Origin of the sequence: Collinsella aerofaciens (assembly GCF_015553355.1) — a bacterium.
Taxonomy (GTDB): domain Bacteria; phylum Actinomycetota; class Coriobacteriia; order Coriobacteriales; family Coriobacteriaceae; genus Collinsella; species Collinsella aerofaciens_V.
Genome location: NZ_JADNGN010000011.1, coordinates 1 through 57,671 on the forward strand (window position 1 = coordinate 1; position 57,671 = coordinate 57,671).

Annotated in this window: 48 protein-coding genes and 5 tRNA genes (1 of these 53 running past the window's edge); 21 read left to right on the forward strand and 32 right to left on the reverse strand. The window is 57.7% G+C overall.

Annotation, left to right across the window (positions count from 1 at the left end; translation table 11 throughout):
• Nucleotides 1-782 precede the first annotated feature (782 nt).
• The 15 genes from I2D57_RS04180 to I2D57_RS04250 form a co-directional block, all read right to left on the reverse strand.
• On the reverse strand, nucleotides 783-1,580 hold the full coding sequence (locus I2D57_RS04180) for a TraX family protein (RefSeq protein WP_195361593.1): 798 nt from the start codon (nucleotides 1,578-1,580) through the stop codon (nucleotides 783-785).
• A gap of 199 nt (nucleotides 1,581-1,779) precedes the next feature.
• A tRNA-Lys gene (locus I2D57_RS04185) sits at nucleotides 1,780-1,852 on the reverse strand.
• A 28-nt stretch (nucleotides 1,853-1,880) separates the two neighbouring features.
• Nucleotides 1,881-3,161 (reverse strand): aminopeptidase, encoded by a 1,281-nt coding sequence (locus I2D57_RS04190; RefSeq protein ID WP_195361594.1) that lies wholly within the window; start codon nucleotides 3,159-3,161, stop codon nucleotides 1,881-1,883.
• An 89-nt stretch (nucleotides 3,162-3,250) separates the two neighbouring features.
• Nucleotides 3,251-3,826, reverse strand: a complete 576-nt coding sequence (locus I2D57_RS04195) for an ABC-2 transporter permease (RefSeq protein ID WP_022093792.1) — start codon at nucleotides 3,824-3,826, stop codon at nucleotides 3,251-3,253.
• On the reverse strand, nucleotides 3,827-4,705 hold the full coding sequence (locus I2D57_RS04200) for a phosphoribosylaminoimidazolesuccinocarboxamide synthase (RefSeq protein ID WP_035136481.1): 879 nt from the start codon (nucleotides 4,703-4,705) through the stop codon (nucleotides 3,827-3,829).
• Nucleotides 4,706-4,823: 118 nt separating this feature from the next.
• On the reverse strand, nucleotides 4,824-6,389 hold the full coding sequence (locus tag I2D57_RS04205) for a sensor histidine kinase (protein WP_195361595.1): 1,566 nt from the start codon (nucleotides 6,387-6,389) through the stop codon (nucleotides 4,824-4,826).
• A gap of 11 nt (nucleotides 6,390-6,400) precedes the next feature.
• Nucleotides 6,401-7,123: a response regulator transcription factor gene (locus I2D57_RS04210; RefSeq protein ID WP_006236208.1), complete on the reverse strand. Its 723-nt coding sequence runs from the start codon at nucleotides 7,121-7,123 to the stop codon at nucleotides 6,401-6,403.
• 153 nt (nucleotides 7,124-7,276) lie between these two features.
• Entirely contained in the window at nucleotides 7,277-8,488 is a 1,212-nt protein-coding gene (locus I2D57_RS04215; protein WP_195361596.1) for a twin-arginine translocation signal domain-containing protein, read from the reverse strand.
• Complete coding sequence (locus I2D57_RS04220) at nucleotides 8,488-8,751, reverse strand: TIGR03905 family TSCPD domain-containing protein (RefSeq protein WP_055287275.1); 264 nt, start codon at nucleotides 8,749-8,751, stop codon at nucleotides 8,488-8,490. The genes I2D57_RS04215 and I2D57_RS04220 overlap by 1 nt, the downstream gene beginning before the upstream one ends.
• 113 nt (nucleotides 8,752-8,864) lie before the next feature.
• Nucleotides 8,865-9,374: a GGDEF domain-containing protein gene (locus I2D57_RS04225; protein WP_195361597.1), complete on the reverse strand. Its 510-nt coding sequence runs from the start codon at nucleotides 9,372-9,374 to the stop codon at nucleotides 8,865-8,867.
• A gap of 48 nt (nucleotides 9,375-9,422) precedes the next feature.
• Nucleotides 9,423-10,664: a hypothetical protein gene (locus I2D57_RS04230; protein WP_195361598.1), complete on the reverse strand. Its 1,242-nt coding sequence runs from the start codon at nucleotides 10,662-10,664 to the stop codon at nucleotides 9,423-9,425.
• The gene (locus I2D57_RS04235) at nucleotides 10,661-11,497 is read right to left on the reverse strand and encodes a substrate-binding periplasmic protein (RefSeq protein ID WP_195361599.1); all 837 of its coding nucleotides are present in this window, start codon (nucleotides 11,495-11,497) and stop codon (nucleotides 10,661-10,663) included. The genes I2D57_RS04230 and I2D57_RS04235 overlap by 4 nt, the downstream gene beginning before the upstream one ends.
• Nucleotides 11,498-11,701: 204 nt before the next feature.
• Nucleotides 11,702-13,624 carry an Ig-like domain-containing protein gene (locus I2D57_RS04240; protein ID WP_195361600.1) on the reverse strand — a complete coding sequence of 641 codons (1,923 nt, stop codon included), beginning with the start codon at nucleotides 13,622-13,624 and terminating at the stop codon, nucleotides 11,702-11,704.
• Between the two features lie 1,725 nt (nucleotides 13,625-15,349).
• Nucleotides 15,350-16,693, reverse strand: a complete 1,344-nt coding sequence (gene purB / locus I2D57_RS04245; protein WP_195361601.1) for an adenylosuccinate lyase — start codon at nucleotides 16,691-16,693, stop codon at nucleotides 15,350-15,352.
• Nucleotides 16,694-16,987: 294 nt separating this feature from the next.
• Nucleotides 16,988-17,062, reverse strand: a tRNA-Gly gene (locus I2D57_RS04250).
• Nucleotides 17,063-17,359: 297 nt separating this feature from the next.
• On the opposite strand from I2D57_RS04250, the gene I2D57_RS04255 reads away from it, so the two are divergent.
• Nucleotides 17,360-20,791, forward strand: coding sequence for a SpaA isopeptide-forming pilin-related protein (locus I2D57_RS04255; RefSeq protein ID WP_195361602.1), 3,432 nt, complete (start codon nucleotides 17,360-17,362; stop codon nucleotides 20,789-20,791).
• Between the two features lie 66 nt (nucleotides 20,792-20,857).
• Here I2D57_RS04255 and I2D57_RS04260 read toward each other — a convergent pair whose 3' ends face one another.
• Together I2D57_RS04260 and I2D57_RS04265 are read right to left on the reverse strand one after the other, a co-directional pair.
• Nucleotides 20,858-21,076, reverse strand: a complete 219-nt coding sequence (locus tag I2D57_RS04260) for a hypothetical protein (RefSeq protein ID WP_195361603.1) — start codon at nucleotides 21,074-21,076, stop codon at nucleotides 20,858-20,860.
• A 21-nt stretch (nucleotides 21,077-21,097) separates the two neighbouring features.
• Complete coding sequence (locus I2D57_RS04265) at nucleotides 21,098-24,295, reverse strand: prolipoprotein diacylglyceryl transferase (protein WP_195361604.1); 3,198 nt, start codon at nucleotides 24,293-24,295, stop codon at nucleotides 21,098-21,100.
• A gap of 198 nt (nucleotides 24,296-24,493) precedes the next feature.
• On the opposite strand from I2D57_RS04265, the gene I2D57_RS04270 reads away from it, so the two are divergent.
• Complete coding sequence (locus I2D57_RS04270; protein ID WP_195361605.1) at nucleotides 24,494-25,516, forward strand: helix-turn-helix transcriptional regulator; 1,023 nt, start codon at nucleotides 24,494-24,496, stop codon at nucleotides 25,514-25,516.
• Nucleotides 25,503-26,420: a helix-turn-helix transcriptional regulator gene (locus I2D57_RS04275; RefSeq protein WP_138374272.1), complete on the forward strand. Its 918-nt coding sequence runs from the start codon at nucleotides 25,503-25,505 to the stop codon at nucleotides 26,418-26,420. Before I2D57_RS04270 ends, I2D57_RS04275 begins: the two co-directional genes overlap by 14 nt.
• Here I2D57_RS04275 and I2D57_RS04280 read toward each other — a convergent pair.
• Nucleotides 26,417-29,311, reverse strand: coding sequence for a helicase C-terminal domain-containing protein (locus I2D57_RS04280; protein WP_195361606.1), 2,895 nt, complete (start codon nucleotides 29,309-29,311; stop codon nucleotides 26,417-26,419). The genes I2D57_RS04275 and I2D57_RS04280 overlap by 4 nt on opposite strands.
• The gene (locus I2D57_RS04285) at nucleotides 29,305-30,270 is read right to left on the reverse strand and encodes a D-alanine--D-alanine ligase family protein (RefSeq protein ID WP_195232624.1); all 966 of its coding nucleotides are present in this window, start codon (nucleotides 30,268-30,270) and stop codon (nucleotides 29,305-29,307) included. Before I2D57_RS04285 ends, I2D57_RS04280 begins: the two co-directional genes overlap by 7 nt.
• An 85-nt stretch (nucleotides 30,271-30,355) precedes the next feature.
• On the opposite strand from I2D57_RS04285, the gene rlmN reads away from it, so the two are divergent.
• The gene (rlmN, locus tag I2D57_RS04290; protein ID WP_055287295.1) at nucleotides 30,356-31,408 is read left to right on the forward strand and encodes a 23S rRNA (adenine(2503)-C(2))-methyltransferase RlmN; all 1,053 of its coding nucleotides are present in this window, start codon (nucleotides 30,356-30,358) and stop codon (nucleotides 31,406-31,408) included.
• A gap of 198 nt (nucleotides 31,409-31,606) precedes the next feature.
• On the opposite strand, the gene I2D57_RS04295 is transcribed toward rlmN, so the two are convergent.
• The 9 genes from I2D57_RS04295 to rpmH all read right to left on the reverse strand — a co-directional run bounded on the left by I2D57_RS04295 (nucleotide 31,607) and on the right by rpmH (nucleotide 36,646).
• The gene (locus I2D57_RS04295; protein WP_149926478.1) at nucleotides 31,607-31,861 is read right to left on the reverse strand and encodes a hypothetical protein; all 255 of its coding nucleotides are present in this window, start codon (nucleotides 31,859-31,861) and stop codon (nucleotides 31,607-31,609) included.
• Nucleotides 31,851-32,756 (reverse strand): ParB/RepB/Spo0J family partition protein, encoded by a 906-nt coding sequence (locus I2D57_RS04300; RefSeq protein WP_195361607.1) that lies wholly within the window; start codon nucleotides 32,754-32,756, stop codon nucleotides 31,851-31,853. The genes I2D57_RS04295 and I2D57_RS04300 overlap by 11 nt, the downstream gene beginning before the upstream one ends.
• The gene (locus tag I2D57_RS04305) at nucleotides 32,749-33,549 is read right to left on the reverse strand and encodes a ParA family protein (RefSeq protein WP_022093800.1); all 801 of its coding nucleotides are present in this window, start codon (nucleotides 33,547-33,549) and stop codon (nucleotides 32,749-32,751) included. The genes I2D57_RS04300 and I2D57_RS04305 overlap by 8 nt, the downstream gene beginning before the upstream one ends.
• A gap of 134 nt (nucleotides 33,550-33,683) precedes the next feature.
• Nucleotides 33,684-34,421: a 16S rRNA (guanine(527)-N(7))-methyltransferase RsmG gene (gene rsmG / locus I2D57_RS04310; RefSeq protein WP_229055626.1), complete on the reverse strand. Its 738-nt coding sequence runs from the start codon at nucleotides 34,419-34,421 to the stop codon at nucleotides 33,684-33,686.
• 96 nt (nucleotides 34,422-34,517) lie between these two features.
• Nucleotides 34,518-35,087: a Jag family protein gene (locus tag I2D57_RS04315; protein WP_022093802.1), complete on the reverse strand. Its 570-nt coding sequence runs from the start codon at nucleotides 35,085-35,087 to the stop codon at nucleotides 34,518-34,520.
• Between the two features lie 44 nt (nucleotides 35,088-35,131).
• Nucleotides 35,132-35,902, reverse strand: a complete 771-nt coding sequence (locus tag I2D57_RS04320; protein WP_006236192.1) for a YidC/Oxa1 family membrane protein insertase — start codon at nucleotides 35,900-35,902, stop codon at nucleotides 35,132-35,134.
• 29 nt (nucleotides 35,903-35,931) lie between these two features.
• Nucleotides 35,932-36,156, reverse strand: coding sequence for a membrane protein insertion efficiency factor YidD (gene yidD / locus I2D57_RS04325; RefSeq protein WP_195361609.1), 225 nt, complete (start codon nucleotides 36,154-36,156; stop codon nucleotides 35,932-35,934).
• Nucleotides 36,153-36,491 (reverse strand): ribonuclease P protein component, encoded by a 339-nt coding sequence (gene rnpA / locus I2D57_RS04330; protein ID WP_195361610.1) that lies wholly within the window; start codon nucleotides 36,489-36,491, stop codon nucleotides 36,153-36,155. Before rnpA ends, yidD begins: the two co-directional genes overlap by 4 nt.
• A gap of 20 nt (nucleotides 36,492-36,511) precedes the next feature.
• Nucleotides 36,512-36,646, reverse strand: coding sequence for a 50S ribosomal protein L34 (gene rpmH / locus I2D57_RS04335; protein ID WP_019127408.1), 135 nt, complete (start codon nucleotides 36,644-36,646; stop codon nucleotides 36,512-36,514).
• Between the two features lie 345 nt (nucleotides 36,647-36,991).
• Here rpmH and I2D57_RS04340 point away from each other — a divergent pair, with 345 nt between their 5' ends.
• The 12 genes from I2D57_RS04340 to typA all read left to right on the forward strand — a co-directional run bounded on the left by I2D57_RS04340 (nucleotide 36,992) and on the right by typA (nucleotide 51,840).
• The gene (locus I2D57_RS04340; protein ID WP_195361611.1) at nucleotides 36,992-38,344 is read left to right on the forward strand and encodes an ATP-binding protein; all 1,353 of its coding nucleotides are present in this window, start codon (nucleotides 36,992-36,994) and stop codon (nucleotides 38,342-38,344) included.
• Nucleotides 38,345-38,359: 15 nt separating this feature from the next.
• Nucleotides 38,360-40,084: a DnaA ATPase domain-containing protein gene (locus I2D57_RS04345; RefSeq protein ID WP_324249198.1), complete on the forward strand. Its 1,725-nt coding sequence runs from the start codon at nucleotides 38,360-38,362 to the stop codon at nucleotides 40,082-40,084.
• Between the two features lie 238 nt (nucleotides 40,085-40,322).
• Nucleotides 40,323-41,426, forward strand: a complete 1,104-nt coding sequence (gene dnaN / locus I2D57_RS04350) for a DNA polymerase III subunit beta (RefSeq protein WP_138341047.1) — start codon at nucleotides 40,323-40,325, stop codon at nucleotides 41,424-41,426.
• Nucleotides 41,427-41,435: 9 nt separating this feature from the next.
• Nucleotides 41,436-42,542 carry a DNA replication/repair protein RecF gene (gene recF / locus I2D57_RS04355; RefSeq protein ID WP_195361612.1) on the forward strand — a complete coding sequence of 369 codons (1,107 nt, stop codon included), beginning with the start codon at nucleotides 41,436-41,438 and terminating at the stop codon, nucleotides 42,540-42,542.
• On the forward strand, nucleotides 42,529-43,092 hold the full coding sequence (locus I2D57_RS04360; RefSeq protein ID WP_324249199.1) for a DciA family protein: 564 nt from the start codon (nucleotides 42,529-42,531) through the stop codon (nucleotides 43,090-43,092). Before recF ends, I2D57_RS04360 begins: the two co-directional genes overlap by 14 nt.
• 105 nt (nucleotides 43,093-43,197) lie before the next feature.
• The gene (gyrB, locus tag I2D57_RS04365) at nucleotides 43,198-45,228 is read left to right on the forward strand and encodes a DNA topoisomerase (ATP-hydrolyzing) subunit B (protein WP_022094340.1); all 2,031 of its coding nucleotides are present in this window, start codon (nucleotides 43,198-43,200) and stop codon (nucleotides 45,226-45,228) included.
• 41 nt (nucleotides 45,229-45,269) lie between these two features.
• A complete protein-coding gene (gyrA, locus tag I2D57_RS04370) occupies nucleotides 45,270-47,978 on the forward strand; it encodes a DNA gyrase subunit A (protein ID WP_195361621.1) in 2,709 nt (902 codons plus the stop codon).
• Between the two features lie 300 nt (nucleotides 47,979-48,278).
• Nucleotides 48,279-48,355, forward strand: a tRNA-Ile gene (locus I2D57_RS04375).
• Nucleotides 48,356-48,513: 158 nt separating this feature from the next.
• Complete coding sequence (locus I2D57_RS04380; protein ID WP_195361613.1) at nucleotides 48,514-49,014, forward strand: bifunctional nuclease family protein; 501 nt, start codon at nucleotides 48,514-48,516, stop codon at nucleotides 49,012-49,014.
• Between the two features lie 33 nt (nucleotides 49,015-49,047).
• Nucleotides 49,048-49,404 carry a hypothetical protein gene (locus I2D57_RS04385; protein WP_117735835.1) on the forward strand — a complete coding sequence of 119 codons (357 nt, stop codon included), beginning with the start codon at nucleotides 49,048-49,050 and terminating at the stop codon, nucleotides 49,402-49,404.
• Between the two features lie 30 nt (nucleotides 49,405-49,434).
• Nucleotides 49,435-49,884 (forward strand): hypothetical protein, encoded by a 450-nt coding sequence (locus I2D57_RS04390; protein WP_089572580.1) that lies wholly within the window; start codon nucleotides 49,435-49,437, stop codon nucleotides 49,882-49,884.
• A gap of 117 nt (nucleotides 49,885-50,001) precedes the next feature.
• Complete coding sequence (gene typA, locus I2D57_RS04395; protein WP_195361614.1) at nucleotides 50,002-51,840, forward strand: translational GTPase TypA; 1,839 nt, start codon at nucleotides 50,002-50,004, stop codon at nucleotides 51,838-51,840.
• A 129-nt stretch (nucleotides 51,841-51,969) separates the two neighbouring features.
• Here typA and I2D57_RS04400 read toward each other — a convergent pair whose 3' ends face one another.
• Nucleotides 51,970-53,115, reverse strand: a complete 1,146-nt coding sequence (locus tag I2D57_RS04400; protein ID WP_195361615.1) for a bactofilin family protein — start codon at nucleotides 53,113-53,115, stop codon at nucleotides 51,970-51,972.
• A 106-nt stretch (nucleotides 53,116-53,221) separates the two neighbouring features.
• Nucleotides 53,222-53,911, reverse strand: coding sequence for a trimeric intracellular cation channel family protein (locus I2D57_RS04405; protein WP_229025710.1), 690 nt, complete (start codon nucleotides 53,909-53,911; stop codon nucleotides 53,222-53,224).
• A 304-nt stretch (nucleotides 53,912-54,215) separates the two neighbouring features.
• Here I2D57_RS04405 and I2D57_RS04410 point away from each other — a divergent pair, with 304 nt between their 5' ends.
• The gene (locus I2D57_RS04410; protein WP_195361617.1) at nucleotides 54,216-55,223 is read left to right on the forward strand and encodes a PDDEXK family nuclease; all 1,008 of its coding nucleotides are present in this window, start codon (nucleotides 54,216-54,218) and stop codon (nucleotides 55,221-55,223) included.
• 157 nt (nucleotides 55,224-55,380) lie between these two features.
• Here I2D57_RS04410 and I2D57_RS04415 read toward each other — a convergent pair.
• Together I2D57_RS04415 and I2D57_RS04420 are read right to left on the reverse strand one after the other, a co-directional pair.
• Nucleotides 55,381-55,471 (reverse strand) — tRNA-Ser (locus I2D57_RS04415).
• 48 nt (nucleotides 55,472-55,519) lie between these two features.
• Nucleotides 55,520-55,610, reverse strand: a tRNA-Ser gene (locus tag I2D57_RS04420).
• A 495-nt stretch (nucleotides 55,611-56,105) separates the two neighbouring features.
• Between I2D57_RS04420 and rpsF the strand changes: the two genes are divergently transcribed.
• From rpsF to rplI, 4 genes are all read left to right on the forward strand, one after another.
• Nucleotides 56,106-56,399, forward strand: coding sequence for a 30S ribosomal protein S6 (rpsF, locus tag I2D57_RS04425; protein ID WP_006235831.1), 294 nt, complete (start codon nucleotides 56,106-56,108; stop codon nucleotides 56,397-56,399).
• Nucleotides 56,400-56,447: 48 nt separating this feature from the next.
• A complete protein-coding gene (locus I2D57_RS04430) occupies nucleotides 56,448-56,900 on the forward strand; it encodes a single-stranded DNA-binding protein (RefSeq protein ID WP_006235830.1) in 453 nt (150 codons plus the stop codon).
• Between the two features lie 72 nt (nucleotides 56,901-56,972).
• A complete protein-coding gene (gene rpsR, locus I2D57_RS04435) occupies nucleotides 56,973-57,239 on the forward strand; it encodes a 30S ribosomal protein S18 (RefSeq protein ID WP_006235829.1) in 267 nt (88 codons plus the stop codon).
• Nucleotides 57,240-57,254: 15 nt separating this feature from the next.
• Nucleotides 57,255-57,671: the 5' portion of a 50S ribosomal protein L9 gene (rplI, locus tag I2D57_RS04440; protein ID WP_195361618.1), read on the forward strand. It continues 123 nt past the right edge of the window; the window shows 417 of its 540 coding nt (coding positions 1-417); its start codon is at nucleotides 57,255-57,257; its stop codon lies beyond the right edge, outside the window.

Sequence of the window (57,671 nt, forward strand, 5' to 3'; positions counted from 1 at the left end):
CCTCTCGGCGGCCTTGCGAAAAACAAATCCAAGTTAGACCATTTCAAATGGTTCGATGTCTGCCCGGATGCGACACTTGAAGTGTCCATCCTCGCAGTATCCGGTTCTCAAGGTGCACGCTTTGCGGCTCATCCGGTCCGACCGGGCCGCGCGGCAAGGAGATATATTGCCAGACCGGAGGGGCCCCGTGGGCGGGAATCTGGCACTCCATATTTTGTTCACAAACGAATATGTCCCTCAGTCGCGTCCCTGAGGTTATAACTGAAGCATTGGCTTCTGATATTGGCGATGACCAGCTGGTTTATAGGTGTTAAGGCATCGGTCATCTCTGGAGCGCCACTTTACTCCAAAAGCATCAGCTATTTGTTTCCCGTCGGTAAAAGGCAGGTTTTGTTCGCCAAGCGTTCTTATATATAGAGAAGTTCGGGTTCGAACCCATGCACCGGCAACAAAAAAGCGATCAACCGGAGTCGATCGCTTTCTGTTCTATGGTGGAGCATCCAAAGGATGTTTCCGAACTCACTTTCTCGCCGCCATTCATGCTGTCGAAGCATCGTTCGACCTCCGCAGTCCCATGTTTTGAGGATCTGCCGTGTTTATCACTGCTATTAATGAGTGTGCGGAAGTGATCCTCATACAGATACGTGCGATCCGCCAGAGAACTGAGAAGCATCTTTCTGCAGCCCTCGTTGTCTATCCTCGCATCTCTCAGGTCTTCCGGAAATTCACAAGCAGTCTTAGGGTCAGTTTGTTTCTGCTTTCAGAGACTTGTTTGAGAGTTATTAAAGACAGTTCAAAACAATAAGTGAGACACCATAAAGCAGAGCAAGATGTGCCGGATAGAAAACGTAGAAGAAGTATTTCAGCTTCAGCCCTCGCTTGCCATTATAAAGATTGATAAGCAGCAACGAAACGACCGCGGCAGCAACATCAGGATTAAATACATTAGCTGTAGCAAACTCAAATCCGCCGCCAACTATATGGCATGACGAAAGGAGCACTACGCATACTGCAGCAAAGAACATCTTGGCCTTGCTGTCGTGGAATAAATAGAATGCAGCCACAAGCAGAATGCCATACACGCCGCCATCTAGTTTAGTGTATTCAGCTGCCAGTGCTATCAAAACAATCAGAGCAAATTCTGCGATGTGCCTCTTCCATTTTGAAAGACTTTGTATCTTTTCCAGAATAATCAAAAAGACCAAGGAAAGCAGGAGCTCACACATAACATTTTGTTGCCGAAGGTCGAATAGTTGCCCGGTTTGAACGAAATCGTATATGGGCTCCGCAATGATTGCGAAGACAAGCATATTTCGCAGGTACTTCTTTATGTCATGAGTATGCAAAAATCCCTCAACTATCAAAAAGCAAAATAAGGGAAATGCAATTCTGCCAAGAACATGAAGCACATCCGAAGCCTCGCTTAGAATCGCCCACTGCTCGTCTGATATCTGATTGTACGATGCGTGAGTCATGATTCCATTGGTCAGGACGATCCTGCTTACATGATCGAGAACCATCGAAATGGCCGCTATTATCTTTAATGTGCTGCCGCTAATTCCGTATCTGTCTGTTTTCATTTCGTTTTCCTTTCTTTGGGTGGGCCGTCGGGGGTTCAGCCTGCTTCGCAGGCGGCCGCTGCGGCGCTTTCGCGCCTTGCGCGCTGCGCTGGCAAACGCTCACGCGTTTACTTAGCTCCGCGCCCCGACGGGTTCGAACCCGTGCACCGGCAACAAAAAAGACGGCCAACCGAAGTTGACCGTCTCAACAATCTTTGGGTGGGCCGTCAGGGGTTCGAACCCTGGACCTTGGGATTAAAAGTCCCCTGCTCTGCCAGCTGAGCTAACGGCCCGCGGGTGGCATTGTACCACGGTCTGGGACTATTCCCAACTCCATTGGCCGTTCTGGAAAATCACAACTTCACGTCCATCAGGCGTAATGCCCGTAATATCGATGTCGTCCGTGCCGATCATAAAATCGACGTGCGTGCTCGAGACGTTAACACCATGCTCCAGGAGCTCCTCCTTGGACATGTCGTACCCACCCTCGATGCATTCGGGGAAACCGACACCTAGCGCGAGATGGCAGCTAGCGTTCTCGTCATAGAGCGTATCGTAGAACAGAACACCACTTTCGCGGATCGGCGTGTTCTTGGAAATGAGCGCGACCTCTCCCAGGTGAGCAGCGCCCTCGTCAGTATCGATGATACTTGCGAGCGTTGCCTTGCCCACGCGGGCGTCGTAGTCCACCACGCGGCCGCCCTCGAACTTAATCCAAAAATCGTCGACTTTATTGCCGTGGTGGATGAGCGGCATGGCCGAGTACACGATACCGTCGGCGCGCATGCGATCGGGCGAAGTGAAGACTTCCTCGGTGGGAATGTTGGGGAAGAAGGGGTGCCCATCGGGCGTCTTGCCCTTGCCGCCGGCCCACTCGTGACCCTTCGTCATGCCAATCGTCAGATCGGTTCCATTTGCCGCGGTGTAATGCAGGCAGTCGAAACGATTGCCGTTCAGGAAACGCAGGTTCTTTTCGAATGCGGCGTCATGGAGCTCCCAGTCGCTCTCTGGGTCCTGGCCATCGGCGCGAGCGGTGTGCAGAATCGCATTCCACAGCTTATAGATTGCAACCTCATCGGCGTCTCCCGGGAACACCTCGCGCGCCCAAGCCACGACCGGAGCGCCGGCGATGCACCACGGATTGATGTTGTAATCCAGTCCACGGCGGAAAACTTTGCACTGCGTGTTCTTTGCCTTAGAAGCTGCAGCGGGCTTAGCGGGATCGATGCCCTTAAGGGCGGCGGGGTCCGCACCCTCGATAAAGATAAAGCAGGCACCGTCCTGGGCCAGGGAATCCAGCTGCAGGCGCTTCCACTCGGGCGTCTGCTCAAAATAGCTTTTCTCGACATGCTCGTACGTAAGCCTCGTCACGGCATCATCGGCCCAGATGACCGTCACGTGGCCGGCGCCGGCAGCATAGGCCTCCGCGACCACCACGCGCGCAAACGGCACGCACTCAACCGGAGACTGAACGACGACTTCCTGGCCGGGCTTAACGTTTACGCCCTTGCGGACAACCAGGCGCGCATAGTTTTTAATCTTGGGCTCCAGGGACTTCATACCCTCCAGGGCCTCTTCGACCGTCAGGGCAGCTCGAATCATGTGCCACTCCATCTATCTATAGAACAGTAAAAAGGCGCGCCGCAAAAACGACGCGCCTTATATCTTAGCGATAAGTATGTATGCAAACGCTACTTCTTCTTGGAGTCCTTCTTGTCCTCCTCGGCAGCTGCGCGCTCGATAAGAGCGTTGAGCTTGTTCTCGGACATGCCCTCGGCCTGCGCGCGGTACATGTTGCGCAAGGGACGAATACGAGCGAAGTCGTAGATAAAGTCACCTAGGATGATGACATAGGACAAAACGATGCCGACCATCTGGACAGGGCTGGACACCATGCCAGCGGGAGCGAAGTACAGCGAGGCCCAAATTGCCACGACGAGCACCATGCCAATGGCGAGCACAATCCACCAGATGCGACGGCGCTTGGTGTAGTCCTCGTCCTGTTTGAGGAGGATATTCGACACCGTATAGATGCGGTCCTCCTTGGCGCGCTGCTTAGCCTTGCGGGCGCGCTTCTCCTCTTTAGAGAGGCCCTCGAGGTTCTCGCCCTTCTCGAGCTCTTTGCGGCGTGCCTTAGACGAAGCCGGCACGACGCGAACGGAGCTCGCTGCTTGGCGGGCGGGCTTAGCAGATGCGGCAGACTTGCGCGCAACCCCGGTAACTTCGTGGGATTGCGTGCGCTTGTTCGTGGCGCTACGGGTACTCACTTATGCGTTCTCCTTCATGCTTGTGAACTGGGAGCCCGTGATGATCTGGAAGGCCTCGCGATAGCGCTCGGACGTGCCATCGATGACCTCGGCGGGCAGGTGCGGGGTCTCCCCCGTCATATCCCAGTTGGCCTTGAGCCAATTGCGGACGAATTGCTTGTCGTAGCTAGGCTGGATCTTGCCCTCCTCGTAGCTGGCAGCAGGCCAGAAACGGCTGGAGTCGGGCGTGAGGCACTCGTCGATCAGCGTGACCTTGCCATCGATGACACCAAACTCGAACTTGGTGTCGGCAATGATGATGCCACGGGTCGCGGCGTACTCGGCAGCGGCCTTGTAGATCTTGAGGGAAAGGTCACGAATCTGCGTGGCGATGTCCTCGCCCACGATCTCGCAGCAACGCTCGAACGAGATGTTCTCGTCGTGGTCACCGATCTCGGCCTTCGTGGACGGCGTGAACAACGGCTCGGGAAGCTTGGAAGCCTCGGTCAGGCCCTCAGGCAGCTGGATGCCGCAGACGGTGCCGTTCTCGTCGTAGGTCTTCTTGCCCGAACCGGTCAGATAGCCGCGGACGATGCACTCGATAGGAATCGTCTGGGCCTTCTTAACCAGCATGGCGCGGCCAGCGAGGTAGTCACGATACTCAGCAAACTCCTCGGGGAAATCCGCCGGGTCGATGGAAACGAGATGGTTGGGAACGATGTCGGCAAACTTATCGAACCAGAATGCCGAGATGCGATTGAGCACCTCTCCCTTAAACGGAATCTCGTCGGGAAGAATGAAGTCGAACGCAGAAATGCGGTCGGTGGCGACCATCAGCAGGTTTTCACCGGCATCGTAAATATCACGAACCTTGCCACGGGAATCCGGACGACGCTCCATCGTTGTCACGTGAGTCACTCCTTACCTAAATACGACAGAAATGCGGGTTCTTTCCCGCATGTTTTCGCAAACTCGGAGCGGCAGGGACGCGGCCCCTCCTTCACCGAATAGCGAAAAGCTAGTGCTCCATTGTAGTAGATGCCGCGTCCGCCGTGTGCTCGCGGGGCAGATGAATTGTAAAAGTCGTACCCTTTCCAAGCTCCGACTCCACGGATATGTAGCCATGGTGACGCTCGACAATCTGCTTGGTCACGGCGAGGCCGACGCCCAGGCCGCCAGCTTCGCGGGCGCGGCTGGCATCGGCGCGCCAAAACCGCCCGAAAATGCGCGACAGATCGTCCTTGGCAATACCGATGCCGGTATCAGAAACGGCAATGCTGACGTGCCTGCGGTCACTGAGCACCGACACCACGACCCAACCGCCCTCGGGGGTGTAGCGCATGGCGTTGCTCATGAGGTTGATAACACATTGCGTGATCATGTCGGGATCGGCCTCGACGACATCGTCGTGACCCTGGGTCTCGTCCGCAAAACGCAGGCGCAGATCGCGGTCGACAAACAGGCGCTCCTGGGCATTGACGATGGAACGCACGAAAGGAACCATGTCCACCGGCTCAAGGTTGAGCGGAGCCGTGCTGTTTTCCATGCGCGACAGGTCGAGCATCTGCTGCACCAGACGAGCCAGGCGACGCGTCTCGGAAGCAACGGTCTCCAAATGCTCATCGTCGGTGGGATACACGCCATCCTGCATGGCCTCGACCGTTGCGAGCATGGCCATAAGCGGCGTGCGAAGCTCGTGTGCAACGTCTGAGGTCAGGCGCTTCTCGTGTTTCATATCCTTCTCGAGCGAGGTGGCCATCTCATCGAAGGTCTCACCCAGCTGATCGATCTCGTCATCACCGCGCAGCCCCGTGCGAGCCGACAGGTCGCCGTCACGGATTTGCTTTGCGGTACTGGTGATGCGATGAATCGGTTTGGTGAGCATGCGCGACACGAGCGATCCGATAACGACCGAAATGCAGATTGCAACAACCGCGGCGAGGGCCATGGCGTTAAAGGTCTTCTCCCTAAACGCAGAGTCCGCCTTGGTGAGCAGAGCGTCGGAGCCGATGGCCCACAGCTTTACCTGTCCGACATGCTCGCCGGAAGACGTTACAATCTCGACGTTAGCAACGCTATCGGAGTCGGTTGGAGCAGACGAGACCGGGCTATGCGATGCCCTCTTGCCGCTCGTGTCGTCGGTCGTAGCCTGGTTTTCGCGTACATCGGCGGTGGCGCTTGCCGAGGGCCAGGAATCGTCATAAACGATCACACCCTTTTTATTGACGACCTGCATGCCCAGATCGTCGGAAACCAAACTCGACGTTGCGACCGTGCGCAGTTCTCCCGCGGTCCAAGAGCCGTTTTCCTCATATGAGGTCGCCAACTTCTCGGCAGCGGAATTTGCGATTTCGACGATATTGGAGCGTGTGTAATCCGAAAAGACCGTGCCCCACACAACAGAGACAACGCCCACCAGCACCAATACCGTCATGAGCGATGTCAGAGCAAAAGCAAGTGCCATGCGCGAGGGATAGCTCATCGTTGGCCGTGAATCGGAACGAGGCGTGTTCCAACTAGCCTTGGAACCCGCCTCGCTCTCCTGCTTGTGCTTTTGTCCGATTTCAAAGCGCGCAGGTGTCATATGTGATTTCCCTATTTCTCGTCCGACTTATCGGTCTTGGCCGGAGCCTCGAAGCGATAGCCGACACCATGGACGGTGTAGAGCCACTTGGGCTTCTTGGGATCATCGCCCAGCTTGGCGCGAAGATTCTTCACGTGGCTATCGATGGTGCGCTCATAGCCCTCAAAGTCATACCCGAGCACTTTCTCGACCAGCTCCATGCGGTTATACACACGGCCGGGATGGCGGGCAAGCGTGGTGAGCAGCTTAAACTCGGAAGCCGTCAGATCGACTTCCTTGCCCTCGACCAAGATCTTGTGGCCCGAGATATCGATGACCAGATCGCCGAAGTCGAGTACCTCGACGGCGGGCTCGTCGGCCTGATGGGCACGGCGGAACAGAGCGCGAACGCGGGCGACGAGCTCGCGCGGCGAGAACGGCTTAATCAGATAGTCGTCGGCGCCGAGCTCAAGACCGATAATACGGTCCTCGATCTCGCCCTTAGCCGTCAGCATGATGATGGGGACATCCGAGGTATCGCGAATGGTGCGGCAAACGCGCTCGCCGGGAATCTTGGGGAGCATAAGGTCGAGCACGACCAGGTCGAACTGATGCTTCTCGAACTCCTCGATCGCGGACTGGCCGTCGCCGACGCCCACAACCCAGTAGCCTTCGCGCTCGAGATAGGCAGCGACGGCGTCACGGATTGCCTTCTCATCCTCGACCAGCAGAATCTTTTTTGCATCTGAAGCCATAACACGGCCCCCCTGTCTCAATTAGCTAAGAACAAGCCCATTTTAACGCACCTGAGCCCGCCGGATGCCGCTATGACGCGGCAGCTCGGCGGGCGGTACTCATAGTCACAACGCGCTTATTCCCCTGTCGAGCCCTTTTTAACCCCTCGGAGACTAAAGAGAGAACAAGCGAGCGGTAACCGTCTCGGGAATTCCCTGGCTGTTACGCACCGTTGCGTACGTTAAGAACGAGTTCGATTTACCCGCCGTAGCAGGATAATCGCCATACTCCAAGGCTCGGTCGGGCGACAGAAGCGAGCCGTAGGTCTTAGCCGAAGTGTCAATCAAAAAATGCGACGCCTGAACTTTAACCAGGTATTTATTTTTCCTTCCCGCGGCGCACGCGAGCGGCTCACGCGAAAGGAAGAGGTACGGCCCGCCCTCGCTACCGATATAGGTGCCCATATTGCCCAGGCTACCCACACCGCTATACGTCGCCTCGATGGAGAACACGAAGGTGTCGCCCATATACACGGCCTCGAAAGGCGAAACCGACGAAGGCAGCACCAGCTGAGCTCGCTTCGTGTTGTTGCCGTCAGTCAGGTCGATCGCCGTCATACCGTAATAGACGCCCTCATCATTGTGCACGCGGGGCGAGATGGTCAGGATGCCGTCGCTCACACGCGGGGCGGATGCGAAACGGCCCGTCGACTTCCAAATAGTCTCAGGCTTGGACTCGCTGGGCGACTGACGGTAGCAGTACGAATCGTTACTCGTCTTGGTGCCGCCGGACGAAGGCATCTTATACCAGATGACCGACGACCCATACGCTGTGAAGAGCGGCGGATCGTAGTTTTCGCCACCGCGGTCGAGCTCGACAGCGTTGCCGGTAAGGGAGGAGCCTGCAAGGTTTTGCGCATAGAGTTTCCAGGACGCATTGGCAAAGTTCATCTCGACCCACGCGAACACGCCATCACCCGCGCGAACGTCGTAAAACGCATAACCGGTTCCCTCAATGGGATCCTCAATAAGTGTGGTAAGCGAGCCATCGCCTAGGTTGAGCACACCAAGCGTATTGGCATGCAGGGCAGAAGCAGGCGCCATCATCGCGGCAGCGTAGTCGCCATCGCAGTAGTACAGCAGCGTGCCCAGCGGCAGCGTCCACGAGGCTGCGGGCTCAAGATCGATATCGACAGCCTCGTACTCATCAGTGATCGAGACAATCTTCGAATCGTCCTTGATAACCTGCGGCTCGCCAGCGGCGTCATCACTCGTGCCCGTTTTTTTCGAGCAACCGGCCAGTACGGCAGCAGCACCGGTAGCGGCGCCACCCAGCACAAAACCTCGACGCGTTATTCCATTCTTAAAGCGATCAGCGATGCTCATTAGGCGATCTCTGCGCGAGCGGCCTCGATAGCGCGCGTAAGCTGATCGGCGCAAGAGGTCTTTTTCATACCGCAGGTATTACCGGCGAGAACCTCGATTACGCGATCGGCGGGAGCGCCTTCGACCAGCCTGGAGATGGCCTTGAGGTTGCCATCGCAGCCGCCGGTAAACTCGACGCCCAGCACCTTGCTGCCATCGTCAGAGAGATTGAGGTGAATATTGCGAGAGCATACACCCTGAGGCTTGTAGTCAAAACTAATCATTGAGATCCCCTCTCAGAAAGAAATTTCAGACGTCTATTATCCCCGCCTGGACCGACTTATTATCGCAAGCACCGATTCAACATCCTACGATGCTTGGACTGGCGGGGGCAAGATTAGCAGTCCGCACCCTGTGCGTGGACCATGCGCTTCTCCCGATACATATTGTGGTCGGCGACGCGATATACATCGGCCAGCGTATTTCCAGCCGTCTCGACGGTCGCCACGCCAATCGATGCGCTGACCGTCAGGGTCTCATCGCTTACCGCGGCAAGACCGAGACGAAGATCCTGTTCCAGCCCGAGCGCAGACTCGTTGTCAGTATGGGGGCAAACCAGCAAAAACTCGTCGCCGCCAACGCGCATCGGCAGGTAATCCGCACCAGCCACCCGCCGCAGCACGGACGCCGTCCGTCGCAGCAGTTCATCCCCCATCTCGTGACCATAAATGTCGTTGGTCCGCTTGAGATAATTACAGTCCACCATAATCACGCTCACTGGCAAGTCCTCGTTTACCAGGCTATCTCCACGCGATTCCAGATAGTTGCGGTTGCGAAGCCCCGTCAGTTTATCTTGGTATGACAGCTCCTCGGCATGCTTGACCATCGATATGTTGTGCGTCGCCACGACGACCGAATCCAGGCGGCCTTGCTCATCGCGATGCTGGGGGACAACCTATAGCGAGTACCAAGTGCCTCGACAATCTCGCACCTCGGCAGCCAAGTACGGTACGCCCTCCATACGTTCTCGAAGCGTACTTATATCTACGAGCCCCACAACCGCTTCGCGGCTTTCGGGGCTCACGATATCCCGGCAGACCGTGTCCATAAAGTCATATGCCTCGCTATGCTCGGCAAACATCTTCGCTATCGCCGGCGACATATTGATTCCCTCGATCTTGAGGGTGTCAAGATGCAAAAGGAAGGTCGAATCGTAGATGGCGCTTATGGCATTGATAATGCCGAGCTGTTTATCCTTTTCGACCAAATTGCGGTGGTCAGCGATATTTCGAGCCAACAGTACCACGACCCAAAACGCAAGGCACACCAAGACGCCGACGGCGACAAATGAAATCCTGTCAGACATGACCTCAGATTTGGGATATAGCGCAAACAGGCGGTAGTCCTTATATGCCGCACGCACGGCATATAAGGTGGTCCCCCGATATTCGATACGTGTTACGCCCTCGTCTTTCCAGTCAATTCCGCTATCGGCGAGAAGCCGGGCAAGGGTTATATCGACGGTCGAATCGTTTGAAGAAACGATTTGCGCATCGCGCATCACAAGCACTGTTGGACTCTGATGGAACGTGTTGTTTACAAGGACGTCGGCGATCGTGTATGAATAGTCATCGGCGGGCTCAGCCGCAAGGGATCGATACCCCAACGCCACCCCATCACCGTATGGAACGGCACTCACGGCAAAGTCGACACCGCGGCGCTCGACAGCGGTCGAGTAGGTCACTTTGGAACCTTGATACATCGATGCGACCGGCGAACAGGCCAGCTCCTCTCGCCACAACATGAGCGGATCGCGGCCGTCGAAATCGTAATGGGCGACCATATGACCATCGGCGTCCATGACCAACATTCCCGAAAGGCTCTCGGTATGGACATATTCCTCGACCAGATCGTCGTTGACTTCAAATCGATCAGGCGGCAAGAACGTCGCAAACGACTCGAGCGCCGCATCCAAATTGTGCGTCGCCTCGGTTTTTCTTCCCTGTTCATATCGGTCATATTTTTCGCAGGCATTTTTTAAAAACACCATGGTTTCCTGGCCGAACCCAAGCGTTTTATCAAGGCAGCAATGCGTGCCAACCATATAGAGCAGACTCAGTAGGGCAACGCTGGCCACGATGCCGATGCCCACTGCGGCTAAACCCTTTCGGCGAAAGCGGCGCTCGTCATTTGTCATGATTCCGCTCCTTGCCCGCCCGTTGTCGCTCCTGTCTTGTAATTGCCCACAATACGGTCAACCGTGCCATCTCGATCCATGTCGGACAGTGCGGTATCGAGGTTTTTGACGTACTCCCCCTCATAGCTATCATCAAACGCGACGCCCAGGTCAACCGTCATAACGTTGTCGGCGAACACACGATAAACGCCAGGATACTGGGCAACGAGTCGATCAAGCGACTGAACGTCCGCCATCCAACAGTCGACATACCCTTTGGCGAGGGCGGCTTTGCAGAGTTCGGCAGAACCATACGATTTGATTTGCACGTCCGGCGAGATATCCAGATCCCCTGCGAGCAATCGGCGTTCGCTCACCGAGCCCGCAATCACCGCAATGGTCTTGCTTCCATCGAGATGCGCCAAGGACGTGATGCCACTCGTTTTCTTGGCGGCGACCGAAACCGTCAGGGTCAAATACGGCTCAGTCCAGTAATACTTATCCTCGCGATAACAGGGAGAATAGTCGCACCACAGGCAATCGATATCGCCGTTTTTGAGTAGGCGATCACGGTCATTCCAAGATATGTCGATAAATTGCGGCTTGATCCCCGCGCGCTTGCAGGCCTCGCGGGCGATGTCGATATCGATACCGGCGTAATCGCCCGTGGTATCGACATACACATAGGGGTCGTTATCCGTAACGCCGATTTTGAGTACCGGGAGGTCTTCGTCGGCTTCGTTCGGAGAGGAAGAACTGCTTCGAACGGTATACGTCAGGACGCCCGCACAGACGGCAACAAGGAGTATGAGCGTAAACGAGACGATGGCGGCTCGCTTGATGCGTCCGGGCACGCGCCTCCCTTCATCGAAACAGCAGTCGGATTTCATTTTATACCCGGGGATGAGCCGGCAATAAAAAAGCGCCTCACCCAAGATGGGCAAGGCGCCAAAGGTTGAAATGAATCCGCAAGCGGTCGAATTAGGCTAGCCCTACTCGAAGTTCAGCTGCTCCAGGCGGTCGAAGACCGTGTCGATACGGGTGACGAGTGGGGTACCCTAACGCTCGAGACGTTTGCGCATAAGCGCGAAGGCAATCAGCGAAGCGCCGGCAACGGCCATAATAAAGGCGACAGCAAGGGCCTGGTCGCCCGTGTTGGCAAGCGCGCCCTTAGTAGCCTTAACAGACTTTTTGGTCACCTTAGTCGTCGTCTGCTGACTAGGCTGGGACGGCGTCACGGGCTGCGTAGGCTGAATCGGCTCACCATTGGCCTCCTCGCCCGTCACCACGTACGTCGAGAAGTGGCTCGTGCGGAAGCAGAGGTAGTCGCCCTCGGTCCACGTATCCATAGCCTGAGTGGAACCATCCTCGGCAACGTAGAGCACCTTGAGGTTGGTGAGCGCCTTCATGGCGGCAGTCATCTTGACACGGACGATGAAGGACATGCCTTCGTAGTCCTCGATAACCTCGCCGTCCTTGAGAAGCTTGATATCGAGCTTATCGGCAACCTTGGTAGCCCCCTGCTCAAGGCCGGAAATCGTAGCATTGGCGGCATCGGTAAGATCCGTCGGTTCCTCGACCACAAGAGAGATGCTGTTGTTCTGGGCAATGCCGGCAGCGACATTGTTCTCGGCGCTTACGCTAACGTCCGTTCCGTTGCTACCCGCAACGCCTGCAATGGTCTTTGCCGCTACGATAACGGCGCAGGTCGCGGTTTTGTCGCCACAGGTGGCGGTAATCGTGGCGGTACCGGCCTTAAGCGGCGTCACGACGCCGTCTTTGACCGTGGCGATCGACGAGTCGCTGGAGGTCCAGCTCACCGTCGTATCGTCTGCATCGGCAGGACTCACCGTTGCGGAGAGCTTTGTGGAGGCATCACCGACGGTAAAGGACAGGCTCGTCTTGTTGAGCTCAACCTTTTGGGCGGGATTGGTCACGGTCACCGAAACGGTCTGGGAGAGCGACCCTGCAGTGATGACAAAAGAACCAGAACCGGTCTTGAGGGCGGTAACGGTGTAGGAGCCATCACCGTTGTCGACAACCTTAAACGCCTTCGAAGCGCCCGTGTCATCCAGAGCAAGATTGGTCTCGTCGACCTCACCCGCAAGGGTTCCAGCAAGAGAAACCTTCACGGTGCCCTCTTCGCCCTTCTTGAGGCCGAGGACGCTCTGGTCGACCGTAAGGTTCGTTGCGGGATTAGAGACGGTCACCGCGCAATCCTGAGAATAGGTGCCGTCTTCAGTCGAAACGGTGATGGTTGCGGCGCCCTTGGAGACAGCCGCCACCTTTCCGGTTTGATCGACTGTAGCGACACTTTCGTTGCTGGACTTCCAGACAATCGTCTGGTTAGCCTCCGCGGGAACGACCGCCGCCTTAAGCTGCTCGGTTGCAGCGCCCACAAGCACGACCTTCTGCTTATCGAGCGTGATGCCCGTAGCAGGCTGAATAACCGTCACCTTGCACGTGGCGCTATGCTCTCCGTCCTCAGTGGTGACGGTAATCGTAGCAACACCTGCCTTGACCGGGGTCACGACGCCGTCTGCAACCGTGGCGACCGTAGGATCGCTCGACGACCAGGACAAGTTCTTGTTCGTTGCATTATCGGGCTCAACCGCTGCGGTCAACGTCGAGGGCTCACCGCCCACAGCAAGCTTAAGGTTTGAAGCGCTGAGCTTGACGCCCGACACCTTTACAACCGGAGTGGTTACCGTAATCGCATCCGTGGTTGCAGAGACCCCATCAACCGTTGCCGTGATCGTGGCATCACCGTCACCGACAGCGGTAACAAGACCGTTAGCGTCGACGGTAAGGACGCTCTCGTTGGAAGAGGACCAAACAACTTGGCTGGCCTTGTCATCAGGGGAGACCTTTGCCTTCAGCTGCTGAGTCGTGCCTTTATCCATGGAGGTTGAGTAGCTGTCCGCAATGGAAACCGCAGTCTTTGCAGGCTCCTCGCCAAGCTTGACAACATGAACGGTCATCGTGTCGCAGAGACGACCACCCAAGTACATTGAAACCGTTGCATCGCCGTAACTATGAGGCACTAAATACCCCAAGTAACTGCCACCACTAAACATCGGTCCTTTTACCTCGAGGACATCCGGATTATCTGAAGTGAAAGAATACTTTGCGCCGGCATAGGAGTCCATCAATTCCTCAGCGCTTTTACTCAGCACGCCCTTTGGATATTCAAACCCCCTGTCACATTCCAGCCAAAGCCAATCTTTGGATATACTATCTGAACTGACCTCACAGGGAAATGTATAATCGCTCGACACAAACTTAGCCTTCGAAAGGCTCACTTCCGCAGGGTCGACAACCTCTATCTCAAAGGGATGGTCATTGCCAAGGCCATCACGAGCATGAGCCTTAACGGTGCCAGGCTTTATTGCCTTAAACGAGTTTTCACCACCGATAAGCTCAACGACATCGTTGCTTTCCAGAGAATAGGTTACAGCGCCAAAGTCCGCACCCCAATGTGCGCGCTGGCATGCCTTCAGTACTTCATTTGGAGAAACGTTGAGAATGGCAGTCAGATAATCGCTGTCCCCAACCAGCATCTTTTGCTTTTTGTTCCCACGCTCATTGAATCCGGGCTCCTGATTCTCGGTTACAACATCACATAGCTTCTTCGTCTCAACTTCACCGTTGCAATAGTCGACAAGAACCTTGGCCTCTTTAGCATCTTTCGACAACGCCTCGAGTTGCAAAGAAGCGCTTAGCTCGGAAGTTCCATATGATGAATAATTCGAATTCACCCTTGCCTGGACTTTGGAATCCTTTGAGGGGTCTTCCTTAATAACAAAATATGTGGCCGCACGGCTCTCGTCCACGGGACGAACGTCAACTCTCCCCTCTAGTAATGCATAATGCGTGTTCCCGCATTTTTGCGGACAATCATCCGTGTAACCCAGCGTTGCGGTGTTTGTTGTCGCACCAGATTGGTCGTAAGAAACGAAACTGACCTTAATTGGATTGACTTTAGCCACACTTTTAATCTTAAGAGAACCGTTTAAACTCTCGTCGGTCTTGCTCTTCAGGGTTATAGTCGTTGTGCCAACTTTGGTGGGGCTAATTGTCAATACCCAACTATGTGACTCATAACTTACCTTAGCGATATCCTCGTCAGACGATGTGATATCGATATCGCTAGGGTCAATGTGCGCCCATTCGTGATTTTTATTAAAAAAGGAAAGCCTTCCTTTCACCGTCTGTCCAACAGCGACATCAAATTCTGACCACACATCGCCTGTAGACGAATCGTATGGGAGAAACGATGCACCCATGGAACCGTCCTGCGACTCCAGCATGACAGCATCCGCATGCGGAGCGGCCACCGTCAGCCCAAACGTTGCCGCCGTTAAAGCAACACAGATGCCTGTGGCTATCCTCCAAAACCCTTTTCTCATTCCCCTAAGTCCAATCTCTCGTGAAAAAACGCAGCATTCTCCCACACCTTAAAATTGGCTTAAGGATACCCCCCCCCCCCCGACAGTTACCGGCAAGGTAATGTTTGTCAGATGTCTCAAATTATCGGCAAGCAGCACAGTTGACGCGCATATATCGCTGACGTCCAGCTTTCTAGGTGCGCTCATGCACAAGCCCCGCTGGCAGAGCGAGCTGCGAGCGGGGCTTGTGTTGGAAAGTCGCACTCGAACGAGGGCCGCGGAGAATTGATCGATTTGACTACCTCCCCGATCGGTCAATTAGAACTCGAGCTGCTCCAGGCGATCGAAGACCGTGTCGATGCGGGTGAGGAAGTCCCACGGGTCAAAGATCTCGTCGAGCTTCTCCTGGCTGACGGTGCAGCGCGGATCGGCCTCGAGGCGCTCCTTAAAGGTAGGACCGGAGACGCAATCCTGCACCTCGTGCCAGGTGGCCATGGCGTTTTCCTGCACGATCGCATAGGCGTCCTCGCGGGTGATGCCCGTATCGACGAGGGCCAGCAGGACCTTGGAGGAGAAGATGAGGCCGCGGGTCTTGTTGAGGTTGGCCATCATGCGAGCAGGATACAGCTGCAGGCCGTCGATAACGCGGATGAGGCACTGGAACATGTGGTCGAGCGCGATGAAGCTATCGGCCTGGGCGACGCGCTCGGCGGAAGAGTGCGAAATGTCGCGCTCGTGCCACAGGGCAACGTTGTCAAAGGCGACCTGAGCGTTGGACTTCACGACGCGCGACAGGCCGCAGACCTTCTCCATGGTGATGGGGTTGCGCTTGTGCGGCATGGCGGAGCTGCCCTTTTGGCCCTTGCGGAAGGGCTCCTCGGCCTCGAGCGTATCGGTCTTCTGCAGGTTGCGGACCTCGGTCGCGATGCGCTCGCAGGTGGCCGCCGTGGTGGCAAGCACGCCGGCAAGGTAGGCGTGGTGATCGCGGCTGATGACCTGCGTGGACAGCGGATCGTGGACCAGGCCCAGGTGCTCGCAGACGTACTCCTCGACGAACGGCTCGATGGAGCTGTAGGTGCCGACGGCGCCCGAGATGGCACCGAAGGCAACGTTCTTGCGAGCGTCCTCAAGACGATCGAGATCGCGCTTGAGCTCCCATGCCCAAGAGCCAAACTTCATACCGAAGGTCATCGGCTCGGCATGGATGCCATGGGTGCGGCCGGCGCAGAGCGTATTGCGCTCCTCGAAGGCGCGACGCTTGCAGATCTCGCCGAGTTTCTTGACGTCCTCGATGATTAGGTCGCAGGCCTGCGTGAGCTGGTAGCACAAAGCCGTATCGCCCAGGTCGGAGCTGGTCATGCCATAGTGAACCCAACGGCTGGGCTTGGGGTCGCCCTCGGGAACATCGGCGTCGATGTACTCCTTCATATTGGTCAGGAAGGCGATGACATCGTGGCGCGTGACCTCCTCGATCTCGTCAACCTTCGCCTTCTCAAAGTTGGCGTGGTCGCGAATCCACTGGGCCTCTTCTTTGGAAATACCGATCTTGCCGAGCTCCGCCTGCGCCTCGCAGGCCAGGACCTCAATCTCCTGCCAAATGGCGTACTTGTTCTCGAGGGAGAAGATGTGTCCCATCTCCGGGCGGGTATAGCGATCGATCATAGCGGCTCCTTTTTGGTTATTGGCACGTTGGTCGTAACTCAACCATTGTACCGTGCGCAGGTGCAAGTATGGGCAGCAGGCATTAACCTAACATTTTGGAATTGGAGCGGGCAACGGGACATCCGCGTATTTGCTTCGCAAATCCGCACCGGCTTCAGGCGCCTGTCGGCGCCTTCGCCTGCTCGCTACAAACGCTTCGCGTTTGCTTAACGCTCGCACCCTGGCGGGTTCGAGTCCCGGCGCTTGGTAGTAAAAAGCACGGCAACGTAACGCTGCCGTGCTTGTGCTTTTTACTGGAGCGGGCAACGGGACTCGAACCCGCGAGTGTCAGCTTGGGAAGCTGATGCCTTACCACTTGGCGATGCCCGCATATGTGGGGGATAGTATAACGCGGTTGTCTTGTTCGATACAAGGGTGGCGATGCTTGTTTTAGCTATGGAGATTCGTTTGAAAATCGCGTCAATTGTGGAGATGAGGACCTTTGACCTCCTGTTCTCCTTATCCTCTACCTGCGCTTTTGCTTGATTGTTGTATTTGAGCTCAATTTGTCAGGAATTGGGCAAGCTTTTGGTCAGGCTCCGGTACTTACCCGCATGAACCTCGGGGGTAGCCTCATCCTACGCGTCGCAGCCTCCCCGTGCGGCGCACGAGGGATAAGGAGCAGCCATGTCCAACGCACCCACGCACTCTGTCCACAGCGCAATCGCAACGGGTCCGCTGCTCCTGCTCCTCTTCCTGCTTTTCGGCTGCCTGGCACCGGGAGCCGCATTTGCCGTCGATGGCTACGACCAGCTCGGCTTCCGCACTATTAGCGATGATTGTGGGCCCTTCTTCATCGGCAAGTATGAAGCTCAAGACACCTCGATTGCCTACTGCATGAACCAGGAGCGCCCCGGCCCCACCAAACCGGGCGGCCCATGGCTCAACTTTGATCAAGGCTGGGTGTGGCTCGACGACGAGTTCGCGGCAATCGTTTGTCACGGATATCCCACCACCACGTCGTTTGGCGGTTACCATCTTTCACCCGATCGCGCCCGCGCCGCCACCCAGCTTGCCGTATGGATGCTCAACGGCACTACCCATGTCGACGGCACCTACTCCTACACGACCGCTCAGGGTAAAACCAAGAGCGGACACTTTACCGCCGACAATGAAGTCGTGACGGCTGCGCGGTGGCTCCACGACAGCGCAAAATCAGGAAGCATCAAAGCCGCTCCGCACCGCGCGCGACGCTATCTAGGGGCCGTATCGGGCGGCAGCAAACGTCAAGACATGCTCTATGTACTGCCGGCGGTCTCTGTTTCCTTCCAAAAGCAGTCTGCGAACACCGTTATTACCAGCGGAAACAATACCTATCAGTTTACCGGGGCAACATTCGATATTTTTGAGAGCGGCAGCGGCGCGCGTGTCGGCACCATCAAGATGGACAGCAACGGTCGAGCGCAAGCAACACTTCTGCCCAACACGGCATACTACCTAGTTGAAACGAAGGCGCCGACCGGCTATGTCCCCCGCCACGATCGTATTGCCTTTACCACGGGGAATGACGGCGGGCAGGTCGCCATCGATGAACAACCCGGCACCATCAACCTGCGTATCGTAAAACTCGATGCCGCAACGAATGCCGGCCCCCAGGTGGGATCTTCACTCGCAGGAGCAGAGTTCACGTGTGTGTCGCAATCAACCCCTGGATGGTCGCAAATTCTCACGACTGACGAAAGCGGTCGGGCTACACTCGCCGATGTCCCCTTAGGAACCTTTACCATCTACGAATCAAAAGCCCCCGAGGGCTACCTACCATCCAACGACAGCTGGACCTATACCGTTGGAGCCGATCAGCTCGGCGATTCAGACGTGGTCGAGATCGAATCTCGCGTTTCCGATATCCCCATTGCGTTTAACCTTGAGATTTCCAAATTCAAGGATTACGGCAATAGCGACCAATCCGGTCTGGAGCAGCCGGCGGGTGGTGTTATCTTTGAGGTTGTCAGCAACAGCTCTCAGCAGGTTGTTGGCACACTGACCACAAACATCTATGGCTTTGCCTCCACCAAAGATCAGCCCGAAGCATGGTTCGGCACAGGCAAACGACCCGCCGGTGTCCACGGAGCCGTCCCATACGACCGTGCCGGCTACACGGTTCGCGAGGTTCCGGAAACCGTCCCCGAGGGTTTTAAACGTGCAGGGGAATGGACCATCGAGGCCAATCAGATTTCCGACGGCGCCGAGCTTCAATATATCGTGGACAACCACGCTCTGTCGACGCATCTCCAGATTGTAAAACGCGATGCACAAACAGGTGCTTCTGTTCCCCTAGCCGGATTCACCTTCCAACTCCTCGACAGCAATCACGAGCCTGTCTCACAAACTTGCTGGTATCCAGCACATAACGTAATGGACACCTTTACGACTGACGCGACCGGGACCGTCACACTTCCCGAATCGCTCGTGCCGGGCACCTATTATGTACGCGAAACCTCGGCCAAAGAGCCCTATCTTGTCGGCGACGAGATCGAGGTAAACATACCCGCCGACATGAACCTAACGCCCGTTGCAATCGCCTCGTATTATGACCACGCCGCAACCGGAATCATCAGGATCGTTAAAACCGATGCCGTAGACGGCAGCAGCCTCGCGGGCGCCATCTTTGAGATCCGTGCCTCGGGTGATATCGTGCGCCCCGACGGTAGCATTGCCGCGCTCGACGGTGAGACCGTCGCGACCGTCACGACGGATGAAGCTGGAGAAGCGCGCGCGGACGACCTCCCGCTGGGATCCGGCGCCGCACGCTACGAGGTCGTCGAGACTCAAGCGCCGGCAGGCTTCTTACTCGATCGGACATCCCATATTGTCGACCTCACTTATGCCGACCAGAAAACACCCGTTGTAGAAGCACGGCTTAACGTATCCGACGATTACACCAAAGTTGATATCTCCAAGGTCGATGCAAGCGGTGAGCAGGAAGTGGAAGGCGCACGGCTCACCTTATATGGTCCCGATAAAACCGAAATAGACTCCTGGACCTCATCCGACAAGCCGCACCGCATCGAACATCTTGCACCCGGCACCTACTCGTTGCGCGAAATGATGTCTCCGCGGACCTATGACCTTGCCGAAGAGATAGCGTTTGAAATAAAGGATACGGGAGAAGTCCAATCCGTCGCGATGAAGGATGCGCCCATCGAGATCAAGGGGCAGGTCGACAAGCGTCAGGAACTTGTCCAACCTATCGGGAAGGGTCTACTGGCCAACGGCGATGGTAAAAATCGCGCCGCGACGCAAACCAATACGTATGGACTTTTCTCCTATACCATTGACGCTCGAAACGATTCAGCTACCTGGGTTGATGAGTTCACAATTACCGATGATCTTGAGTGTGCCGAGGACGATACAGCGAGATTCGTCTCAATCGAAACCCCCGTCGCCATCGGCGACCTCAACGGTCTGTGCAACGTGTGGTATCGCACGACGCCGTTGGACTCGACAGACGTCGATGAGCCGGCAAACGCGACACTTGACGATGGGCACGACAATCCTTGGCTTGAGTCCGACGAAGTAAAAGAGAGTCTTGGTGAGGACTGTCGCCTCGTCGATTACGACGGCTGGCACCTCTGGAAGGCGGATGTCTCGACCACGGAATCCACCACACTCGAGGCGAAAGAGCTCGACCTTGCATCCAATACCGTCGTAACGGGCATTCGCATTGAATACGGTGCAGTAGCCGCCGACTTTACGACTCGAAGCGATGCGGATTCTTGGACCCGTGATGATCTCAAAGATGAGCACGACGACCTTGACGATGCCAAAGCAATACTTGGCACAGACGCTCGGGGCGCAGTCGTGCACATGCAGGCAACGTCGGCTTATACGCCCCAAACCGCACTCACCAACAGCGCGCGCGTCGATCTTTGCCGCAACGGCGGCGGCGATAAACTTGAGTCACATGACGAGGACCGTGTCATTCAACGCTGTACCCTACCGCAGGACCTACCGGCAACAGGATCAGTTCCCATCACCGCTTGCATCACCGCGTTCCTGACCTCGGGTGCCGCAGCCCTATGGTTCGCTCGCCTTAGGTCGATCCAAAAGAAGCACTAGCGCGATGAAAAAGCGGGCGAGCCAGTCCCCCGGCTCGCCCGCTTTCAATCATGTAAATCTCCGTATCTACTCTGAAGACGAAGATCCACCATCAACGATTGCTTGCTCGGACTCAGGAATCCCATCGGCACCCGTGCTCTGTTCTTGCTCCACCTCTTCGCTGATTGCGGAGGCGGGGGTCGAGCCCTTCGCACCCACGATGTAGGCAGCCCCAAATCCTAACGCAATGGCAATCAAGGTCAAAATCACGTAGACAGGCCAATGGCGCTTAATATACGAAAACACGTTGACTCCTTAGAGCTCCGTCTACGAACGGCGGATAACCTCGGTCACGACCTCGGATACCGTGGCAATGTTCGTCGGGTTGACATTGTGGGGCAGGTCGTCCTCGGTACGAGCGCAAGCCAGACGCGTGCCGTCCACGCCAGCGATGGTGAGGGCTCGGCGGCTCGCCTCGAGTGCGGCATAGGCATCGGTCTTGGCATAGGGCATCTCGAGCGCGCCACAATCGACATGGAACGACTTGCACACCTTGCTGACCAAGTTCATGATGCGGCGATCGCCCTTAAGCAGCTGCTGTTCGCCCTCAACCGTCACCACCGAAAGCCTACCGGCGCCGACGGATTCAAGATTGATGAAGAATACGCCGCGGAGCTTATCGCGATGCGAAGCCAAGAAGGCCTTCATACCGGCGTCATCACAATCCGAGGCGCCCGTTGCCACAAACCAGATATCGTGACCGAGCAGCTCATCATCGCCCATAGAGGCGACAGCCGAGAGCATATCTTCGGAAGAAGCGCCATCGGAAGACGTAGCGCCACCCTTCCAGCCATCGTTATCGTCCTCGAAGTTATCCCACGAACCGATACCGCGACCGGACTTCTTGGCATCGTAATCGTCTTCGACGCCCAGCCAGTCACTCATGCTGTCCTGCTCGTTTTTCTTTTTACGACCGAACAGGCCGCCCAGGCCGCGCTTACGAGACTTGGGTGCCGCCGGGGCGGGAGCCGAAATGGTCTCGATCGGCTGGGCGCCCGACGCAACGGGCATAGGAGGCGCAACGGGTGCCGATGTGGGTTCGGGACCCTGGGCAGTAGCAAAGGGGTCGTTGACCTGGGCAGAGGGATCGGGAAGGTCGAACAGAGACGTGCGAGACGCAACGTTTGCCTGCTTCATCGACGGCAGCGACGGATCGGGGACCGAAGCCAGCGGAGACGAGGAAGGTGCAGGCGACGGAGCCGACGCCGGATCGGGAACATTTATCTGCGGACGCGGCGATGCCTGGGAGGAAATCTGGGCCATAAGGGAATCGACCGTTTCGTCCTGGGTGGGAGCGACATTGGCAACCGTGCCACCGGAACCACTCGGGGTCGGCATGGTGAAAATCTGCGTGGAGTAAGGCCTCGACTCATCCGTCTCGGGAGCCTCGGTCACCGCAGGCACTTCCTCCTGCTCGACCTCGGTCGAATCGCCTTGATCGGCTGACGCGTATTGCTCTTCGTCAGAGTTGGCCTCGACGGACTCGCCCTCGGCAGCATCTTGGATTTCGGCAGCATCAATGGGCTCGCCATCGTCTGCCGCGTCGTCCTGTTCATCGGAAGCAGGAAGGGGCTCGGCAATCGCGGTGCCCTGCTTTTCAAACGTTATCGTGGAATCGAACTGCGCGGCATCAAACGACATGGTGCTATCGACGTGCTGCTGAGCCTCGAAAGACGTTGTCGCCTCAACAACATCCGCGGACGTCGGTTGCTGGGACTCAAAGGACGTTGTAGCTTCGGCAGCGTCGACGGGTACGGACTGCATAGCCTCGTTCTGCTCGAACTCTTGCGCCGCGCGCTCACGTGCCGCCTCGGCTGCCTGCTGCTGAGCGATAGCCTCCTGCTCGGCAGCCTCGCGTGCGGCAGCGCGCTTCTCCTCGAAATCGTCGACAAATTTCTTGCCCTTTGCAAGCGCACCCTTAAAGAAGTTGGAAGCGCTGGCGCCAATCGACGAGAACGCGGATGCAATGTCGGCATGGGGCGTTGCCGCGGGAATCTCGGCCGAGAAATCAGTATCGCTCTCGTAAGACACGCGCCTCGGCTGTTCAACGTAATCGTCGTCAGACTCGTCCGCAACGTCTTGCGCCGGCGCGGCGGGAGCCAAAATGTCCAGTCCTGCCGCGGGATCGAACGCGGACACTGCCTCGGGCTCGGCAACGGCAGCGGTAACCGCGGCAGACTCATCATCCACGGTGGCAGCGGGCGCAGGTGCAGTCACGACGGGGGCAGGCTCGGGCTCAAACGTCGGCTCCTCGCCCTCCTCGTAATCGAGCGTGCAGGACTCGGGAAGCATTCCGAGCGCACGGATGGCATCCGAACCAAAGCGGATGTTGCCGGCGGCGTTGCGATAGAGCTTGGGCTCGGGCTCGGCCGCGGCAGGCTCCTCCGCCGGCTCAGCAGCGGGAACCTCGTCATTGAACTCTTCGGCCTGGACAGCCTGATTCTGATCCTCGGGCACGATGGTGCCAATCAGCGTCTCGTCGGCAGACGCGCCCTCAAAGCCCTCGATCTGCTCGTCAAAAGCCTCGCCCTGTTCGGGCTCGGTTTGAGCGTCGGGAGCAATCGGCTGACCGAACTCGTCCTCGGCGTAGGTAGGCTCTTCGTACTCGATGGTGTTGCCGTAGTCGTTTTGCTGCTGGGCCGCGGCATACTCCGCCGCCGCGCGCGCCATTTCCTCGGCACGACGTTTCTGCTCCCCAAAATAGGTATCGAACGGAACATCGTCGGGAAACTCGTTCTCGCCCTGGAAGGGAGCAACGTTGTCCATAACACCGAGCATAGCGGCGACAGAAGACTTGTTGCACACCGCGCCGGACGTATAGGGAAGAATGTGGCGGTTAGAGATGATGTTTGCCGCGTTGGCAAGTGCAACGAGGGAAGCGAGGATCGCGACAATCCACAGCAGAACCTTGAGCGCGCCGGGGAGCGGCAGGATACGCAGGATGGCAACGGCAGCAGGGGCAACCGTGGCAACGGGCAACAGCTTGGCGATGAGCGCACGATACGAAGCATAGGGCTCGCGGGCGAGCAGCTCAGCACGGGGAGAGTCGTAGTGTGCGACAACGACCACCGGGCGGTTGCGCGGAGACGCGAGCGGGCCCGAGGCCTTGTGGTAGGCGATGACATTTTGGCTCACGCCCGTCTTGCCCAGACGCGAAACCACGGGGTGGCCCGTGCGCTCGAGCACGTAAAGAACGGCGCCGACAACGGCCAGCAAGGTGCCGACCAAGCCGATACCGCCGCCGATGCCCATCAGCAGGGCGCCGGCAAACGCAAGAATACCGGTAACGGCAAATGCCAACCTACCGGGCGCCGGGGCATTGAACTCCTGAACCTCGGGATCAAAGCCGTGGTTGCGGAAGATCTGAGCGATATCCTCGGCAGCCAAGCGCTCTTCTTCGCTGCATGCCGGCGTAATGCCGGTGTTCTGCAGCAGGTGGTTAATATAGTTCTGGGTGTTCGCCATGTGCGCTCCACATCCATAATCCGACAAATAGGCCCAATGCATGCACATTAGAACCGTATATAGTCGAAAGTATACCCCGAGCGAGCGCAAACGACCGAATTCGGGCCATCTTAACGCCCCGAGCGGACAAGGATATAGCCTAATCTCCATATCGGACTAAAATCATGGCAGCAAACCACCTTCTCATGCGAGGACTCTATGACGGCAAGCGACGCGACCGCGACAATTAAAAAGGGAAGTTCGGAGCCCGGTTTCGATAAAACGGCTCAGCGCATCCTCAATCTTTTCTTTGTGCTCAACAGCTCCCCCGAACCGCTGACGACCGAGCAGATCGTCTTGGATTCTGACCTGGGATATGGCTCGGGCAACATCGACTCGGATAAGCGCAAGTTTCGGCGCGATCGTGACAAACTGCTCGAGCGTGGCATCTTAATCAAGGAAGTTCGCCCCGCCGGTGCGCAGGAGACCGAGGAAAGCTCGTGGACAATCGACCGCGAGCACACGTTTGCAGCAGGTGGCCTCATCACCGCAGACGACGCCGACATCCTACTCAACGCCATCGACCAGACGCTAGCGGCCGGCTCTTCCACCTTTGCCGCGCCGCTTGCCGATATTCGCTCCAAAATTGCCTACCTCACCGGCATGTCGGCGGTGGACGAAGCACCGATCCGCCGCTCTCCCACCGTCGATGCGGTATGGAGCGCCTTTGCCGAGCGATGCGCGCTGCGATTTTTATATCAGAACGGACGCGGCGAGCAGAAAGAACGTACCGTCTGTGTCTACGGCATGTTCGAACGCGAGGGCGTGGCGTACTTCTGCGGCCTCGACAATGTCACCGACGACATCAGGACATTCCGCTGCGACCGTATCGTTCGCGCATGGCGTCCTTCGAAGGCCTACGCCATCCCTGCGGACTTCAATCTCAACGACTATCTGTTCTTTGAATTCGATTTCGCCGACCGACCGCCCGTTGCAGCCACGTTCTCGTTCGCCCCTCAGACGCAGATCGATATGATCAACGGCCTCACGCGCGGGCGAGGTGAGCTCACACACACCGATGCGGGATGGATCTGGACCGTTGACGTGCGCGACCTTGAAGCCGCCGCCTCATTTTGCATGGCCCACGCCATGGACGGCATGAGGCCCATGGCCCCCAAATCGCTCAAGCAGGCGTGGAACCACCTCATAGAAAGGACGGTGCACGAGCATGCCCGTGCGTAAACTCACCAGCGAGCAGAGACTCTCGCGCGCCATCGACATCATGGAGGCCCTCTACGCCGCCGGCGATGGCGGCATGACACGAACCGAGATTTGCAGCCGCTTTGACATCACGGGGGCGTCGCTCGACGAGATTCTCGAGATCGTCTCGACGCTCGCGGACCGAGAATCGGGCGCGCGCATCATCTGCGAATGCCGCGGCGAGCGCGTGGCCCTCACTGGTGACGCCGGGCGCGTGCTACCGTTGCGCCTGAGTGCCGCCGAGGGCGCCGTGCTCAACCATGAACTTGAATCGTTGGGGATCGAGCCGCAGACGGCAGCTCGGATTCGACATGCCCTTCTGCCCGAAGAGCTCGGCTATAACCAGCGCGTCTTTGACACCGTCAACCACGGGTCGCACTGGCAGCAGCTGAGCTGCGCCATTCAGGACGGTGTTCGTTGCCGCATCTCCTATCGCTCGATGGACGATGCGCGGCCACGCGAGCGTCTGGTCGACCCCTTGCGCATTACGGCAAACGGCGACCAAACATACCTGATTGCCTGGGACATCGCGATCGATGAGCAGCGCACCTATCGCATGGATAAAATCGAGGGACTCACCTTGACGGAAGACTCCGTCGTGCCTCACACACCGGGCGTCGCATCCCTCCACGATTCCCTTGCCCGGACGCAGCGTAGCGCAAAGCTCTTGATGCCATTCGATATGGCGGAGCATCTGGACTGGGCCGGCATCACCCTAATCGAGCGCAGCGGGGCAGACATGGCAACGGTAACCGTGCATTACGGCTCCGAGCGTTGGCTACTGAGCCAGGTAATCGCAGCGGGCGGAGCCATCCGCATCTTGGATGACCCCGCCCTGTCAAAGCGTCTGTGCGATATGGCAAAAACCCTCGTCTGTCCGCTTTAGCGCCGCCGCTCGTGACGTGCGCGCCACAGTTGCAGATAGTGACCGATCTGCGCCGATTCGATGCGCTGGTAGGAGCTCGTGGGCAGCGACGTTAAGAACTTCTTTCCGTAGCCCTTCGTCACCAGGCGCGGGTCGGCCAGAATCAGCACGCCGCAATCGGTCGACGAGCGGATAAGGCGGCCGGCCGCCTGCTTAACCTCGAGCACCGCCTCGGGCAGCGAATAGCGCGCCCAAGCGCGGTCTTCGCGCAGGTTGCGCTCGCACGAGAGCGGGTCCGTGGGGCTCGAGAACGGCAGCTTGGGAATGATGACGCAACGCAGCGTCTCGCCGCTGGCGTCAAACCCCTCCCAGAAGGCCTTAAGCGCAAAAAGCGACGAGGTCGGCTCGTTGATAAACCGGTCGCGCAGGCGACGAGGAGATGAGTTGCGCTGCTGGCAGTCGAGCTCCAGACCCGCACGGGCCATCTTGGGCTCAACGCGGGCGTACAGGTCTTCCATGTCGCGCCGATTGGTGAACAGTGTGAGCACCGATCCGCCCATGGCAAGATGGGCGTCGACCAGCACGCGCTCGAGCGCCGTAAGATAGCTCTCGCGATCGCGCGGATCGGGGATATCGCCCGCAACGACTACAGCCATGTTCGAATCGAAGTCGTAGCTCGAGTCCAAGTGCAGCGATGAGGATGTTGAAGCACCGATGCGATCGAGGCCGACCGCATGGTTAAAGTGTTCAAAGCTTTTGGACACCGTCATAGTCGCCGAGGCAAAGATAGCCGTGTGAACCTCGGGCAGCCACTCGGTTGCCAAGGCCTCGCCAATGTCGATGCGCTCTGCGGTCATCGACTCTCCGCCGGCACGCAGCCTGCGATTGACCTGCAGCGAATACACGTAGTGTTCATCGGTGCCGTCGATGATGAGTTTGAGGTTCTCGGCCAGCTCGTGCAGGCGACGCGAGATATCACCCAGGTCGACAACAACCTCGGGCTTGTCGGCGGCGACGGCTTGCACCAGCGCGTCGACTCTCTTGTCTGCCTGTTCCAATGCGTCGATGGCAGTGTAGGCCGACTGTAAGAAATCATGCCAGTCGTCAGATTCGCGCAACTCGGGGCCAATCCATAGATTGGCATTGTCATAACCCCCACGGGCACGGCGACCGAGCTCGCGAACGCCATCGAACACGTCGGCGATTGCCATGCTCGCGCGCGCAACCGTCGACGTCGCCTTGGCAGTAAGGCCCAGGTAGAGCGTAGAGCCCTCGGAGGTTGCCAAATCACGGGAAACCTGGCTTAGCGCGCCGGTGCTCGAGCCACCCAGGCGCTCAAACAGAACGCGTGATTCGTCCGCCGACACCACGCGCGCCCACTGACGGCGCGCCTCGCGCTCGATGGAATGGGCCTCGTCGATTACCCAATGACGAATCGGAGGTAAAATCCTGCCCTCGGCCGCGACATTGCGGAACAGCAGGGAATGGTTGGTGACCACCACATCGGCATGCGCCGCACGACGGCGAGCGCCGTGGACCAAACATTTATCAGGGAAAAACGGGCAGAGGCGACGAGCACACTCGCGCGAGGCCGTCGTAAAGTCGGGGCGGTTGACGCTGCGCCACCGAATGCCGAGCGAGTCGAGGTCGCCATCGGCTGATTGGCAGACGTACGCCATAATGACCGCGACCGCCGTGAGCGTGTCCGCCGGGTCGCGCTTGGTGGTAATCTCGACCTGGCCTCGGCTCATGCGCTCAAGCTTGCGCAGGCACGGATAGTGGTCATAGCCCTTGAGAGCGCAAAATGACAGACCACCGTCCAGTTGCTCGGCAAGTTTTGGCAGCTCATGGTACATGAGTTGGTCGGCAAGATTGTTCGATTTGGTCGCAATACCAACCGTGATGTTGTTACGGCGCGCTGCCTCGGCAAAAGGCACCAGATAGGCCATCGATTTGCCGACGCCCGTGCCCGCCTCAATTACACGATGAGTGCCCGCGACCAGCGCATCGCGGACCTCGAGCGCCATCGCGATCTGCTCATCACGCGGCTCGTAGGTGGGATACATGCGATTGACCAGGCCACCCGGCGCGTAGTCTGCCTCAATCTCCTCACGACTCGGCATCTTGAGGACCGGCAGTTCTTCGGCGTCCACCCGATCGTCGGCGCGATCGGCCTTGAGAACGTCAGCACGAGCGGCGCTGAGAGAGAAGATAGAACCAGGGTTCTGCCCCGCCAAGAATGAGAAGATAGGACGATAGGACCAAGGCACGTCCGGATGCATGTCGGCTAGGCGCGCCATGAGGCCCTGAGGCAAGTCGGTGAGCGCCACGAGCAACACGCGCCATACGCCACACAGGGCGTCGACGTCGGCATTGGCACGGTGTGATACCGAGTCACAGGCAAACAGATCGGCCATAAAAGACAGCTTGTGCGAGGCCAGGCGCGGAAGCGCGATGCGCGACAGCGCCAGCGAATCGATCCAAATATCGCTCACGTTGACGCCGCCTTTGACCGACTCGATAAACGAGCGGTCGAACGTGGCGTTATGTGCGATCACCGGGCAACCACCGACAAAATCAGCGAGAGCAGCGACGGCCTTAACGGCCGACGGGGCATCTGCCACATCGGCATTTGTAATGCTCGTGAGCTCGGTAATCTCGGCGGGAATCAGCTGTTTGGGATGCACGAAGGTATCGAAGCGGTCGACGACCTCGCGGCCCGAAAGGCGGGCCGCCGAGATCTCGATCAGCTCATTGTCCTGCACCGAAAGACCCGTGGTCTCGGTATCGAGGACGATCACATCTTCCTCGATAAGGCCGAAGGACTGTGTTTTGGCGCGCTCGGCAAGCGTGGCATAGGAGTCGATGACAAACTGCGGCGTTCCTGACGAAACCGCGTCCTCGATTAGCATGCAATGCCCGCTCGACGAAGGCCCATACGGATCAGGCTGTCACAGACCTGCGGGAACGTCATGTCGTCGGTGTGGCGAATCTCATCCGGATACAGCGACGTATCGGTCATGCCGGGAATGGTATTGGTCTCGAGGATGACGGGGCCGTCCTCACTCACAATAAAGTCGCTGCGCGAGATACCCAGGCAACCGAGGGCCTTGTGAGCAGCGCAGGCAAGCTCCTGAGCGCGAGTGTAATTCTCGGGTGAAATCTGCGCCGGAATGCGATGGATGTCCGTAGGGTCGACATACTTCACGTCCAGATCGTAGAACTCGCAGTCCTTGGGCTTACGAATCTCGACAATCGGCAGAGCGCGCACGTCGTCCTCGCCGTACACGCCGACGGTGATCTCAGTACCCTCGATGCACTTCTCGACCAGCACTTTGTCGCCGTACTCAAACGCCTTGGCGATTGCCGCGGGCAGCTCGGAGGGCTCATGGACCAGGGAAATGCCATAGCTGGAACCGTTGACGGCCGGCTTCACAAAGCAGCGCTCGCCACAAACCTCGACGATATGATCGATATCGACTTCATCGCCCACCTCGAGCGCGAGGCCGGGGGCAATGGGGATGCCCGCCTTGGCGTACAAGAGCTTAGAGACCTCCTTGTCGGCACCGCAGGCGCTGGCAAGCACGCCCGAGGCCGTGTAGGGGATACCCAGGGTCTCCATGGCGCCCTGCATGGCACCATCCTCGCCGCCGGCTCCGTGCATGGCGATAAACGCCACGTCAAAGCCCCCGGTTGCCATGGTTACCATAAAGTCATCAGCGGCCGTATCGAGCAGCTCCACCGAAGTGTAGCCGGCCTCCTTCAAGGCAACCACGACGTTCTTTCCCGAATTGAGCGAGATCTCGCGCTCAGCGGAATGACCGCCCGCCAAGACCGCTACGTGCATGTTCTCTAGGCTTTTACCCGGCATGGGCAGACTCCTCCTCTATAATTTCTGCAGCTGATACCATATTGTAGCGATACCCTCTACGTTTCCCCAAAATCGAAAGGCTTCCATGAATCCCAGGACTAAATCTCAGGACATTCGCGACTTGAGCCAAAACGATATTCGCGAGCTCGTGGCCGAGCTTGGCCAGCCCGCCTTCCGCGCGAAGCAGCTCATCGAATGGGTCTTTGAGAAGAACGTTTGTTCGTTTGACGATATGACCAACCTTCCCAAGGCTTTCCGCGAGCAGCTTAAAGAGGCTTTTGCCTTTGACACGCCAACTGAACTCACCAAGCAGGTTTCCAAAGATGGCTCTCGCAAGTATTTGCTCGAGTACCACGACGGCGTTTCCGTCGAGACCGTCGGCATGCCCCGTCGTAACAAGCTTTCCGTCTGCGTTTCCACCCAGGCAGGCTGTGGCATGGGCTGTGCCTTTTGCGCTACCGGTCTCAACGGCCTCAAGCGCTCTCTGACCGCTCAAGAGATCGTCGACCAGGTACTTCATGTATCCAACGACTTTGGCGAGCGCGCCACGAGCGTTGTCTTCATGGGCCAGGGCGAGCCGTTTGCCAACTACGACGAGGTTCTCAAGGCGCTGCGAATCCTCAACGACCCCGATGGCATCGGTATCGGCGCTCGTCACCTCACCGTCTCTACCAGCGGCGTTATTCCCGGTATTCGCAAATTTGCCGACATCCCCGAGCAGTTCACGCTTGCCGTTTCCCTGCATTCCGCCATCCAGTCGACGCGCAATAAGCTCATGCCCGGTGTTAAGAAGTACACGCTGCTTCGCCTTCACGAAGCGCTTCAGCTCTACACCGAGAAGACCGGCCGCCGCCCAACCTATGAGTATGCCATGATCGAAGGCGTCAACGATACGAATCCGGAAATGCAGGCGCTCTGCGACTTCTGCGAGGGAACGCTGTGCCACGTTAACCTCATTCAGCTTAACGACATCGAGGGTAGCCCGCTCAAGCCGTCGCCGATTCATAAGGTTGAGGATCTTCAGCGTCGCCTTGAGTCCCGTGGCATCGAGACAACGATTCGTAACTCCCGTGGTAACGATATTGACGCCGCTTGCGGACAGCTGAAGCAGCGCTTCAAAGTTCAGAAGAACGCATAGGGGAGTCGCACCCCAAAACGTTTCATGTTAAACATCGAACGACCCCGGTTGCAGGATATGCAACCGGGGTCGTTTCATTTATTGACCTTAATTTTGATTCAGCTGCTACTGGTCCCATTTTTACGGCCAAAATAAGGGGTCCTTGTCTCGTGAATCAGACAAGGACCCATCACAATATGCTAAGTAATTGTTAGGTACCTAATAGCCTACATTTTCCCATTGGTTGCTGACCCAACCCTGATTAATCTTGGGATTCTTCGTTACCTGAGCAGTACGCATTGCAACATCTTCTGTCATAACATCCATTTTCTTCTTGGATGTATCGACAATATCTTGCGCACTACGAAGCAAACGACCTCGAAGTTCATCGTCTGTCGCGATCTTATAGCCAGCAAAGGCACCAGCCGCGACAGTCGTCGCCAATGCAATCGCAGTTAAAATTCTATTCCTCATCTTGGCCTCCTTGATCAAACTGAATCATTTCGCCAAGAATACGAGAGAGCTCTTCCTCGTCTTTAAACTCAATCTCAATCTTATTCTTTCCACGCGAGCTCTTCACACGCACGTTGGTATTAAAAACCTGACGAAGCACGCGGGCTGCCTTTTTAAAAGACTGAGGGGTTGCAGGCCTCGGCGTCTTAGGTGTCTCTCCGGCAGAAAACAACGGAGCAAGATTTTCTGTCGCTCTTACGGAAAGGCCCTCTGCAACAACCTTCTCTGCAAGTCGAATTCGAGCATCCTCATAGGGAACTGCAAGAATCGCACGTGCATGACCAGCAGTAAGTTTACCCTCAAAAATCATCTGCTGAACTACTTCGGGGAGATCGAGAAGACGCAGCGAGTTTGTAATTGCAGAGCGTGACTTGCTTACTGCCTTCGACAATGCCTCCTGTGTCATACCGCTGGCATCGATGAGCTGTCGATAGCCCTTAGCCTCTTCGACGGGATTCAGATCTGAACGTTGAAGGTTTTCGATAAGAGCAAGAGCCAGCATCTCTTCATCATTTACCTCTTTAATGATGACTGGCAATTCTTCAAGGCCAGCAAGCTTTGACGCCTGGTAACGACGCTCACCAGCGATGATCTCATAGCCGTTTCCATGCTTGCGAACCAAAAGCGGCTGCAAAACGCCATGTTCTTGGATTGACTCGCTCAACTCGCGAAGTTCAGTTTCGTTAAAGTGAATTCGCGGCTGATTAGGGTTGGGAACGATATCCTCAATAGGTAGTTTTGTTTCAGATGCAGCATTTGAAGCCGATGCAGCCGAACCGCCGGTCTCATACTCGGCCTCTGAGACCAAAGCATTCAGTCCACGTCCCAATCCGCCACGTTTCTTTACACTAGGCACGCTTGATCACCTCTTTTGCAAGGTTCATATATGCTTTTGCACCCTTATTTTGAGGTGCATAGGTAATTACTGGTTCTCCAAAAGACGGAGCTTCGGAGATTTTAACCGTACGGGGGATTAGCGTCTTAAACGCCTTATCACCAAAGTACGATTGAACCTCCTCAACAACCTGATTCGATAGTGAAGTACGCGAGTCATACATGGTCATAAGCACACCATAGGTGTCTAAGCCCTTGTTCAGCCTTGATTTGACCATCTTCATTGACTCAAGCAGCTTCGTAACACCCTCGAGTGCGTAATATTCGCACTGGATCGGAATCAAAACGCTGTCTGCTGCGGTCAAAGCGTTGATAGTAAGCAGGCCGAGCGAAGGAGGACAGTCAATGAAAATAAAATCGAACTCGTCCTGAATCGGCTCAAGCAAATCTTTGAGGCGGGTTTCACGTGCAATTGCGCTTACGAGCTCAATTTCGGCGCCTGCAAGCTGAATTGTAGCTGGAATTACGAATACCTTTTTGCAATTTGTATCAAGAACAAGTGATTCTGCCGGCACATCATTCAACAATGCATCATAGATGCAGTGATCAAGGTCTTCTTTTTCAATTCCGAATCCACTGGTGCTGTTTCCCTGCGGATCAAAATCGACAATCAGTGTCTTACGACCCTGCTCACCCAGTGCTGCTGCAAGGTTTACAGCCGTCGTTGACTTACCGACGCCGCCTTTTTGATTGATGATTGCAATGATACGCGTGTCTTTTGCGCTCTTAGAACGCTTAACGTCGCGAAATCCCACGGTCCCTCCTGGTGTGTATTAAAGCTGTCAAACGGAGGATGTTTCACGTGAAACATTCCGAATCGATATCAACCGCCATGTTTCACGTGAAACACTGCAAGTTGTTAGTATCCATTATGTTTCACGTGAAACATCTAGGCAAGCGGATTCTTCTTTGCCACGCCATTTGCACGAGGCAATGAGACAGATGCTGGATGACTCTTCTTAAGAACAATGAACTCCCTGTGACCCAAGCCTTCAGGCAAATCAATTGCGTCATTCAGAAGCAAAGTGAAGCCGCAAATCTTAGCTGCTGACATGCCGGAAGCAAGCTCCTCATCCGAAGGATTGCCCTTGGTTATAACAAATAGCCCTCCATCCTTCAGATACGGAGCCGCATACTCAACAAGAATCGGTAGAGGGGCCAGTGCGCGGGCGGTTACAACAGAGAACTGCTTCTTATGGCTTCGAGCATATTCTTCAAGACGATCATGAACCGCATGAGCATGTTTCAATCCAAGAGCATGGACAAAGGAATTAACCGCATCAACCTTCTTGCCAACAGAGTCAATATAAGTAGCTTTACGATGCGTGGTTATGGTTAATGGAATACCAGGGAAGCCCGCACCTGTTCCCATATCGAGCAAAGCTCCCTCAGGAGCCTTGTTGATATAGGGGAGCAAAACAAGTGAGTCGAGGATATGAAGTACTGCAGCATCTTCTACGTTAAGAATACGGGTGAGATTGGTTGTCTTATTTGTTTCCAGAACCAAATCCAAATGCTGAATACATTTCCTCAGCTCAACATCAGTTACGCTCAAGGAATACTCTTTGCAATAGGAAGTTAGACGACTCAACATCTCGTCAGCCTGCTGATCAGTAAGTACTAACAACGAAAGCTCCTTTCTGACAAAAATCAGTGTATCGAGAACTTTTGACAAAAAAAGAGGACGTGGAAACCACGTCCCCTTAGCATAAGCTCGAGAAGATTATCGAGCAACAATCACCACATGGCGATCAGGGTCAGAACCCTCAGAATGAGTATCGACGGCATCATTGCCACGAAGCGCAATGTGAACCAGTCGACGCTCGTAGGCATTCATGGGCGGAAGCGAAACACTCTTATGAGTGCGGATGGCACGCTCGGCAGCAGACTGAGCCATGGAAGCAACCTTGTCCTGACGGCGACTCTTGTATCCCTCTACGTCCACTACAACCGGATACCTAAAGCCAAGTTTGCGGCTCACCAGCAAAGAGAACATAACCTGAAGGGCATCAAGGGTGCGACCATGACGGCCAATGAGAACAGCAAGGTCGGGAGCCGTTACATCCAAAATCAGCTCACCCTCGTCGCCCTCATACTCATCGATAGGAGAGTTGGCGGCATCGAAGTGCGAAAGGATGGAACGCAGGATGGAAATCGCAACATCGGCAATGGTGTCGAGCTCCTCATCGGTCAGCTCTTCACCAGCCTTGTAGCGCTGTGCAATCTCGGGATAATCGCCCGCGACCTGCGGGGCAACCTCCTCAAGCATATCCTCGATGATCTCTTCAGACATAACGTACTCCAAAAGTTAGGTACCTAAATAAGATTGATATCCCACTACTTCTTCTTGTGCGGGCGCGGCTTCTTCTCTCGACGAGTGACCTCAACCTGCAGCGGAGCGTTCTTAAGACGCTCCTCCTCATCGGCCTTCGCCTTGTCGATGACCTTCTGCGTCACAAAAATCTGCTGGATAACCTGCCAAGCAGACGAGACGTCGTAGTACAGCAGAACACCAACGGGAAGGCTCCAGCCCATCCAAAGCATCATGACCGTCATGACAACGGCCATCATACGCATGCTCTGAGCCTGCTGGCCGGTCTGGTTGCGCGACATATAGAGCTGCGGAATCAAGGTCAGGACGGCAAACAGAATCAGGCAAACCAGCGCGGGCAGTGCAACCATAAAGCCATCGGCAAAGGAAGCGCTCGGCGTGGTGGTCAGGTCGGGCAGGATGTTGAAGAACGAGAACGTGCCGTCGTTAAAGTACTGCGGCAGGTTGCGCAGCAATGTAAACAGGGCGAACAGGATAGGCATCTGAATCAGCAGCGGCAGACAGCCAGCCATGGGGTTGAACTTGTTCTCGCTGTAGAACTTCTGCATCTCCTCGGCCTGACGCTGGGGATCGTCGGCATAGCGCTCCTGGATCTCGAGCATCTTGGGCTGCAGCACCTGCATGCGAGCCGTCGACTTGGTCGACTTGAGCATGAGCGGCGTCAGCAGCAGACGGATGATGACCACCAGGATGATGATGGACAGGCCCCAGTCGACCGCAAAGGTCTGGATGAGCTTGAGCAGCTCGAAAAGGATGTTAACGATCCAATCCCACATGTAAGTTTTCCTCCGATAGCGAGTGCCCGCTAGGGCACAGGGTCATAACCGCCGACGTGCAGGGGATTGCAGCGAGCGATGCGCCTCACGGCAAGCCAGCAGCCTCTCAAAACACCGTGCTTCTCAATCGCCTGGATGGCGTATTGCGAGCACGTTGGGTAATAAATGCAGGCGTCAGGCAATAAGGGCGAAATAACCTTTTGATATATGCGAATAGGAGCGATGGCAACACGTCGCAAAACGTGATTGCTCATCGCTCCTCCCCGGCAACGCCGGCGCGCTTCATAAGCGAACGCAACGCCTTGTCCATCTCCTGCGGCGAGGAAACCCTCGTCTTGGGAGCTGCAAACAAGATGATGTCATAACCCGCAACGGGAAATCCGCAGCTGCGGGCGGCCTCGCGCATCACACGCTTAGATCGGTTGCGCACGACGGCACAACCGAGTCGCTTAGCACCAACGAAGGCGACCCTTCCGGAGTCGCCTTCGCCAACCGATTCACATATGGTCATTCGAATCAGAGGGTGATTGAAACGACGCCCCTGACTGAACACATGCTCGAAATCTTGCCGAGACTTAATAGTCTTCATGCGAGATGTGTGTATCGCTGCTAGACAGTGAGACGCTTGCGGCCCTTGGCGCGACGACGGGCGAGCACGGCACGACCACCCTTAGTGGCCATACGGGCACGGAAGCCATGGGTCTTGGCACGCTTACGCTTATTAGGCTGATACGTACGCTTCATCTTAAGTTCCTCCTGCTGCATTTCGAGTGTCCGCGGGGACGCGGACGCAGATATAGACACGTGAGCTTGAAGATTGTAGGGAAATCAATGTTCAAATGTCAAGAAATCAAAGGTAAAAGGTTGCGCAGTTCACACGGTTCCCCCATAAGCACAACCGAAATTTGCGCCTCATGGCAACCTTTCACGATATTTCATCGAGTTTTCAACAGGTCATGTTGGCAATGTTGAGAACTTTTCACCCGTTTTCCAAAGTTTTCAACAAGTTTTGAAAAGTTGTCGAAAGATGAGAAACGTTGCACGGTGAGCTACTATTTGTTCGAAACCTTTTGAAAGATTGCGAGCGGCATGTCTGACGACTTTTACACCATGGTCGATTCCGGAGACCCGGCACCCGACAACGAGCACATCACCGGCGTGCACGAAGAGCGTGCGGAAGGCGAGCAGACGACCACGCAGGCGCCAAAAGCCATGTACGCCGCGCGCATCGCCGTCTATGACGACATGCTGTCGACACCGCGGGTGATCGTCATTGATCCGCAAGATGTCCGCACGTATTTGGAAGAGACGACCAACACCGTCTACCAGTGCATGAAAGAACAAGGTGGCCATATCTCGCTCATGGTCATCCGCGAGATTGTCGAAAACTTTATCCACGCACACTTTGCCGAGCCCATCATCTCGATTCTGGACGGCGGAGACACCATCCGCTTTGCTGACCAAGGACCCGGCATCGACGACAAGGAACGTGCTTTCGACTTTGGCGTTACCAGCGCAAACAGCAAGATGAAGCGCTATATCCGTGGAACCGGAGCAGGGTTTCCCATGGTGCAGGAGTATTTGGAAAACGCCGGCGGTGCCGTATCCATCGAGGACAACATGGGCAACGGCACCGTGGTTACGGTAAGCCTGAACCCTAAACGCGTGCAGGAAATCGAGCGTGCCGGCGGACGCGGCGCTGCCGTGCGGCCCGAGACGGAGCAGCCCACATATCCCCTGCCGGGAGCTTTTGCGCAGCAGTCCGTGGCAACGCAGCAGATGCAGCCCCCCGTGGGACAGATGCAGCAGCCCGGAATGCTTCCCACACAAGAACCCCAGGCGGCATCTATGTCGATGCCGCCAAACATGCCAGAGGCCATGCCGCTGGCTGATCAGGATGCAGCAGCAATGCAGCAGGCGACGGGGGCGCCGGGTGGCCAGCAAATGGGCTATCAGCCGTACCAACAGGGATATCCATATCAGCAGATGCCGCCACTGGGGTATGGCCAGCAGTTCCCGCAGCAGTACCAGCAGGGATATCAGCAGCCGTACCAGCAGATGCCGCAGCAGCAGTACAACCCCTGGGCCCAGCAGACGCCTCCGCAGCCTTACCAACAGTGGCCTCAAAGTTTTCAACAGCAAATGCCGCCGACGCAGAGTTCTCAACAACCAGCAGCTCAAATGATGTATCCTAATGCAGTAAATCAGTATGCACAGCCACAACCGGACGTGTTCGTAAGCGATCGCGGCAACGCCGCGCTGGGCTATCTGGCGCAAAATCAAGCGTGCGGCGCAACCGATCTTGCGAGGGCGTTTGGAAACTCGGCCCCCACTTGGTCACGCACGCTCAATGACTTGGCGCAGGCCGGCTTGGTCATCAAGCATGGCCAGAAATACCATCTGACCGAACTCGGCGCCGCTCGCGTGCGAGCTCAGAGCTAAAGAACGGGAGAGACAGTGGACGAGGAAGCAAGCATCATCCTGGGGGATGCCATCGCCTTTTGCCAGCGCGACGGCCAAGATGCACGCCTCATCAACATGCTGGGGCAATCGCGCGCCATAAGCCTGACCGAAGATACGCTCACGATCGAGGCCCCCTCGCGCTTTGCCATCGCGCAGCTCAAAAAGCATCAGCCGACTATTGAGGCCTATCTGGAAGAAATCGCCTTTGCACCGATTGCTCTCGACATCGTGGCACCGCAAGGCGCCGCGACGGAATCCGCTGCCGCCACGGCGCCCGCCACGGCTCCCGCTGCTTCCCCGGCGGTGCCGGCCTCCGCAGGCGATGTGCCGACAATCGAGCACCAGCACAGCGATGTTTCCCGTGAAACAATGGCACCGTTGACGAGCGCGGCGGCGACGTCAACGAACGCACCCGTCACGCACATGCCCATCGCTCACGACGCAGCGGCGGGCGCGGATTCGGGCATTGCAATCAAGAACACGCTCTCGGCCGACGATTTTCGTCGCATGATGAACCAGATGAAGGGCGGAGCGCCGACTAAATCCACGCAAGCTGCGGCCCCCGCTTCACCCATGCCAGCACCGACCGTGCCGGCCGAGCAGAATACGGATGGAGCCCCGCTCGCCGCGAACTCAAAATTTACCTTTGAGAACTTTGTCTACGGCCCCGAGAACAGCCATGCCTATCGCTCGGCACTCAAGTTTGCCGCCCTCGCGGACGAGCGCGGCACATGCACATCCCTGTTCATCTATGGCAAATCGGGGCTGGGCAAGACCCATCTGCTGCTCGCCATCAAAAACGAGCTCGCCGAAAAGTCGCCCGAGATCAAGGTCAAGTATGCCAACTCCCAGGCATATCTGGACGACCTGATGACCGAGTTCGACCGTCAAAAGAAGAGCAACGCCCCCATCATGCAGGCGTACCACGGCGTGGACGTGCTCATCATCGATGACATCCAAAACATCATCGGCAAGCGCGCGAGTGTGGACTACTTTTTCCAGCTCATGGACGAGTTCATCCGCAACAACAAGAAGGTCGTCATCGCGGCAGACCGCGCCCCCAAGGACCTGAGCATGGACGAGCGTCTGACCAGCCGCTTCAACGCCGGAATGCTCTGCCTGGTCGCAGAGCCCAGCTACGAGATGAAATACAAGATCTTGCAGCGCTATTACGAGAACACCATCGTCGCCGCTCCCGAGGCGGGCGACGACTCACTGCTGGCGGCCTATGGGGGCGACGGCGGACACCTGACCGACGAGCACTTTAAACACATGGCCGAGGTCTCGGGCACCAACATCCGCGAACTCGAGAGCTTTTGCGAGCGCTGCGCCGGCGAGGCGGGCGACCGCGAGCGCGAGGGCGGAGAGCTCACCTTTGACGATATCGACGCCATCGCCGGCCAGTACTTCGACACATCGGCCAAAAAGATCAACGTGCAAACGGTTCAGTCCGTCATTGAAGAGCAGTACGGCGTGACGCACGAGGAGCTCATCGGCCCGCGTCGCAACGCCAATATCGCCAAAGCGCGCCATATCGCCATCTACCTGGCCATCGAGATGTGCGAGATGACGACCACGGCGGTGGGCGCCGAATTTGGCAACCGCAACCACTCGACCGTCAGCACGAGCTACAAAAAGGTCCAGAAGATGATCCAGGAAGACCGCACCGTCACCGAAGACCTCAAGTCCTTGCGCGATAAAATTACACTGCGCTCGTAGGGAAATAGAGACACCTGTTGAAAACTTGTCGAAACCACGGGCATAAGGTGTCTAAAACCCAACCCGCGGTGATGAAAAGTTTTGCGCAGGTTTTGAACGTGGAAAACCACCCCCGTTGCACACAGGTTGTTGTCGATTCTCTTTCTGGGTCTGACCTGCGTCTTTGGGAGTAATCAACGGTTTCGTCAGTGCTATTACTATTATTAAGATATTTATATCTATAGAAAGGTATTAAAAGATGAAGTTCACCGTCAGCCAGAGCTCGCTTACACAAGCCATCGGCGTCGTTATGAAGGGTGTCGCTTCGGCATCCACCCTTCCCATCCTGTCGGGCGTGCTCGTCAAGGCGCAAGACGGCATCTTGGAATTCCAGACCTCTAACTACACCATCTCGATCCGTCATCGCATCGCGGCGCATGTCGAAGAAGAGGGCGAGATGGTTATCCCCTGTAAGATGCTTTCCAATATCACTAAGACCCTCCCCGATGCCCCGGTCACCTTTGAGCTGTCCGAGCGCCAGGTGCTGATTGGTTGCGAGAAGAGCTCTTTCCGCCTGAACACGCTCGATGCCAATGACTTCCCCGAGTTTCCGGCCTATGCCATCGAGAGTGCCGTGGAGCTGCCGACCGATATCTTGTCCGAGATGGTCGGCCGCGTGTGGCGCGTCACCTCGACCGACAAGGCCCGCCCCATCCTGGGCGGCGTGCACATGAAGGTCGAGAACAACACCGTGCGCCTGGTGGCGACCGATTCCTTCCGCTTGGCCGTGTGCGATACGCAGGTCGAGACCTCGACCCTCGAGGGCTCCTTTGAGCTCAACGTTCCGGCCGACGCCTTTAACGACGCGCTGAACATCATGGCCAGCCAGGCGACCATCATGATCGGGGCTACCGACACCCAGGTCGTCTTCGAGGCCGGCAACACCACCTACGTGTCGCGCCGTATCGAGGGCATGTACCCCAACTACAAGCAGCTCATCCCCGATTCGTGCGTGACGAGCGTCAAGATCGACGTCGCCGCCTTTAACGCCGCCCTCAAGCGCGTGGCCGTTATCGCGAGCGCCAACCCCGCTGTCAAGTTCGAGATTGATGTCGAGAACGGGCAGATGGGCCTGTCCTCCATTTCCAATGACCAGGACCTTGCGCAGGAGACGATCGATGTCGAGGCCGAGGGCGAGTCGGGTACCATCGCCTTCAACTACCACTACATCTTCGGCTGCCTCAATGCCCTGTCCAAGGAGAAGGAGATCACGCTGGAGCTCAAGAGCTACTCGCAGGCGGGTATTTTCAAGTCCTACGACAAGATCAACTACCTGTACCTGGTCATGCCGGTCCGCATCTAGCGCTGCGCCATGACCATGTTCGCCCGCGATCTTTCCGTCGCGCACTACCGCAGCTTCGATAGCTATCGCCTTGCCCTGGACGAGGGCGTGACGATACTTGCGGGACCCAACGCGGCGGGAAAGACCAATCTCATAGAGGCGCTGCAGCTGCTAACGAGCGGCGCCTCGTTTAGGCATCCGACCGCCGCCGAGCTCGTCCATGACGGCGCGGGCTCGTGCAAGGTCGAACTGAGGCTCGAGGGCGACGGCCGCGTGCTTGATATGGGATTGAGCGCGGAGGACGGTAAGCGCTCGTTTAGCCGCAACGGCAAGAGATGCTCTGCCGCCGGTGTGCGCGGGGTCCTGCCGAGCGTGCTGTTTTGCCCCGACCATCTGGACATGGTTAAGCGAGGCGCCAGTGTGCGCCGTGCCGCCCTCGATGACTTTGGCATGCAACTGAGCGCACGCTATGCCGATCTTGCGAGCACCTATGGGCGCTGCGTGACCCAGCGTAACGCCTTGCTCAAGGAGGCCTGGTGCTGCCGCGAGATGCTCGGCGCGTGGAACGATTCGATTGCCCGCGCGGGCGCGGCTCTGCTCGTGCACCGGTTGGCCCTGCTCGACCGGCTGGCGGGCCATGTGCGTACTGCCTACGGGCAAGTGGCGTCCGGTGAGGCTGCCAACGTGACCTATACGTCCACGCTGGGGGATTTGCCCCAGGTCGGGGATCGCGAAGAGCTGAAGGGCTGGGCGTACGAGCGCATGCTGGCCGCCCTTGATGAGCACGCCGACGAGGAAATTCGCCGCGGCGTGACGTTGGTGGGACCGCATCGCGATGAGATTGAGTTTACCGTGGCGGGTCGCTCCGCCCGTTCGTTTGCCAGCCAAGGCCAGCAGCGAACGTTGGTGCTGGCCTGGAAGGTGGCGGAGGTGGCCGTGGCTCGCGATGTCCTGGGCACCGCCCCACTGCTGCTTTTGGACGACGTGATGAGCGAGCTCGACGGCGAGCGTCGCGGTGCTTTCCTGCGGTTGATCGGCGATGATATCCAGACGGTCATAACCACGACCAACCTGGGGTATTTTACCGATGACCTGCTTGATCGAGCCAAGGTGGTGAGCATGGGTGAGACGTGCTAATTACGAGCGCGAGAGCGAAACGGTCGCCTTCAGTGGGTTTTTGAACGCAGAGCGTCAGCGCATCCTGGCGGCCGCGACGCCTGAGCGCCGCGCGCAGATGGAGGCTGCAGAGGAATCTCGTGCGGTCTATCGCGCCTGGAATGCGGTGTGCTCGGGCACGCGCGAGGGGCGCCATGTGACGGGCCTGCGCTACCTGCCCGAGTCCAATGAGCTGCTGGTGTACCTCGACTCGCCCTCGTGGACGCAGGAAATGACGCTGTTGCGCGAGATCATCCGCGCACGTATGGAGCGCGCCGGTGCACATGTGGACGGCCTGGTGTTCAAAACCACCGCGCCCGGTCACACGCCACCCGCTGCCAGGGAGCGCCTGCGCCCGGCGACGACCGAGCGCCCGCCGGCTCCGCACGCCGACCTCAGTGAGGCCGAGCGCACCGAGATTGAGCGCCAAGTGGCGCCCATCGAAGACCAAAAACTGCGCGAGGCCCTCGAGAATGCCATGAGAGCCAGTGCCGAGTGGGCCAAGGGCGTAGAAAGCAAAAAAGAGCCTTAAATCGCATCTGGTGGCCTTGTAGAGCCAAATACCCTCGTTCCCGAGGGTATTTTTTTACGATAAACTAGTAAGGCTGTACACATTTTCTTGACTGAAGGAGGACGTGTGGCAAACGAAAACGATTACGATGGCGGCGAGATTAAGATTCTCGAAGGTCTCGAGGCCGTTCGTAAGCGCCCGGGCATGTATATCGGCTCGACGAGCGCCAGCGGTCTGCATCACCTGGTGTGGGAGATCGTTGACAACTCCGTCGACGAGGCCATGGCCGGTTTCTGCACCGAGATCCAGGTGACGGTCCACGCCGACAACTCCATCACGGTCGTCGACAACGGGCGCGGCATCCCCGTCGACGAGCACCCTGTTAAAAAGATCCCGACGCTCGAGGTCGTCATGACGATCTTGCACGCCGGCGGTAAGTTCGATAACTCGGCCTATAAGGTTTCGGGCGGCCTGCACGGCGTTGGCATCTCCGTCGTCAACGCACTGTCCAAGCGCGTGGTCGTTCAGGTTCGTCGCGACGGCAACACCTACGAGATGGAGTTCTCGCGCGGCAAGACCGTTAAGAAGATGGAGGTCGTGGGCACCTCGGATTCGACGGGCACCACCGTCACCTTCTGGCCCGACGACGAGATCTTCGAGACATGCATCTACGATTTCGATACGCTGCACAACCGTCTGCAGGAGACGGCGTTCCTCAATAAGAACCTCAAAATCGTGCTGACTGACGAGCGCGAGTCTACTCCCCACGTGGAGGAGTTTTGCTACGAGGGCGGCATCATCGACTTCGTCAAGTTCCTCAATGAGGGCAAGGACGTCCCCGAGGCCTTTAAGGAGCCTATCTACATCGAGGGCAAATCGGACCCGGACGCACCTGTGGCCAAGATGGGCGAGGTTGAGGTTTCCCTGCAGTGGAATAGCGGCTACGGCGAGAACGTCATGTCGTTTGCCAACGACATCTACACCCCCGAGGGCGGCATGCACCTTGAGGGCTTCCGCACCGCGCTCACCCGCGTGATCAACGATTACGCGCGCAAGCAGAACCTGCTCAAGGAAAAAGACGCCAACCTGACCGGCGACGATGTGCGCGAGGGCCTTTCGGCCGTTATCTCGGTCAAGCTGCCCGATCCGCAGTTTGAGGGCCAGACCAAGGCCAAGCTCGGCAGCTCCTATATGCGCGCGCTGACGCTCAAGATCGTGACCGACGGCCTCGCCGATTACTTGGAGGAGCATCCCAAGCCCGCCCGCGAGATCGTCAAGAAGGCGCAACAGGCCTGCAAGGCGCGCAACGCCGCCCGCAAGGCGCGCGAAGCGACCCGTCGCAAGAGCCTGCTCGAGACGGCGTCCCTGCCCGGTAAGCTCGCTGACTGCTCGGTGCGCGATGCCGAGCTGACCGAGCTCTTCATCGTAGAGGGCGACTCGGCAGGCGGTTCGGCCAAGGACGGCCGTCGCCGAGACATCCAGGCGATTCTGCCCCTGCGCGGCAAGATTTTGAACGTCGAGCGCGTTGGTGACCATCGCGCGTTCTCGAGTGACACCATCCAGTCGCTGATTACCGCGATCGGCTGCGGCGTCACGACGAGTGCCGGCGACGGCGGCGATTTCGATATCACCAAGGCGCGCTACCACAAGATCATCATCATGACCGATGCAGACGTCGACGGTGCGCATATCCGCATCCTGCTGCTGACGTTCTTCTACAAGTACATGCGTCCGCTGATCGATGCCGGCTACGTCTATGTTGCCTGCCCGCCCATCTTTGGCATTAAGGTGCGCAACAAGATCCACTACGTGTATCCCAACGGCCGCCAGCCCGAAGACGAGATCCTGCGTGACACCATCCAGAGCCTGGGCCTGAACCCTGACGATAACGACGAGGACGGCAAGGCCAAGGACGGCAAGATCACCAAAAAGCGCAAGGGCTATACCGTCCAGCGCTACAAGGGCCTGGGCGAGATGGACCCCAAACAGCTTGCCTCGACGACGATGGATCCAAAGACCCGCATTCTGCAGCGTGTGTCGATCGAGGACGCCGTGGTTGCGGACCGCGCCGTGCGCGAGCTGATGGGTTCCGAGGTCGGCTATCGCCGCGAGTACATTGAAAAACATGCGCATGACGCGCGTTTCCTTGACGCTTAAGAGGAGGTAACGTGGCAGACGATATCAACAATAACGAGGATATGGACGAGGCCGGCGATGCCGGTATGCCCGATGATCTGAAGCGTCTGCTTGCCCGTGCTGAGCAGGGCGAGGACGGCGACCCGGACGCCTATAACCCCGATGCCGATGATGATGAGGAAGAAGACGACGCCGAGCTCGAGGAGAGCTTTGGTGAAGTCGACCGTGGTGCCTCGGCCGGTGAGGATATCAACGGCGGCCAGCTCCAGATTTCGGAGTTCGGTCGCGAGATGAAGCAGTCGTTCATCGAGTATTCGATGTCGGTCATCACGGCGCGCGCCCTGCCGGACGTGCGCGACGGCTTAAAGCCGGTGCACCGCCGCATCCTGTACGCGATGAACGAGAGCGGCATCTACCCCAACCGCCCACATAAGAAGTCGGCCTGGACGGTCGGCGAAGTTATCGGTAAGTACCATCCGCACGGTGACTCCGCGGTCTACGAGGCCATGGTTCGCCTGGCGCAGTGGTTCTCCATGCGCACGCCGCTCATCGATGGTCACGGCAACTTCGGTAACATCGACGGCGACGGCGCGGCGGCCATGCGTTACACCGAGAGCCGCCTGGCAAAGCCCGCCATGGAACTGCTGCGCGACCTGCAGAAGGATACCGTCGACTGGCAGCCCAACTACGACGAATCGCTCGCCGAGCCCGTGGCGCTGCCTGCGCGCTTCCCCAACCTGCTGGTCAACGGCAGCCAAGGCATCGCCGTCGGCATGGCCACCAACATCGCCCCGCATAACCTCACCGAGGCGATCGAGGCCACCTGCTACCTGATCGACAACCCCGACGCCACCGTCGACGAGCTCATGCAGATCATGCCCGGTCCGGACTTCCCCACCGGCGCCATCATCATGGGCAGCGCCGGCATTAAGCAGAGCTACGAGACCGGTCGCGGCTCCATTACCGTGCGCGCCAAGGCACACGTGGAGTCCACCAAGACCGGCCGCAGCCGCTTGGTCTTTACCGAGATTCCCTACATGGTCAACAAGGGCACCCTGCAGGAGAAGATCGCCCAGCTCGTCAACGACAAGCGCATCGAGGGCATCTCGGATATGCGCGATGAGTCCAACCAGAAGGGCATCCGTCTGGTCATCGAGCTCAAGAAGGGCGTCATTCCGCAGGTCGTGCTCAACAATCTGTATAAGTACACCTCGCTGCAGACGACCTTTGGCGCCAACAACCTGGCACTCGTCAACGGCGTTCCCAAATGCCTGAGCCTGCGCGAGATGCTGCAGCACTACATCGACCACCAGGTCGACGTCGTTACCCGCCGCACCCGCTTCGACCTTAAGAAGGCCCAGGCGCGTGCCCATATCCTCGAGGGCTACCTGATGGCCCTTGACCATATCGACGAGGTCATTAGCATCATCCGCTCCTCGCAGACCGACTCTGAGGCCAGCAGCCGCCTGATCGAGCGCTTTGGCTTTACGCCCGAGCAGACCACGGCCATTCTCGAGATGAAGCTGCGCCGCCTGACCGGCCTGGAGCGCGACAAGATCCAAGAAGAGTTGGACGGCCTGCGCCGCGCCATCGCCTACTACGAGGACCTGCTGGCGCATGAGGAGAAGATCCTGGGCGTCATCAAGGAAGAGATGCGCGAGATCTCCAAGAAGTTTGGCGACAAGCGCCGCACCGAGATCAGCCAGGTTGAGAAGGACCTGGATGTCGAGGACCTCATCGCCGACGAGGACATGGTCGTGACCATCACCCACACCGGCTACGTTAAGCGTATCCCGGTGGCCGCCTACCGCGCCCAGAAGCGCGGCGGCAAGGGCGTGTCGGGCGTCAACCTCAAAGAGGACGACGTCATCGACGAGATGTTCATCGCGTCCACGCACGAGTACGTGCTGTTCTTCTCGAGCAAGGGCAAGGTCTATCGCCTGAAGGTGCACGAGCTGCCGGTGGGTACGCGCCAGGCGCGCGGTACCGCGATCGTCAACCTGTTGCCCTTCGAGGAGGGCGAGAAGATCGCGAGCGTCATCAGCTGCCGCGAGTTCCCGGCCGACGAGTACCTGATGTTTGCCACCAAGAGTGGCATGGTCAAGAAGACCGTGATGAGCGCTTACGATCGTAGCCGCCGTGATGGCCTGATCGCTATCAACCTGCGTGACGACGACGCGCTGCTGAACGTGCGCCGCGTGCGCGAGGGCGACAAGATTATCCTGGTCACCACCGCGGGCAAGGCGATTATGTTCTCCGAGGAGCAGGTGCGCGCCACCGGCCGCGATACCAGCGGCGTTCGCGGTATCGGTCTGAAGGACGGCGTGAGCGTTCTGGGTATGGAAGTCACTAACGGCAACGGCGATCTATTCGTCATCACCGAGCGCGGCTACGGCAAGCGCACGCCGGTCGCGGACTACCCGGAGCAGAATCGCGGCGGTCAGGGCGTCTACACCATTCAAATGACCGAGCGTAAGGGTAACCTCGCGGCCATGAAGACGGTGGGCCCGCAGCACGAGCTGTTCATCGTGACGGAGGGCGCGACGGTCATTCGCGTCAAGACCGACGAGATCAGCCAGACCGGCCGCGCCACCCAGGGCGTCAAGATGATGACCGTCGACGACAACGACCGCATCTGCGCCGTAGCCCGCATGACAGCCGCCAAAGAGAAGCCCGAAGGCGAAGGCGCCGAGGCTGCAGTCGACACCGAAGAGGCTCCAGTCGACCTAGGCGACGGCAACGACATGCCAGAGGATCTCCTCGACGAGTAAGTAGTCCTCTCCGGTCAAAAACATCAGACCCCATATATCGGCGGTCGGCGCACCTGCGCGCCGACCGCTTTTTTGAAAACCTAGGGACCCGCGTTCGCCCCGGCCGCCCGGCGGCATATGAAGTCGATCGCGAGTTCCGCACGAGCCGGAGAGCACTTAATGTGCTCTCCGTGCGAGTCAGGACTGTCCGAGCAGGCGACTTCATATGCCGCCGGGCGGCTGGGGCGAACCCCTCCAAAGATTTTCAAAAAAGTTGTTGACGCGCGCGTAACGACTCGTCTAATATATCCCTTGCGCGATGGACCTGTAGCTCAGTTGGTTAGAGCGTCCGGCTGATAACCGGGAGGTCACAAGTTCGAATCTTGTCAGGTCCACCATCAAAACTGTGAAGAGCCCTGGGGCATTGCCTCGGGGCTTTTTTCTTGTCTGCGATAAATCTCATTTTGGTTTTGTGTGCTGTGCGAAAGTTTGGGTAGTATAGCTATTCAATGCGGCGGACTGCCGCGTGTTAACCGCTACGTACCGGAGGTGTTCCATGGTTCGTGTCGACATAGAGACCATCGTCATGGCCGCCGGTCCCGTGCCATCGCTTATCGTGCTTCGCGAGCGCTGCAGCAAATCGGACTCGCCCGCGCCACTGCGTTCCCTTTCCATTCAGACTGGTTCGTTTGAAGCTGCTGCCATCAGCCGCGGCATCGATAGCGGTCGCGCCGAGCGCCCGATTACCCATGACCTGTTGCTCGATACTGTTGGCGCCCTGGGCGCCAAGCTCGAGCGCATCGAGATCGTTCGCGCCGAGCCGCCGGTGTTCTACGCGACGATTGTCGTACTGGCCGATGGTGACGAGCGCAAGATCGATGCCCGTCCCAGTGATGCCATTGCCCTTGCCGTGCGCAGCAATGCCCCCATGTTTGTGGAGGACGACATCATGAATCGCCTGGGCACTGTTTCTGCCCATACCGAGGAAGTTGACGACGAGCGGGAGTTCGAGAAGTTCGACGAGTTCGTCCATACGCTCTCGCCCGATGACTTCTAAATGCGGGGCGGCCAGGATGCGGAGCGTTCGCTGATGGCCGGCGGTATGTCGGCTGAGGCGGCTGCGATCGCCCGCGAGGCCCAGATGCGCTCGGAGGCTTCTGAGGCGGCACGCATTGCCTATGTGACGCAGGCCCGCACGCTTCGCGAGCGCCGCGGCTCGTTTATCAAGATGGTTGTCGTCTCCGCCCTTGTCGCGGCAATCTGCTCGCGCCTTCGTGGTACAGTTGGTGCGCTTGGGTTTTCGATTTCAACAGGCTTGGTAATCTGGGGTGTGGTCGATGCAGTAATGCTGACCAACCAGATCAAGGTACTCGACAAGCGCGCGATGGATATGATGCGCGCCCGCGACGCCGCCGCCAAGATCGCTGCCGAGGCACAAGAACTGTAACGACGCCAGACTCGATGGGAAGGTCTAAAGATGGCACAGGATATGCAGGACGCCGGTAACGTCTCCGCCGAGCTCGACGCCATGGTGTGTGACCTGATTGGTGCGTTCTTGGACGACCTTGCCGCCGGCGAGAATCCGGGCGTAGTTGTGGCGATCGAGGACGCTGCTTCCAACCGATATCTGGCGGCGCTCGACGAGGACGGCGAAGAGGCATGCCTCGAGGCGGCCACCAACTTTATCTCCGAGCACAAGATGGGTCTTAAGGACGAGGGCCTGGGCCGCATCGCCCGCTATGCCATCGGCTACACCGGTTGTGTCGAAATTGACGGCGGCTATCACGACGCCCTGCTCGTGAGCTTCTTCGAAACCACGCTCGAGAGCGGTTTTTCGGCATACGTGCTGTATGAGGGCATGGGTGCCGGCGATGGTTTTATGTGGAGCGACCCTGAACCTGCAGGTGAGGAAACCCCTCTTATCTAAAATCGCTAAAATAAACGAGTTTTCGGTAAAAGGCTCAATATTCCCGCTGAGCGTTGTATCGCTGGGCGGGCCGCATACGCGTGCCGTTTGTATATGGATAGAAGATAGGGGAACTACATGCGCGTAGACAATCTGAGGAACATCGCCATCATCGCCCACGTCGACCACGGCAAGACGACGATGGTCGACAAGCTCCTGCGTGCCACGGACGCCTTCCGTGCCAACCAGCAGGTCGAGGACCGCGTCCTGGACTCTAACGACCAGGAGCGCGAGCGCGGCATTACGATTCTCGCCAAGAACATCTCTATCGAGTACAAGGACGTCAAGATCAACGTCATCGACACCCCGGGCCACGCCGACTTCGGCGGCGAGGTCGAGCGCGTGCTGCGTATGGCCGACGGCGCCCTGCTGCTGGTTGACGCCTTTGAGGGCCCCATGCCCCAGACCCGCTTCGTGCTGCGTCACGCTATCGACACCGGCCTCAAGATCATGATCGTTATCAACAAGATCGATCGTCCGGGCGCCAACCCCGAGAAGGCCTACAACGACTGCCTGGACCTTATGGCCGACCTGGGTGCCACCGACGACCAGCTCGAGTTCGCCATGGAGCACGTGGTCTACGCCAGCGCCATGAATGGCTTTGCCCGTCTTGACCCCAACGACGGCAACATGGACATGTATCCGCTGCTCGATATGATCATCGACGACATGCCCGCTCCCGAGGTTGACGAGAATGCCCCGCTGGCCATGCAGTGCGTGACCATTGACCACTCCAACTTCGTTGGCCGCATCGGCATCGGTCGCGTGTACTCCGGCACCATCCATCAGGGCGATCAGATCCTGGTCGTCAAGAACGACGGCTCCAGCGCCACCGCTACCGTCAAGCAGCTCTTTACCTTCGACTACCTGGGCCGCACCGAATGCCAGGAAGTCGGCGCCGGCGACATCGCCGCCGTCGTGGGCATCGACCGCACCGATATCGGCGATGTCTACACCGATCCCGAGAACCCCGTTGAGCTCGAGCCCATCGAGATCGACCCGCCGACTCTGTCCATCGTCTTTGAGGCTTCGACCTCCCCGCTCGTCGGTCGCGACGGCGACATCGTGGGCGCCCGTCAGCTCAAGGAGCGCCTGTTCAACGAGGCCGAGAACAACGTGACCATGAAGATCGAGGAGCTCGAGGACAAGAGCGGCGTCGAGGTCTCGGGTCGCGGCATCCTGCACCTGTCCGTTCTGATGGAGTCCATGCGTCGCGAGGGCTTTGAGTTCCAGGTCGGTCGTCCCCGCGTTCTGTTTAAGAAGGACGAGAACGGCAACAAGCTGGAGCCTGTCGAGCAGGCCGTCGTCGAGTGCCCGGACGAGTATTCGGGCAAGGTCGTTGAGGTCTTCGGTACCTCCGGCGGCATCATGACGAGCATGGACACCTCGGGCATCGTGACCCATCTTGAGTTTAAGATCCCGACGCGCGGCGTCATGGGTCTTAAGAACCGCATTATGAACGTCACCCACGGCGAGGGCGTGTTCTACCACACCTTCCTGGAGTATGGCCCCTACGCCGGCGAGATCGGTAACCGTCAGAACGGCGCCATGATCTCCATGACCACCGAGAAGGCCGTTGCCTACGCTCTGGGTACGCTGCAGGAGCGCGGCCAGCTGTTCGTTGAGCCGGGTACCGAGTGCTACGAGGGCATGATCGTGGGCGAGCGCAGCAAGGCCGGCGACATGGTCGTCAACATCGCTCGTACCAAGAACCTGGGCAACCAGCGTTCCTCGACTTCCGATATCTCCGTCCAGCTGGTGCCGCCTCGCACCTTCTCTCTGGAAGAGGCGCTGGAGTACATTGCCGACGACGAGCTGGTGGAGATCACTCCCAAGAACATCCGCCTGCGCAAGCGTCTGCTCAACGCCACCGACCGTAAGAAGGCTGCTGTCCGCGCCGGTCAGGTCAACAAATAAGCACTGGGGCTTATAACCGCCAATAAGAAAGGGCGTCGACCGCAATGGTCGGCGCCCTTTTTGGTCCAAGGGGAACAGGTTCGTTTGCACCACCACAAAGGTGCCTGTCCCCCTTGTGGTGGTTGGCGGCTAAGCGGTGGGGAGTCCTGGCGTGTTAGCCGGCTGCTGCGGCTTGACGCGGGCGTTGCGCCAGATGATTTGGATGATGTAACCGAGCATAAAGACAAAGGCCACGCCGCTGATGAAGTCACCTACGAGGGGAAGCCCCGTGAGGGCGCCTGCGATTACGCCGCCCACGGCTGCCATGGCGTAGCGGTTTTGGTTGTGTCCAACCATGCGGGCGATCGCGCACCCCGCAAAGGCACTCGACATCAACGCGATGCCGATAACGCCGCACAAGAGGGTTCCGGCAAGCGACAGACCAGCGATAGAGATAATCAGCAGTAGGACGGCGGGGACGATAGCAATCGTGCCCAGAAGACCGCTCACCCACAGGGGCATGGAGCGCTGGTGGAGCATGCCGGCGGCGCTGGCGGTCGCGCGCGGAAAGATGAGCTCGAGCAGCAGAGCGACAAAGCAGGTCGAGAGTGCCGCGGCGACGATACCGCCGATGACATCGTTAACGGTGGAAGTATCCTCGTTCTCGGTGCGGTCGATCTTGAGCGCACCGACCTCGGCTCCCGCGGCGCGCTCGGGGTCCTCGGAGACGTGCGCGTTCACGGTGCCGGTGATGTGGGCGTTCTTGCCCAGGATGAGCTTGTCGGCCCAAACCTCGACATCGCCCTTGACGGTGCCATCGATGGTCACCGTGTCGCCCGCAAGTGCTGCCGACTTGGTGGAGCCTCGCAGGGCAACCGTCTCGCCTATCGCGTAGAAACAGTTGGCGGTGCTGTCGGAATTGAGCACGACATGCTGGCCAGCGACGGTCACGCTGCCATCAACCGTGGTCTTGGCAATGTCGATGGTGCGTGCCGCCAGACGGACGGCGCCGCCCACTGTGCAGTCACGGATCGAGAGGGTATCGCCCGCGGCGATGATATCGCGGCCGATGGACACATCATCCAAGTTGAGGGCCTGACCTGCCCAGTACAGGTCACCTTCGACGCCGGACGGATTGGCGTCATTGTCGGTCGCAAGTACGTTTCCTGCGGTGTCCGTGCCGGCGAACGACGCCGTGGGAAGCACGGTGAGCGCGAGCGCGATGAGCGCGAACAGGATGGTGATGCGGCCCCATGCTTTACGGCGCTGGGTCAACGGGAATTGATTACAGGGCATAGTGAATCCTTCGTCAGATGCTCGATATGCATCTAACAGGGTACCCAACGCGTGGGCGCTCTAAAAGAACCTCTCGGTTGCATTTCGAGGGGTTGTGTCGTGCTGCCTACTTTTTACGGTGCAAAAAGCGCGCGATGTCTTCTTCGGTGGGGCTTTTGATGTCAAAGCGCAGCGAGAGCCAGCGCAGACCCATGGTCACGACAACGCATACGACCAGCGCGGCGACATTGCTCATGATGCCGCTCATAACGAGACACACATAGCTTGTCGATCCGGCGATGGCGGCGATGGCATAAAAGTTAGTACGTTGGAAAATGCCCGGAACCACGCCCATAAAGCCATCGCGCAACATGCCGCCGCCCACCGCGGTAAAAAAGCCCATCATGATGCACACCGCCGGCGCAAAGCCGTAGACCAGCGCCTTGTCTGCGCCGGTTGCTGCATAGATGCCGACCGAGATGATGTCGAGCAAGGGGATGAGTTTTTCGGGCTTGTCGACGATTGCCGGGAATATGTAGATGATGGCCGCCGTGGCGATGGAGAGTGGCAGCGCCATCGGCTGGTTGAGGATGTAGACGTTGCCCACCTGCAGCGTCATGTCGCGCAAGAGACCGCCGCCCAGACCGCAGACCACCGCGAGCGCGACCGCGCCCACCAGGTCGAGCTTGTGCTCGCGTGCAACCAGCACACCCGAGATCGATGCAGCGACAACAGCGAACATCTCGAGCCAAAATGGGATAGCGACCATGGCATCCGAGGCATGTGAGGTAACGGTTATAGCGGCGACGACGGGCAAGATGGGGTCCTTTGGGTTACGGGTTTGGACAATGCCCGTACATAGTACATGTTCGGCGCCGATTGCGACCCTATTGCTCGGCAAACGGTCGGGACTGGATGCCGACATGGCATTGCTGGAATGCCAGGGATCCAAAACATGTACGTCACCCTCCAAAAACGGCATTTTTCGACATCTTTGGAGGCGGACGTACATGTTTGGATTGAGCTCACAGCATGAGTGAGTTGATTTACTCACATCCGGTATATTTCCCCACTTCAACGGACATAAGAGTTGGATACCGGCTCAGAGCGAGAGGCCCTCAATGGATACCCCTGTTCTCATTTCGCATAAAACCGCATGGCTTGTCCATCATGCACCCCAGAATTTGGTTCAGTCTCTTGCGCGGCACGACTACCAGATAGGCGCACAAGGCATCTCCACCCAGCAACGTGTTGCACGCATACGACAGGCTCTTACCGACTGCGGCATTCCGTTCGATATGCTTAAGACTATCGATATCGCGGTTGTATTCGAATTCGAGCGAATTCGTACCAAAGGCGTCGTTTGTCACATTCTTGGACAAAATCTTCCCTACGAGCATATTAACGAGTTGACGCCCGGAATCTTCATCACCGACGAAGCCTTCACCTTTGTGCTCGCTGCCGAGTGGATGGATAGGATCGAATATCTCGAATATGGCTATGAAGTTTGCGGCGATTATCGCATGAGGCTCAATCCCGCCGACCCTTATACCGGGCAACCAGCCACTACCTCCAAGGATGAAATAACCAAACTGCTCGATCGGCACCCCGGCAAACCCGGTGCCACACGTGCACGGCTCGCGCTCAGGCACATCTACGATCACTCGGCCTCGCCTATGGAGACCGCTTCGGCAATCGCCCTCTCGCTCCCAACAAGCGAAGGCGGCGTTGGTATCCGAGGTATCGAACTCAACAAACCGCTCGAGATCCCTCAACGTCTCTGGCATTGCACAAAAGCCCGAACACTCAAAATCGATGCCCTCATTACCTATAAGCGCAGGGAGCTCGGTATCGAATATAAGGGCGGTTTTCACGATGAGTTCGAGCGCAAGGGGGCAGATGCGGAACGAGAGGCCGTTCTCTCCCAAATGGGATATCGAATCGTTACGCTCACTTCGGCTCAGTTCGGCAGCCAGCTCGCCTTTCACCGCGCCATGAACAACATTCGCGAAGCACTCGGCATGCCTCGCTGTACCGACACCGGGTACCAGCGAGAGCAAAACGAACTACGCAAGGCGCTTATCCGCAACTGGAAGGGCATGCGAGACGAAGAGGCACCTTCCGAATAGTGCCACTCCCGTGAACTCAATCCAAACGTGTACGTCAGCCTTCAAAGATGTCGAAAAATGTCGGTTTTGGAGGGTGACGTACATGTTTGGGGAAGCGTGGGATCGAGACGTATTTCGATAACAAAAAAGCCCCATTGCTGGGGCTCATACCATCTAATGGCGGAGGAGGAGGGATTCGAACCCTCGTGACCTTATACAGGCCAAACGGTTTTCGAGACCGCCGCATTCAACCACTCTGCCACCCCTCCGCGTGGGGTAAAAACAAAGCAGGCTCGAAGGCCTGCTTTGGAATTAACTGGCGGAGAGTCAGGGATTTGAACCCTGGAGACGCTTTTGACGCCTACACGATTTCCAATCGTGCTCCTTCGGCCACTCGGACAACTCTCCGTTAAATGCGAAAGTTAGTATACACGAGGAATCGTAAGGTGCAAGCCGAAAACTTAGCATTTTTTTGATCCACAGTGTCTCGCGCTGTGCCTAAAACGCGCGGCACATGCAGTCTGACCAGCAAAATCATGCTAAGCGAATTGCTCAAAAAAGGACTTTATAGACCACGAGCAAACGAATTCAAAATCTTTTGGCGATCAATTGGACCACTGGTATGCATTTTGCGACCACAGCCTTGTGTCCGTTGACCTGTGGCTTGGCTCAGCTTGTCCCCGCGGCACCGTATCTTGTCCACAGATTCGTCAAGCTTTTGGTCAGCATTTGGTTGGAATGCGCATGAAACGTCGTGCGAGTATGGACATATGTGGAGGTCATGAGGTTGTAGCTGCATATTCTTGCGGCCTGGGAGGTTGAAAGATATTATTACCAAGTCTTTTCCTGCTTCAGGCGCACCTTCACGACCTGAAGCCACATTTGCCCAGAGGAGGTGACAATATGAAGGCTTATGAACTGCTGTTCTTTGTTGACCCGTCGCTCGACCCCGAGACTCGTCTCGCTGTTATGAAGCGCATCGATACCACGATCGCTGAGGGCGCTGGCAAGGTCGACTCCGTTGACGAGTGGGGCAAGCGCAAGCTCGCCTACGAGATCAACGACCTCACCGATGGTGACTACACCCTCATCAACTTCCACGCAGATCCTACCCAGATCGCCGAGCTTGATCGCGTCCTGCGCATCACCGACGCTGTGGTCCGCCACATGATCGTCCGTCGCGACGACCAGGAGTAAGACTGTCGTTTTGGACTGGGCTTGTGCCCCAAGAGGAAGTAGTGAGTTATGAGCATCAATCGAGTGAACATCACCGGTAACCTCACCCGCGATCCCGAGCTGCGCGCCACCGCCGGCGGAACCCAGGTTCTGTCCTTTGGCGTCGCCGTGAACGATCGTCGCCGCAACGCGCAGACTGGCGAGTGGGAGGACTATCCCAACTTTGTCGACTGCACCATGTTCGGCACCCGCGCCGAGGCCGTGAGCCGTTTCCTGGCAAAGGGAAACAAGGTCGCGATCGAGGGCAAGCTGCGCTACAGCTCTTGGGAGCGCGACGGCCAGCGCCGGAGCAAGCTTGAGGTCATCGTCGATGAGATCGAGTTTATGAGCTCCCGTGGTGGCCAGGGTGGCTACGATCAGGGCGGTTACGCCCCCGCAGCTCCCGCGCCCGCAGCACGTCCTGCCGCACCGGTGGCAACGCCGCCCGCGGTCGACGTCTACGATGAGGACATCCCGTTCTAAGGGTTGTTCACCTATTTTTGAGTGAGAGGCGGCTTCGGTTCGCCGAAGTTGCCAAACGAAAGGTATTTTGACATGGCTAATGATTTTTCTGCACGTCAGCCGCGTCGTAAGTACTGCCAGTTCTGCAAGGAGAACACTGAGTTCATCGACTATAAGGACACTCAGCTTCTCCGTAAGTACATGACCGACCGTGGCAAGATCAAGCCCCGTCGCGTCACTGGCGCTTGCACGCAGCATCAGCATGACATCGCCAACGCCATCAAGCGCGCCCGCGAGATGGCTCTCCTGCCGTACACCGTCCCCGTGGTTTCCTCTCGTGGCAACCGCGACCGCGGCTAAGAAGGGAGACGCATCATGAAGGTTATTCTTCTCGATGAGATCAAGGGCAAGGGCGGCGAGGGTGACGTCGTAGAGGTCGCTCAGGGTTACGCTGAGAACTTCCTGTTCCCCAAGAAGCTCGCTGTTGCCGCCACCAAGGGCAACCTCAAGCAGCTTGACGAGCGTCGCAACAACATCGCCAAGCGCGAGGCCGTCCGTCTGGCTACCGCCAACGAGACCAAGGCTGCCTTCGAGGGCAAGACGGTCACCGTTGACGTCAAGGTCGGCGACGAGGGCATCCTCTTTGGCTCCGTTACCGCCGCTATGATCGCTGATGCCATCAAGGCTCAGCTCGGTATGGACGTCGACCGCAAGCGCGTCGAGCTCGGTAAGCCCATCAAGGTTGCCGGTGCCCACACCGTTGCCATCTCGCTGTACCGCGAGATCAAGGCC

Coding starts and splice junctions, on each gene's coding strand:
- I2D57_RS04180 (WP_195361593.1), bottom strand. CDS start 1,580: ATGAAAACAGACAGATACGGAATTAGCGGCAGCACATTAAAGATAATA.
- I2D57_RS04190 (WP_195361594.1), bottom strand. CDS start 3,161: ATGATTCGAGCTGCCCTGACGGTCGAAGAGGCCCTGGAGGGTATGAAG.
- I2D57_RS04200 (WP_035136481.1), bottom strand. CDS start 4,705: ATGGAGCGTCGTCCGGATTCCCGTGGCAAGGTTCGTGATATTTACGAT.
- I2D57_RS04205 (WP_195361595.1), bottom strand. CDS start 6,389: ATGACACCTGCGCGCTTTGAAATCGGACAAAAGCACAAGCAGGAGAGC.
- I2D57_RS04210 (WP_006236208.1), bottom strand. CDS start 7,123: ATGGCTTCAGATGCAAAAAAGATTCTGCTGGTCGAGGATGAGAAGGCA.
- I2D57_RS04215 (WP_195361596.1), bottom strand. CDS start 8,488: ATGAGCATCGCTGATCGCTTTAAGAATGGAATAACGCGTCGAGGTTTT.
- I2D57_RS04220 (WP_055287275.1), bottom strand. CDS start 8,751: ATGATTAGTTTTGACTACAAGCCTCAGGGTGTATGCTCTCGCAATATT.
- I2D57_RS04230 (WP_195361598.1), bottom strand. CDS start 10,664: ATGACAAATGACGAGCGCCGCTTTCGCCGAAAGGGTTTAGCCGCAGTG.
- I2D57_RS04240 (WP_195361600.1), bottom strand. CDS start 13,624: ATGACCGTTCATGTTGTCAAGCTTGGCGAGGAGCCTGCAAAGACTGCG.
- purB (WP_195361601.1), bottom strand. CDS start 16,693: ATGATCGATCGCTATACCCGCCCGGAGATGGGACACATCTTCTCCCTC.
- I2D57_RS04255 (WP_195361602.1), top strand. CDS start 17,360: ATGTCCAACGCACCCACGCACTCTGTCCACAGCGCAATCGCAACGGGT.
- I2D57_RS04265 (WP_195361604.1), bottom strand. CDS start 24,295: ATGGCGAACACCCAGAACTATATTAACCACCTGCTGCAGAACACCGGC.
- I2D57_RS04270 (WP_195361605.1), top strand. CDS start 24,494: ATGACGGCAAGCGACGCGACCGCGACAATTAAAAAGGGAAGTTCGGAG.
- I2D57_RS04275 (WP_138374272.1), top strand. CDS start 25,503: ATGCCCGTGCGTAAACTCACCAGCGAGCAGAGACTCTCGCGCGCCATC.
- I2D57_RS04280 (WP_195361606.1), bottom strand. CDS start 29,311: ATGCTAATCGAGGACGCGGTTTCGTCAGGAACGCCGCAGTTTGTCATC.
- I2D57_RS04285 (WP_195232624.1), bottom strand. CDS start 30,270: ATGCCGGGTAAAAGCCTAGAGAACATGCACGTAGCGGTCTTGGCGGGC.
- rlmN (WP_055287295.1), top strand. CDS start 30,356: ATGAATCCCAGGACTAAATCTCAGGACATTCGCGACTTGAGCCAAAAC.
- I2D57_RS04295 (WP_149926478.1), bottom strand. CDS start 31,861: ATGAGGAATAGAATTTTAACTGCGATTGCATTGGCGACGACTGTCGCG.
- I2D57_RS04315 (WP_022093802.1), bottom strand. CDS start 35,087: ATGTCTGAAGAGATCATCGAGGATATGCTTGAGGAGGTTGCCCCGCAG.
- I2D57_RS04320 (WP_006236192.1), bottom strand. CDS start 35,902: ATGTGGGATTGGATCGTTAACATCCTTTTCGAGCTGCTCAAGCTCATC.
- yidD (WP_195361609.1), bottom strand. CDS start 36,156: ATGAGCAATCACGTTTTGCGACGTGTTGCCATCGCTCCTATTCGCATA.
- rnpA (WP_195361610.1), bottom strand. CDS start 36,491: ATGAAGACTATTAAGTCTCGGCAAGATTTCGAGCATGTGTTCAGTCAG.
- rpmH (WP_019127408.1), bottom strand. CDS start 36,646: ATGAAGCGTACGTATCAGCCTAATAAGCGTAAGCGTGCCAAGACCCAT.
- I2D57_RS04340 (WP_195361611.1), top strand. CDS start 36,992: ATGTCTGACGACTTTTACACCATGGTCGATTCCGGAGACCCGGCACCC.
- dnaN (WP_138341047.1), top strand. CDS start 40,323: ATGAAGTTCACCGTCAGCCAGAGCTCGCTTACACAAGCCATCGGCGTC.
- recF (WP_195361612.1), top strand. CDS start 41,436: ATGACCATGTTCGCCCGCGATCTTTCCGTCGCGCACTACCGCAGCTTC.
- gyrA (WP_195361621.1), top strand. CDS start 45,270: ATGGACGAGGCCGGCGATGCCGGTATGCCCGATGATCTGAAGCGTCTG.
- I2D57_RS04380 (WP_195361613.1), top strand. CDS start 48,514: ATGGTTCGTGTCGACATAGAGACCATCGTCATGGCCGCCGGTCCCGTG.
- I2D57_RS04385 (WP_117735835.1), top strand. CDS start 49,048: ATGGCCGGCGGTATGTCGGCTGAGGCGGCTGCGATCGCCCGCGAGGCC.
- I2D57_RS04390 (WP_089572580.1), top strand. CDS start 49,435: ATGGCACAGGATATGCAGGACGCCGGTAACGTCTCCGCCGAGCTCGAC.
- typA (WP_195361614.1), top strand. CDS start 50,002: ATGCGCGTAGACAATCTGAGGAACATCGCCATCATCGCCCACGTCGAC.
- I2D57_RS04400 (WP_195361615.1), bottom strand. CDS start 53,115: ATGCCCTGTAATCAATTCCCGTTGACCCAGCGCCGTAAAGCATGGGGC.
- I2D57_RS04410 (WP_195361617.1), top strand. CDS start 54,216: ATGGATACCCCTGTTCTCATTTCGCATAAAACCGCATGGCTTGTCCAT.
- rpsF (WP_006235831.1), top strand. CDS start 56,106: ATGAAGGCTTATGAACTGCTGTTCTTTGTTGACCCGTCGCTCGACCCC.
- I2D57_RS04430 (WP_006235830.1), top strand. CDS start 56,448: ATGAGCATCAATCGAGTGAACATCACCGGTAACCTCACCCGCGATCCC.
- rpsR (WP_006235829.1), top strand. CDS start 56,973: ATGGCTAATGATTTTTCTGCACGTCAGCCGCGTCGTAAGTACTGCCAG.